The organism is Aerococcus sp. UMB7834, assembly GCF_030215145.1.
In the GTDB taxonomy this organism is placed as follows: Bacteria; Bacillota; Bacilli; order Lactobacillales; family Aerococcaceae; genus Aerococcus.
Genome location: NZ_JASOLI010000007.1, coordinates 1 through 57671, shown reverse-complemented (window position 1 = coordinate 57671; position 57671 = coordinate 1). Strand labels below are relative to the sequence as shown.

Annotated in this window: 56 protein-coding genes, 1 tRNA gene, 3 pseudogenes, 1 riboswitch and 1 other annotated feature (1 of these 62 running past the window's edge); of the genes and pseudogenes, 23 read left to right on the top strand and 37 right to left on the bottom strand. The window is 47.1% G+C overall.

Annotated features, from left to right (window positions below):
• Together QP339_RS06930 and QP339_RS06925 are read left to right on the top strand one after the other, a co-directional pair.
• Window positions 1-14 carry the 3' end of a response regulator transcription factor gene (locus QP339_RS06930; protein WP_284910931.1) on the top strand. The gene continues 694 nt to the left of window position 1, outside the view, so only the last 14 of its 708 coding nucleotides appear in the window; its start codon lies beyond the left edge, outside the window; its stop codon occupies window positions 12-14.
• Window positions 14-1405, top strand: a complete 1392-nt coding sequence (locus QP339_RS06925; protein ID WP_284910930.1) for a sensor histidine kinase — start codon at window positions 14-16, stop codon at window positions 1403-1405. Before QP339_RS06930 ends, QP339_RS06925 begins: the two co-directional genes overlap by 1 nt.
• 335 nt (window positions 1406-1740) lie before the next feature.
• Here QP339_RS06925 and QP339_RS06920 read toward each other — a convergent pair whose 3' ends face one another.
• The gene (locus QP339_RS06920) at window positions 1741-2064 is read right to left on the bottom strand and encodes a hypothetical protein (protein ID WP_284910929.1); all 324 of its coding nucleotides are present in this window, start codon (window positions 2062-2064) and stop codon (window positions 1741-1743) included.
• 24 nt (window positions 2065-2088) lie between these two features.
• Window positions 2089-3633 (bottom strand): glycosyltransferase family protein, encoded by a 1545-nt coding sequence (locus QP339_RS06915; protein ID WP_284910928.1) that lies wholly within the window; start codon window positions 3631-3633, stop codon window positions 2089-2091.
• Window positions 3634-3967: 334 nt separating this feature from the next.
• Between QP339_RS06915 and QP339_RS06910 the strand changes: the two genes are divergently transcribed.
• From QP339_RS06910 to brnQ, 6 genes and pseudogenes are all read left to right on the top strand, one after another.
• Window positions 3968-4672 carry a response regulator transcription factor gene (locus QP339_RS06910; RefSeq protein ID WP_284910927.1) on the top strand — a complete coding sequence of 235 codons (705 nt, stop codon included), beginning with the start codon at window positions 3968-3970 and terminating at the stop codon, window positions 4670-4672.
• Window positions 4665-5567 carry a sensor histidine kinase gene (locus tag QP339_RS06905; RefSeq protein WP_284910926.1) on the top strand — a complete coding sequence of 301 codons (903 nt, stop codon included), beginning with the start codon at window positions 4665-4667 and terminating at the stop codon, window positions 5565-5567. Before QP339_RS06910 ends, QP339_RS06905 begins: the two co-directional genes overlap by 8 nt.
• Before the next feature lie 103 nt (window positions 5568-5670).
• Window positions 5671-6423: pseudogene (locus QP339_RS06900) on the top strand (ABC transporter ATP-binding protein).
• Window positions 6423-8423: an FtsX-like permease family protein gene (locus QP339_RS06895; RefSeq protein WP_284910925.1), complete on the top strand. Its 2001-nt coding sequence runs from the start codon at window positions 6423-6425 to the stop codon at window positions 8421-8423. Before QP339_RS06900 ends, QP339_RS06895 begins: the two are co-directional and overlap by 1 nt.
• Before the next feature lie 227 nt (window positions 8424-8650).
• The gene (locus QP339_RS06890; protein ID WP_284910924.1) at window positions 8651-9145 is read left to right on the top strand and encodes a beta-class carbonic anhydrase; all 495 of its coding nucleotides are present in this window, start codon (window positions 8651-8653) and stop codon (window positions 9143-9145) included.
• Window positions 9146-9277: 132 nt separating this feature from the next.
• Window positions 9278-9502: a binding site (T-box leader), on the top strand.
• A gap of 80 nt (window positions 9503-9582) precedes the next feature.
• Window positions 9583-10935 (top strand): branched-chain amino acid transport system II carrier protein, encoded by a 1353-nt coding sequence (gene brnQ, locus QP339_RS06885; RefSeq protein ID WP_284910923.1) that lies wholly within the window; start codon window positions 9583-9585, stop codon window positions 10933-10935.
• A gap of 129 nt (window positions 10936-11064) precedes the next feature.
• Here brnQ and QP339_RS06880 read toward each other — a convergent pair whose 3' ends face one another.
• From QP339_RS06880 to QP339_RS06845, 8 genes are all read right to left on the bottom strand, one after another.
• Window positions 11065-12423: a lipopolysaccharide biosynthesis protein gene (locus QP339_RS06880; RefSeq protein ID WP_284910922.1), complete on the bottom strand. Its 1359-nt coding sequence runs from the start codon at window positions 12421-12423 to the stop codon at window positions 11065-11067.
• An 18-nt stretch (window positions 12424-12441) separates the two neighbouring features.
• Window positions 12442-14094, bottom strand: coding sequence for an ArnT family glycosyltransferase (locus tag QP339_RS06875; RefSeq protein WP_284910921.1), 1653 nt, complete (start codon window positions 14092-14094; stop codon window positions 12442-12444).
• 39 nt (window positions 14095-14133) lie between these two features.
• Window positions 14134-14206, bottom strand: a tRNA-Arg gene (locus QP339_RS06870).
• A 47-nt stretch (window positions 14207-14253) separates the two neighbouring features.
• Window positions 14254-15009: a glycosyltransferase family 2 protein gene (locus QP339_RS06865; RefSeq protein ID WP_284910920.1), complete on the bottom strand. Its 756-nt coding sequence runs from the start codon at window positions 15007-15009 to the stop codon at window positions 14254-14256.
• Window positions 15010-15019: 10 nt separating this feature from the next.
• A complete protein-coding gene (locus QP339_RS06860; RefSeq protein ID WP_284910919.1) occupies window positions 15020-16033 on the bottom strand; it encodes a hypothetical protein in 1014 nt (337 codons plus the stop codon).
• A gap of 31 nt (window positions 16034-16064) precedes the next feature.
• The gene (locus QP339_RS06855) at window positions 16065-17378 is read right to left on the bottom strand and encodes an O-antigen ligase family protein (protein WP_070619034.1); all 1314 of its coding nucleotides are present in this window, start codon (window positions 17376-17378) and stop codon (window positions 16065-16067) included.
• A complete protein-coding gene (locus QP339_RS06850) occupies window positions 17365-18558 on the bottom strand; it encodes a glycosyltransferase (protein WP_284910918.1) in 1194 nt (397 codons plus the stop codon). The genes QP339_RS06855 and QP339_RS06850 overlap by 14 nt, the downstream gene beginning before the upstream one ends.
• Before the next feature lie 85 nt (window positions 18559-18643).
• Window positions 18644-19810, bottom strand: a complete 1167-nt coding sequence (locus QP339_RS06845; protein ID WP_284910917.1) for a nucleotide sugar dehydrogenase — start codon at window positions 19808-19810, stop codon at window positions 18644-18646.
• A gap of 187 nt (window positions 19811-19997) precedes the next feature.
• On the opposite strand from QP339_RS06845, the gene QP339_RS06840 reads away from it, so the two are divergent.
• On the top strand, window positions 19998-21113 hold the full coding sequence (locus tag QP339_RS06840; protein ID WP_284910916.1) for a glycosyltransferase family 4 protein: 1116 nt from the start codon (window positions 19998-20000) through the stop codon (window positions 21111-21113).
• A gap of 115 nt (window positions 21114-21228) precedes the next feature.
• Here QP339_RS06840 and QP339_RS06835 read toward each other — a convergent pair whose 3' ends face one another.
• From QP339_RS06835 to QP339_RS06810, 6 genes are all read right to left on the bottom strand, one after another.
• Window positions 21229-21591, bottom strand: a complete 363-nt coding sequence (locus tag QP339_RS06835) for a CTAG/PCC1 family protein (protein ID WP_284910915.1) — start codon at window positions 21589-21591, stop codon at window positions 21229-21231.
• 126 nt (window positions 21592-21717) lie between these two features.
• Window positions 21718-22791 (bottom strand): DUF6287 domain-containing protein, encoded by a 1074-nt coding sequence (locus QP339_RS06830; protein WP_284910914.1) that lies wholly within the window; start codon window positions 22789-22791, stop codon window positions 21718-21720.
• Window positions 22792-22838: 47 nt separating this feature from the next.
• On the bottom strand, window positions 22839-23564 hold the full coding sequence (locus QP339_RS06825) for a DUF554 domain-containing protein (protein ID WP_284910913.1): 726 nt from the start codon (window positions 23562-23564) through the stop codon (window positions 22839-22841).
• 412 nt (window positions 23565-23976) lie between these two features.
• A complete protein-coding gene (locus QP339_RS06820; protein ID WP_070619010.1) occupies window positions 23977-24321 on the bottom strand; it encodes a hypothetical protein in 345 nt (114 codons plus the stop codon).
• A 13-nt stretch (window positions 24322-24334) separates the two neighbouring features.
• A complete protein-coding gene (locus tag QP339_RS06815) occupies window positions 24335-24739 on the bottom strand; it encodes a helix-turn-helix domain-containing protein (protein WP_284910912.1) in 405 nt (134 codons plus the stop codon).
• Window positions 24740-24984: 245 nt separating this feature from the next.
• Entirely contained in the window at window positions 24985-25728 is a 744-nt protein-coding gene (locus tag QP339_RS06810) for an SDR family NAD(P)-dependent oxidoreductase (RefSeq protein WP_284910911.1), read from the bottom strand.
• 88 nt (window positions 25729-25816) lie between these two features.
• Between QP339_RS06810 and QP339_RS06805 the strand changes: the two genes are divergently transcribed.
• Entirely contained in the window at window positions 25817-26743 is a 927-nt protein-coding gene (locus QP339_RS06805; RefSeq protein WP_350225030.1) for a LysR family transcriptional regulator, read from the top strand.
• Between the two features lie 67 nt (window positions 26744-26810).
• Here the strand turns inward: QP339_RS06805 and QP339_RS06800 are convergent, their stop codons facing one another.
• From QP339_RS06800 to QP339_RS06775, 7 genes and pseudogenes are all read right to left on the bottom strand, one after another.
• Window positions 26811-27455, bottom strand: a complete 645-nt coding sequence (locus QP339_RS06800; RefSeq protein ID WP_284910910.1) for a hypothetical protein — start codon at window positions 27453-27455, stop codon at window positions 26811-26813.
• A gap of 65 nt (window positions 27456-27520) precedes the next feature.
• The gene (locus QP339_RS06795; RefSeq protein ID WP_284910909.1) at window positions 27521-27685 is read right to left on the bottom strand and encodes a hypothetical protein; all 165 of its coding nucleotides are present in this window, start codon (window positions 27683-27685) and stop codon (window positions 27521-27523) included.
• Between the two features lie 309 nt (window positions 27686-27994).
• The gene (locus QP339_RS06790) at window positions 27995-28348 is read right to left on the bottom strand and encodes a type II toxin-antitoxin system PemK/MazF family toxin (protein WP_284910908.1); all 354 of its coding nucleotides are present in this window, start codon (window positions 28346-28348) and stop codon (window positions 27995-27997) included.
• Window positions 28342-28584 (bottom strand): AbrB/MazE/SpoVT family DNA-binding domain-containing protein, encoded by a 243-nt coding sequence (locus QP339_RS06785; RefSeq protein ID WP_284910907.1) that lies wholly within the window; start codon window positions 28582-28584, stop codon window positions 28342-28344. The genes QP339_RS06790 and QP339_RS06785 overlap by 7 nt, the downstream gene beginning before the upstream one ends.
• A 139-nt stretch (window positions 28585-28723) precedes the next feature.
• The gene (gene abc-f, locus QP339_RS06780) at window positions 28724-30265 is read right to left on the bottom strand and encodes a ribosomal protection-like ABC-F family protein (protein ID WP_284910906.1); all 1542 of its coding nucleotides are present in this window, start codon (window positions 30263-30265) and stop codon (window positions 28724-28726) included.
• 228 nt (window positions 30266-30493) lie between these two features.
• Window positions 30494-30715: pseudogene (locus tag QP339_RS09650) on the bottom strand (type II toxin-antitoxin system RelE/ParE family toxin); the annotation flags it as partial.
• Between the two features lie 98 nt (window positions 30716-30813).
• On the bottom strand, window positions 30814-31119 hold the full coding sequence (locus QP339_RS06775; RefSeq protein WP_284910905.1) for a type II toxin-antitoxin system RelB/DinJ family antitoxin: 306 nt from the start codon (window positions 31117-31119) through the stop codon (window positions 30814-30816).
• 276 nt (window positions 31120-31395) lie between these two features.
• Here QP339_RS06775 and QP339_RS06770 point away from each other — a divergent pair, with 276 nt between their 5' ends.
• Window positions 31396-31662 (top strand): type II toxin-antitoxin system prevent-host-death family antitoxin, encoded by a 267-nt coding sequence (locus QP339_RS06770; protein WP_284910904.1) that lies wholly within the window; start codon window positions 31396-31398, stop codon window positions 31660-31662.
• Window positions 31655-31969, top strand: a complete 315-nt coding sequence (locus tag QP339_RS06765) for a type II toxin-antitoxin system RelE/ParE family toxin (RefSeq protein ID WP_284910903.1) — start codon at window positions 31655-31657, stop codon at window positions 31967-31969. Before QP339_RS06770 ends, QP339_RS06765 begins: the two co-directional genes overlap by 8 nt.
• A gap of 211 nt (window positions 31970-32180) precedes the next feature.
• Here the strand turns inward: QP339_RS06765 and rlmD are convergent, their stop codons facing one another.
• Complete coding sequence (rlmD, locus tag QP339_RS06760; protein ID WP_284910902.1) at window positions 32181-33563, bottom strand: 23S rRNA (uracil(1939)-C(5))-methyltransferase RlmD; 1383 nt, start codon at window positions 33561-33563, stop codon at window positions 32181-32183.
• 181 nt (window positions 33564-33744) lie between these two features.
• On the opposite strand from rlmD, the gene QP339_RS06755 reads away from it, so the two are divergent.
• Entirely contained in the window at window positions 33745-34302 is a 558-nt protein-coding gene (locus QP339_RS06755; protein WP_284910901.1) for a nitroreductase family protein, read from the top strand.
• 637 nt (window positions 34303-34939) lie between these two features.
• Window positions 34940-35680: an alpha/beta fold hydrolase gene (locus QP339_RS06750; protein WP_070618973.1), complete on the top strand. Its 741-nt coding sequence runs from the start codon at window positions 34940-34942 to the stop codon at window positions 35678-35680.
• Window positions 35681-35825: 145 nt separating this feature from the next.
• Here the strand turns inward: QP339_RS06750 and QP339_RS06745 are convergent, their stop codons facing one another.
• Complete coding sequence (locus QP339_RS06745; protein WP_070618967.1) at window positions 35826-36308, bottom strand: S-ribosylhomocysteine lyase; 483 nt, start codon at window positions 36306-36308, stop codon at window positions 35826-35828.
• Between the two features lie 197 nt (window positions 36309-36505).
• Between QP339_RS06745 and QP339_RS06740 the strand changes: the two genes are divergently transcribed.
• The 4 genes from QP339_RS06740 to QP339_RS06725 all read left to right on the top strand — a co-directional run bounded on the left by QP339_RS06740 (window position 36506) and on the right by QP339_RS06725 (window position 39823).
• The gene (locus QP339_RS06740) at window positions 36506-37348 is read left to right on the top strand and encodes an aldo/keto reductase (protein WP_070618965.1); all 843 of its coding nucleotides are present in this window, start codon (window positions 36506-36508) and stop codon (window positions 37346-37348) included.
• A 183-nt stretch (window positions 37349-37531) separates the two neighbouring features.
• Window positions 37532-38461, top strand: a complete 930-nt coding sequence (locus QP339_RS06735; protein ID WP_284910900.1) for an AEC family transporter — start codon at window positions 37532-37534, stop codon at window positions 38459-38461.
• A 24-nt stretch (window positions 38462-38485) separates the two neighbouring features.
• The gene (locus tag QP339_RS06730; protein WP_083290610.1) at window positions 38486-39250 is read left to right on the top strand and encodes a threonine/serine exporter family protein; all 765 of its coding nucleotides are present in this window, start codon (window positions 38486-38488) and stop codon (window positions 39248-39250) included.
• Between the two features lie 12 nt (window positions 39251-39262).
• Window positions 39263-39823: a threonine/serine exporter family protein gene (locus QP339_RS06725; protein ID WP_070618960.1), complete on the top strand. Its 561-nt coding sequence runs from the start codon at window positions 39263-39265 to the stop codon at window positions 39821-39823.
• Window positions 39824-39951: 128 nt separating this feature from the next.
• Here the strand turns inward: QP339_RS06725 and thiT are convergent, their stop codons facing one another.
• The 7 genes from thiT to QP339_RS06690 all read right to left on the bottom strand — a co-directional run bounded on the left by thiT (window position 39952) and on the right by QP339_RS06690 (window position 45116).
• Window positions 39952-40512, bottom strand: coding sequence for an energy-coupled thiamine transporter ThiT (gene thiT / locus QP339_RS06720; RefSeq protein WP_284910899.1), 561 nt, complete (start codon window positions 40510-40512; stop codon window positions 39952-39954).
• A gap of 107 nt (window positions 40513-40619) precedes the next feature.
• Window positions 40620-40716, bottom strand: a riboswitch (TPP riboswitch).
• Between the two features lie 37 nt (window positions 40717-40753).
• On the bottom strand, window positions 40754-41221 hold the full coding sequence (locus tag QP339_RS06715) for a hypothetical protein (protein ID WP_284910898.1): 468 nt from the start codon (window positions 41219-41221) through the stop codon (window positions 40754-40756).
• 95 nt (window positions 41222-41316) lie between these two features.
• The gene (locus QP339_RS06710) at window positions 41317-41634 is read right to left on the bottom strand and encodes a type II toxin-antitoxin system HicB family antitoxin (protein ID WP_284910897.1); all 318 of its coding nucleotides are present in this window, start codon (window positions 41632-41634) and stop codon (window positions 41317-41319) included.
• Between the two features lie 45 nt (window positions 41635-41679).
• Complete coding sequence (locus QP339_RS06705; protein WP_284910896.1) at window positions 41680-41937, bottom strand: type II toxin-antitoxin system RelB/DinJ family antitoxin; 258 nt, start codon at window positions 41935-41937, stop codon at window positions 41680-41682.
• Window positions 41938-42089: 152 nt separating this feature from the next.
• Window positions 42090-42215 (bottom strand): hypothetical protein, encoded by a 126-nt coding sequence (locus tag QP339_RS06700; protein ID WP_284910895.1) that lies wholly within the window; start codon window positions 42213-42215, stop codon window positions 42090-42092.
• A 456-nt stretch (window positions 42216-42671) separates the two neighbouring features.
• On the bottom strand, window positions 42672-43496 hold the full coding sequence (gene purR, locus QP339_RS06695; protein ID WP_070618915.1) for a pur operon repressor: 825 nt from the start codon (window positions 43494-43496) through the stop codon (window positions 42672-42674).
• A gap of 81 nt (window positions 43497-43577) precedes the next feature.
• A complete protein-coding gene (locus QP339_RS06690; RefSeq protein ID WP_284910894.1) occupies window positions 43578-45116 on the bottom strand; it encodes a hypothetical protein in 1539 nt (512 codons plus the stop codon).
• A gap of 196 nt (window positions 45117-45312) precedes the next feature.
• Between QP339_RS06690 and rpiB the strand changes: the two genes are divergently transcribed.
• Window positions 45313-45759 carry a ribose 5-phosphate isomerase B gene (rpiB, locus tag QP339_RS06685; protein WP_070618909.1) on the top strand — a complete coding sequence of 149 codons (447 nt, stop codon included), beginning with the start codon at window positions 45313-45315 and terminating at the stop codon, window positions 45757-45759.
• A 63-nt stretch (window positions 45760-45822) separates the two neighbouring features.
• Here the strand turns inward: rpiB and QP339_RS06680 are convergent, their stop codons facing one another.
• The 3 genes and pseudogenes from QP339_RS06680 to QP339_RS06670 all read right to left on the bottom strand — a co-directional run bounded on the left by QP339_RS06680 (window position 45823) and on the right by QP339_RS06670 (window position 49715).
• Window positions 45823-46647 carry an endonuclease/exonuclease/phosphatase family protein gene (locus tag QP339_RS06680; protein WP_284910893.1) on the bottom strand — a complete coding sequence of 275 codons (825 nt, stop codon included), beginning with the start codon at window positions 46645-46647 and terminating at the stop codon, window positions 45823-45825.
• Window positions 46648-46724: 77 nt separating this feature from the next.
• Window positions 46725-48407 (bottom strand): annotated as a pseudogene (locus QP339_RS06675) (PTS transporter subunit IIBC); the annotation flags it as partial.
• Window positions 48408-48710: 303 nt separating this feature from the next.
• Complete coding sequence (locus QP339_RS06670) at window positions 48711-49715, bottom strand: LacI family DNA-binding transcriptional regulator (RefSeq protein ID WP_284910892.1); 1005 nt, start codon at window positions 49713-49715, stop codon at window positions 48711-48713.
• Between the two features lie 115 nt (window positions 49716-49830).
• On the opposite strand from QP339_RS06670, the gene malQ reads away from it, so the two are divergent.
• The 4 genes from malQ (at window position 49831) to QP339_RS06650 (ending at window position 54941) form a co-directional block, all read left to right on the top strand.
• Window positions 49831-51366, top strand: a complete 1536-nt coding sequence (gene malQ / locus QP339_RS06665) for a 4-alpha-glucanotransferase (protein ID WP_284910891.1) — start codon at window positions 49831-49833, stop codon at window positions 51364-51366.
• Window position 51367: 1 nt separating this feature from the next.
• The gene (locus tag QP339_RS06660) at window positions 51368-53635 is read left to right on the top strand and encodes a glycogen/starch/alpha-glucan phosphorylase (RefSeq protein ID WP_284910890.1); all 2268 of its coding nucleotides are present in this window, start codon (window positions 51368-51370) and stop codon (window positions 53633-53635) included.
• A 441-nt stretch (window positions 53636-54076) separates the two neighbouring features.
• Window positions 54077-54541, top strand: a complete 465-nt coding sequence (locus tag QP339_RS06655) for a LytTR family DNA-binding domain-containing protein (RefSeq protein ID WP_070617180.1) — start codon at window positions 54077-54079, stop codon at window positions 54539-54541.
• A gap of 13 nt (window positions 54542-54554) precedes the next feature.
• A complete protein-coding gene (locus QP339_RS06650; RefSeq protein WP_284910889.1) occupies window positions 54555-54941 on the top strand; it encodes a DUF3021 domain-containing protein in 387 nt (128 codons plus the stop codon).
• A gap of 93 nt (window positions 54942-55034) precedes the next feature.
• On the opposite strand, the gene nadE is transcribed toward QP339_RS06650, so the two are convergent.
• Entirely contained in the window at window positions 55035-55862 is an 828-nt protein-coding gene (gene nadE / locus QP339_RS06645) for an NAD(+) synthase (protein WP_284910888.1), read from the bottom strand.
• Window positions 55862-57340 carry a nicotinate phosphoribosyltransferase gene (locus QP339_RS06640; RefSeq protein WP_141744571.1) on the bottom strand — a complete coding sequence of 493 codons (1479 nt, stop codon included), beginning with the start codon at window positions 57338-57340 and terminating at the stop codon, window positions 55862-55864. Before QP339_RS06640 ends, nadE begins: the two co-directional genes overlap by 1 nt.
• Window positions 57341-57671: the final 331 nt, after the last annotated feature.

Genomic DNA, 57671 nt, shown 5'->3' with positions numbered 1-57671 from the left:
AAGGACAGTCCTAATGGAAGCATGGCACAAGGCTCTCAGCCGCTACATCCGCATTGTACTTACTAGCGCAGCTATACTCCTCATCGTTAACCTCCTCGCCTTCGCCTTCCTGGCCAGCCCCTACCAAAAAGACGGCTCACCCTGGCAGGTGGCTGACCAGGTCGCCCAAGAAATCAAGGCAGACCAAGGCCGCTACCAAATCAGTCCCAACGGTGCCCGGCGGCTCAAGGAAGAAGGGGCCTGGGCCTTCTTCTTGGCCAAGGATTCCCCTAAGATTCTCTGGCAGTCAGAAAATACCCCCATCAACCTGGGCCAGCAAGTCACGACCGCTGATATTGCCTCCTTCAACAGCGGTTACCTGGCTGACTATCCCACCTTTACCGGGACGTCTGACCAGGGCCTCCTAGTCGTCGCCTACCCCAAGCAGAGCTACTGGAAGCTCCAGCACCCCAGCTGGCCCTATCAGTTTATTGCCCAAGCCCCTAAATTTATCTTCCTGGTCCTGGCTATCGACTTCGCCCTCCTGCTGGCCATCTATTTCTTCACTAACCGTCGCCTACTGCGTGCACTTGGCCCCCTAGCTGAAGCCATCCAAGCCCTGCCTAATAAGCAAAGGTTGGACCTCAAACTAGCTGGCCCCTTCGCTCCAATCGCCCAAAAAATTAACCAAGCCTCCAGCCTCCTCCAGTCCCAGCGAGCTGAACTTAAGAAGAAGGACCAAGCTCGGAGCCAGTGGATCTCAAGCATCTCCCACGATATCCGCACCCCCTTGAGCATGGTCATGGGCTATGCCGACCAAGTCTTAAACAGCCCACACTTAGGGCCTAGCGACCAAAAGAAGATCAAAGCCATCTTCATCCAGGGACAAAAAATCAAAGACCTAGTGGAAGACCTCAACCTCTCCTCACGCCTGGACTACCAGATGCAGCCCCTCAAGCTAGAAGAAGTCAACTTACTTGCCCTCTGCCGGCAAGTCGTCGCCGACTTCCTCAATAGCTTAGACGAAGACCGCTACACCATCGACTTCTCCTACCAAGGCTCAGGAAAGCCCAGCCTGCTTGTAGCCGACAAGAACCTCATCCAGAGGGCTTTAACCAACCTCATCAGCAACGCCATCCGCCACAATCCTCAGGGCTGCCGGATTCAAGTTGCCTTCCAAGACCTTAACGATGAGATAACTATTAGCGTCTCCGACAACGGCCAAGGCCTGTCTCCAGCAGAAATTCAAAGCCTCCAAGATGATCTCACTCAGGCAAACAAGGACCAAGAAGCCTTCCAGGGCCAGCACGGACTCGGCCTGCGCATCGTCCGCCAGATCATGGACAACCACCATGGCGATTTCCAAGTCCAAGCCCTCTCCCCCCAAGGCTTCCAAGCCCGTATCAGCTTCTCCCGAAGCCAGTAGAAAAGATATAAATGTTCTCATTTTGAGGTCGATAGCTAGATAATTAAAGTACCAGTTTTTTAAGCTAGCAGTGAGCAGTAGTGGAGCTTTGAATTCGATCGTTAGCCATGAATAAGCAAGCGATGTGAATTACGTCTAGTAGGCGCCAGCCGTACTGGACGTTTGAAGCTCGCTAGGCGAGAGACCTTGGCTCGAGCCGGTGCCATGGCTCTTTAACGATCGAATTCAAAAGCGAAACGAATGCTCAGTCTCTCCTTGCGCTATGTTATATTGAAAAAGCCTTTCGACTAGCCAGGTAAGTGCTAATCGAAAGGCTTTTTAATTTTAAATAAGGTCTAAAACAATCCATGATAGCGCTGGTTAGTCCAGATAATCCGCCCCAGGCCCAGGACAAAGCCCAGGCCAAAGACCAACCAGGACCATAAGGATTGGGTCAGGAGAAGGCCCAGGCCGGTTAAGGCGACCGCAAGTCCGATGAGCCCTAGTCCCTGGCCCATCCCCCGGGCAAAGTTTGTCCGATCTTTGCCGGTCAGGCGGCCCAGCTGGTAGCCATTGAGCAAATCCAAGCGCTCCTTATCGGCGATTTGCTTGGCCTGCCAGCAGATCACGAGACCACAGACGACCATAAGTAAGGCCATGAAAATCGCAATTCCTGCCATCCGTCCGCTCCTTTCTTTGATTAGTTAGTGCAATCGGTAGAGTTCAAAGTGGCGGTTCCGCCCCAGCCAGATATTCTCACTGAAACCGAACTTGTCATAGAGAGCCTTAAGAACTTCGGGATGTTGGTTAAGGACATCGCGGTGGATCAATAACGTTACTTCATCCTCAACCGGGCCACGAGCCATCTGCTGGATCTTCTCCCTATAATCCCCCTGGCGCGCCTCGATCGGATAGATGGCTGGGAATTGGATAAGCTCCTCCGTATGCCAAACAATGCGTTGGGGTTCACTGGCCTGAGGAATAACAATGACTGGTGACTGATTATTCGCTTTCACGATGTGCATAAAGTCAACAGATTCGGGATATAAATAATCCACTTCATATTCCCGGTGTCCCATATAGGTCAAGCCCCCTAAGAAGCAGACAAGCAAGGCCAGCTTGGCCCAATCAAAATCTGGGATCGGCGCCAAAACTTGCTGGTAGAGAAGGCCTGCACAGGCAATGATTAGGGGATAAAAGGCGAAGATATAGCGGGCTGAAGGATAAGGGGAAACCAAGGCAATTAAGGCCACCCCTAAGACGGTAGGCAGAGCGAGCAGAAGAAAGCTGTCCAAGGCTTTTCGCTGCCAGCATAAGACAAGGAAAGCCAGGATAGCGAAAGCTAAGAGAGCTTTGCCGTAACCGGCTAAGAGCTGGTCCATGATTAAGTCATAGAAGGCCCTCAACTGATCGACTTGTTGGGTTCCAAACAAATTGCCCACCACTTCATTCCCCCGACCGCTATTGAGGAGGTGATCGATAGTACTTGGGAAGATGGCGATGCAAGCCAGCACGCTCAGGGCTTGTCCTAGGGCAAATCGACTCGCCGCCTTGACTTCTTTTTGTAAGCAGAGGAGAACAAAGAGGACTGCAGTCAGGATTCCCGCAAAGATATAGTAATAATACTGGGTCAGGCCTCCGAAGAGGGTGGTCGCCATGGCCGCGAGCAGGAACTTCCGACTAGGTGTTTTCAGATACTTGTAAGCGACATAGGCGAAGACAACTTGGATCAGAGCCAGCAAGAGATACATGCGGATATAGACAAAGGAGCTCAACCCACCCAGACTCAGCCCGTAGAAAGTCGCAAAGGCTAGGGCCAGCCAGCGATTCGCCAAGAGCTCGCGCAAAAAGAAATAGAGCACGAGCAAAATTAAGGCATAGACGACCAAGTTGAGTCCCAAACCGAGCCACTTAGAGAAGCTTCCTGGGAAGAAAGAAGACACCGTATGGAGGACCATATAATAAAAAGGCGGGTGGACATCCTGGGTCTGCTTATAATAAACCGACCCGTAGCTAAAGCGATCCTCTTTCGAAGTGGTGAGATAGTCCGCATAATAATCTGGGCTCAGCCACTGGTTATAATCATCCGGAAAGGGCTTATAGTAGGAATTGGCCAAGCCATAGGAATAATATTCATCCACATGGTAGCCTAATTTGTCTTGCCCTGTCCGAAAGGCCACCAGTAAGCAGATAGCCAGGGCTAGAATCCCGATTAGCTTAAAGGCTAGCGAATTTTTTGAATCGGTCACTTTACACGCTCCCATCATTTATTTTTTACTTAGCTATTATAACAAATTTTCTATGTCCCTAATCAAATTGTGTCGGTGAGCATTCATTACCTTTTAAATTTGATCGTAAAGAGCCAGAATCTATCGTCTAGCAAGCTTCAAGTTAAAGTGTGACAAAGGTCATTAAGCAATGATAAGATAAGGATAAATTATTCCCAGCTGATTGAAAGAGCCAAACTGACTTTTTAGCTCATCAAATAAGCTAAGCTCATTCCTGCTATAGATGACTAGTTCTGTTAGTGAATGAGAAAATTTTGTTTCAAAATACTCTAATCCCACGTAAAGGAGACTTCCTATGCGTATCTTAATTATTGAAGATGATCATTTGATTGCTCAACTGCTTGAAGACCACTTGCGCAAGTGGCAATATGATGTGACCTGTGTTCAAGATTTCACCCGCATCCTTGAGCATGTTGACACCTTCGATCCCCATCTTATCCTCCTCGATGTGAATCTCCCCATCTATAATGGCTATTATTGGTGCCAGGAAATCCGTCGCCAATCTCAACTTCCCATTATTTTTATCTCATCACGTACTGAAGCCATGGACATGGTCATGGCCATGCAGATGGGCGGTGATGACTTCATCAGCAAACCGCTTGAACTCTCTGTCCTCGTTGCTAAGATCCAGGCTCTCTTACGTCGAAGCTATGATTTCTCAGTACCTGCTAATGAATTGACCTATCATGACGTGAAACTCCACTTGGATACAAGCCAGCTGACTTACGGAAATCAAGACATTGATCTCACCAAGACGGAACTTCTTATCCTACAAACCCTATTCAAAGCGCAAGGTGCCCTAGTCAGTCGCGAAGCCCTAATGGATGCCTGCTGGCTAGACGAAGCTTATATCGATGATAATACCCTGGCGGTCAACATTTCCAGACTCCGGAAGAAATTAGCTCGCATTAATCTCCGCGAATTCATCCTCACTAAGAAAGGTTTAGGTTATGCGCTTTTCTTAGATAGTGAAGAAGAGGGAGGGGCAATCAATGAATAGCTTCTTTAAATCTATCCGCCTCGAGCTGTTTTGGGTCATCAGCTCACTTTTAATCTTAATGCTCATCTTCTTCCTCGCCGACATCAATCCTGCGGTCTCCAGGCTCGCCCTCTCCTGGCTAGTCTTCTTGTCTGGACTCTATTTCATCCTAACTTTCCTGTCTTTTAGGAGAAAACAAAAGATAGAAGATGAGCTAATCTCGACCAAAGAAGAACTTTACCAGCTCAAGTCAGATACCATCGCCAGACAAAAGGATATCGATGACTATTTCATCCACTGGGTCCACCAAGTGAAGACGCCTTTGTCCGCTCTCCAACTTATGACGGATAGTTCGGCCCCCATCAGTAAGGCCGATCTCAAAGAGCAAAGTTTAGCGATTGAAGGCTATACCCAGGCTGCGCTGGCTTATCTCAAACTTAGCCATCCTGATACCGACCTCGTCATTGCACCAGTCAAATTGGACGATATCATAAAGCCTCTGCTCAAACGCTATCGCTGGTCCTTTATTCATAACCACACCCAGCTTAACTACCAAGCGATTGATGACCAGCTTATCACGGATGCCAACTGGACCCAAGTCATGATAGACCAACTTTTAAATAATGCCCTTAAATATGCTAAAGGCCAAAGCATCACTATCTCCTACAAGGCAACAGATAAAAGTCTGACGATTGCTGATACTGGTATTGGCATCCATGAGAGTGATATTGCCAAGATCTTTGATAAGGGCTACTCTGGTTTTAATGGGCGGCTTAACCAGCAATCCAGTGGTCTTGGCCTCTACTTAGTTGGTAAGATCAGTCGACGGCTTAATCAACCGATCACTGTCAAATCTGATCCTGGCTCAGGTAGTCAATTCACGATTCATTTCCCTTCCCATCTTACAAAACTGTAAGTTTAGCGGGCTCCTTTGTAAGTTTAGATAAAGGCTGGCCCGCTTTTTGTGCGCTAAAATAAAATTAATCCAAAGCTTATAAAACAGGAAAGGACTTGATAATATGTTACTTAATGTTCAACATATTCAAAAAACTTATGGCAAGGGGCCAAACCAGGTCATTGCCCTTAAAGATGTTAACTTCACGGTAGAAGCGGGCGAGTTCATTGCCATTATGGGTGAATCAGGTTCAGGTAAGTCAACGCTCCTCAATATCATTGCAACCCTCGATCAACCTAGTGCTGGCCAAGTCAGCTTAAATGGGAAAAAGTTAGCGGATATTTCTAGCCAAGACACTGCTAAGTTCCGTCGCGAACAATTGGGCTTCGTCTTCCAAGACTTCAACGTCTTAAATACCTTTAACAACCAAGACAACATTCTTCTTCCCCTAGTCCTTTCAGGTTGTAAGGTCGATGACATGAAGTGAAAACTCGAAAACGTAGCCAGGCTTCTGGGCATTGACTCCTTACTTAAACACTTTCCTTACGAGATCTCTGGGGGCCAGCGCCAACGTGTTGCGATTGCTCGTGCCATCATCACCGATCCAGACCTTGTTCTCGCTGATGAACCAACAGGCGCCCTCGACTCTAAAACAGCGGACCAAATGATGCGCCTCTTCCAAAGCATTAACCAGGAAGGCAATACCATCTTGATGGTTACCCACTCTATTCGGGCAGCTTCAGCCGCTAAGCGCGTTCTTTTTATTCGGGATGGGATTGTCTTTCATGAGATATATCGCGGGCAAGCAAGCTCTCTTGAATTTCAAGAACAGATAGCTAATAGCCTAGCTCTCTTAAATCGGAAGGAGCAATACTAATGAACCAACGTCTATCCTGGCGGTTGGCCTTCCGAAACCTCAAGGCTTATCACCGCTTAAACCTTCCTTATATTTTTTCTGTTTCTCTAATGTTCGCCCTTGAATATGTTGTGCTTTCGCTCATCTCTAATGATTATGTCCGTGAACGACACGCTATCCTACCTACTATCATGGGAAATGGTGCCATTATTGGGGGCTTTTTCACAATTCTCTTTGTCATCTATGCCGATAACTTCTACCAAAAGCAGCGTAAACAAGAGCTCGGTATCTACAATATCCTTGGCCTTGAAAAGAAGCATATTCGGCGTATTATCGTTAATGAACAAATGATCAAATTTCTTATCATTACGGCTTTGTCTCTCCTAGCAGGCCAACTCTTGGGCGCTCTAATCTTCCTTGCCCTCAACAAAATTATGGGCCAAGTCGGTGTCCCCCTTATGGCTTATTCTTTTTCTGCTATAAGTGCAGCCATCATCGTGGGGATCCATCTCGCCATTCAAGTCTTCCTTTACCTTAAGCTCCGCTTCCAACTCTGGCGCTATAATCCTATCCACTGGCTCCACCAAGAAAAGGCAGGCGAGCGTGAACCCCGAGGAAACCTTCTTTTTGGCCTGGTTGGATTGGCTATGGTGATAGCAGGTTATCTCACAGCCAACCAAAATGTCCAAGTCATCAATGCCATCCCCCTTCTCTTCGCTGCCGTTATCCTTGTTATTATAGGTACCTATCTCATCTTCAGAGCCTTGATCATCCGCCTTCTTCTCGCTCTTAAACGCAGGCCCAACTATTACTACCAACCCACCCATTTCTTAACTTTATCTGGTATGCTCTACCGAATGCGAGCCAACGCCATCAGCCTAGCTAGCATTGCTATCCTAAGTACTGGCGTCATCCTAGTTCTTGGTTTAACGACTAGCCTCTTTGCTAGCATGCTTAGCCAGCCCAAACAAATCATAGAGACAGACTACCGCATCTCGACCCAAAGCCCTGACCTCAATAGCGATCAAGATGCGGTCGAACTTCTAAACCAAGGCCTTCAGTTAGCGGACCAAGAGCTCGAATTGACAGAGCACTTCTATCACCAGTCCTTCTCTAGCTTTGCCAGCCTAGAGGACCAGCGCTTAAGTCCAATTGAACCGAACACTCTACCTCAGAATGGACAAGTGGGTGTCTATCTCTTGGTGGAGCCCCTCTCAGACTATCGTAGACGTACAGGAGAAAGGGTTGAACTTAAAGCTGACGAAATTCTCCTCTCTGCCAATCGACCTAATATTCAAATTAAAGATAAAGTGGTTTTAAATACAAAGTCCTATGACATCCAGGGGCCAGTTAAGCATACCCTTGGCTATAATATTGGAGTGGAAGCTATTTCCATTGTTGTCCCTGACTCTGAAAGCTTCGAATCTGTCCGCCAGGCTTTTCCAACGGTCAACGATCCACAAACCAAACAAGTCTACCCAGCCCCTATTCGTTACGCTGTTTACTTCAACGGAGAAGATGATGGAGAAGCTTTGACGAAGCAGGCTGAAGACTTTGCAAACTTAGGGCTCGAATTTGAATCCCGGCAAGAAATTCAAGATAGTCTTTTTGAAATTAACGGCGGCCTCCTCTTCTTAGGGATCGTAACAAGCCTTATCCTCATCCTAGGAACCGGACTCATGCTCTACTACAAGCAAATTTCTGAAGGACTAGACGATCGTAAGAATTTCCAAATTATGAAGCGTGTTGGCCTAGAAGACCAGCTTATCAAGCGTACCATTCGCTCCCAAATCCTCTGGGTCTTCATTCTGCCCCTTGCTGTAGCCATCCTCCACACCCTAGCTGCCTCCAAACTTGTCTTCAATAATCTCTTGAGAATGATTCAAACTGTTCATACAGTGACTATTGTCTTGAGCGTAGTCGGTGTCATTGTGGGCTTCTCTATCTGCTACTTAATCTATTATTGGTTTACATCCCGCATCTACTACCAACTCATCAATGAAAGAGACAAAGCGCTCTAGTAAAATAGCGCCAGACGCTTCCTCATGTCTGGCGCTATTTTACTTGAATGTTGCTAAGGCTAATCCTATTAAGATCTCTCTCAGAGCATTACAAACTTTACTTCGTCAATTCCTTCCCCCTTCCCCTCCCATCGTGATGCCAGCACCAGTGACTGATCAGCGACAAGCCCCCTAAAAAGTGATAAGATAATTCCAACTTAAATGACACAGCGATCAGGAGGAAAACCATGTCTTACTTTGAAAAATTCTTAAAAACCAACCAAGCCTATGCTGACCTACATGAAGATACGCACCTGCCCCTCCCTCCCAAAACCCGGGTGGCCATTGTGACCTGCATGGATTCTCGTCTCCACGTGGCCCAGGCTCTAGGACTCGCTCTAGGTGACGCCCATATCTTGCGGAATGCCGGTGGGCGGGTCACTGATGACACGATCCGGTCCCTGGTTATCTCCCAGCAACAACTCGGCACACGAGAGATCATTGTCATCCACCATACAGATTGCGGGGCCCAAACCTTCACCAATGAAGGCTTTGCTGAGCAACTGGAGCGAGACCTCGGCGTCGACGTCAAGGGCCAGGACTTCCTCCCCTTCAGCGATGTGGAAGACAGCGTCCGCGAAGACATCGCTCGGCTCAAAGCCTCGCCCCTGATCCCCGATGATATCATCATTTCCGGGGCCGTTTACGATGTCGATACTGGTCGGATGCAGCAAGTAGATTAGTTTTTCATTAGATTCCTTCATCATTTTTAGCTTGTATAGCCCTTAAAATAAAAAAATATTAAGAAATTTAAGAAAAACATTTGACAATTATGAGAATCCGTCTTACAATGGGTTTAACTTTTGAAGACCAGAAAAAACATAGAAAAACGAGTAGACTTATGAAAGTTTATAGAGAGTAAGCGTTAGGTGGAAGCTTATAATGGCCGTAAGTTCGAAAATCATTTTCTTGATTGCAAGGCTGAAGCGAAGTAAGTCTTGCCGCAGTGGTGTGCGTTATCCTCCCCCGGCATTGTTGGATGCTTGAGCGCTTATTTCGATAAGAATAAAGGTGGTACCGCGGACTATTTCGCCCTTTGTCTATAGGACAAGGGGCGTTTTTTTATGGTTTTCAAAGTCAGAAATGTTGCTGGTTAGTTTTGGAAAATTAAGGAGGAATTATGATGAACAAGTTATCACGAAGTCAGTTTCTACAAACTTCTATCATGCTGTTTGGTTTATTTTTTGGGGCTGGGAACTTAATTTTCCCACCATTGCTTGGTAATCAAGCGGGGAGCCAAACGTGGTTGGCCCTGGTTAGTTTTGCGGTGACAGCTGTCATCTTTCCCGTCTTAGGAACTATTGTCGTTGGTAAGTCAGAGGGCCTCTCCCAGCTCGCTAACCGCGTCGGGCCTAAGTTTTCCATCATCTTTACCACAGCTATTTATTTATCCATCGGGCCTGGTTTAGGAATCCCTCGGGCAGGATCCGTTCCTTTCGAGATGGCAGTCGCCCCCTATATCCCCGAAGCCATGAGCCTAGGCCTAGCACGTCTGCTCTATACCTTGGTCTTCTTCGCCTTGGCACTCTGGCTCTGTCTCAAACCCAACCAATTGGTCAAACGCGTGGGTAAATATCTCACCCCTATGCTGCTTCTGATGATTGCCCTCATGTTTGTCCGGGTCATGTTCATGCCCAAAGGCGTCGCTGAACCGGTCGATGCCTATGCCGCAAGTCCTGTTGTCCAAGGTTTCCTCGAAGGCTACAATACTATGGACGCTGTCGCCGCCTTAAACTTCGGCTTCGTCATCTCCATGGCCATCCGCCGCTTTGGGATTCAGGACAAGAAGGAAGTGGCCAAGTATACCATGAAGTCCGGCCTCCTCGCTGGCCTGGTCCTCTTCCTAGTCTACGCCATGCTAGCCGCCATCGGTATGGTCTCCTCGCAAAAACTGGCTGGCGCAGACAATGGAGCCTTCATCCTGACCCAAGCTGTCCAAGCTTCCTTGGGTAACTTCGGCCTGGTCTTCCTGGCCGGCATCTTCACCCTGGCCTGCCTGACAACCTGCGTGGGACTTATCACTTCCGGTGCTGAATACTTCAAGCAATTATTCAAGGATAAGCTCTCCTACCGGGCTTGGGTCTTCATCTGGGCTGGCTTCTCCTTCCTGGTTGCCAATTTCGGCTTAAATAACTTACTGGCCTTCTCTGTTCCTGTCCTAACAGTTATCTACCCCGTAGCCCTAGTTCTTATCCTCATGGGCATCAGCCAGGACTATGTTTTCAACTTTGGCTCCCTCTCCTATCTAGTGGCTGCCACGGTCTCTGTGGCTCTACCCTTGGTCGACATGCTGCAGACTACTTTCAACGTCAGCCTGCCTGTCCTCAGTTCCCTAGTGGATTACTTGCCCCTATCCAGTCAAGGCCTAGGCTGGTTAGTCCCTACCCTCGTCGCCCTTCTCATCAGCCTGGCCTGTGAAAAAGTTCTACTCCCCCACTATGCCAGCAGCCCCGCTAACGAATGGACCCGCTAATTCAGCTTAGCCCCTCCCCTGAAAGTCCCAGGGGAGTTTTTTGTGCACAAAAAAGGCAGGGGGGACTATTGACTGGTCACCCCTGCCTTTACAAGATCATTAGGGATACTCACTGACGGCATAGCTAAGCTAGTCAGTTAGCAGCTGCTTGGCTTCAAGCAGCCAATCGCGGTAGAAGAAGAGCACAGCAGCCAAGTAGAGAAGGTAAACAAGGGCACCTCCGATAAAGGGCATAAAGTTAGCTACTGCATAAAAACAGAGGGCATGGCTAAGCAAGAGGAAGACCTCCCGCCAATGGTTCCTAAGATAAGTAAAACGGATTTGGCTAGTATAGAAGAACCAGCAGATATAGCAGAGGGTCGTCGCCATGGCAACCGTTAAGATATCATGCCAGACAAAGGATAGGCCCGCCACAAAGATAAAGGATAAAGCCGCATAGAGGGCGCTATCGCGGAAGTACTGACGTTCCGGGACTGTTGCCTTATAAATATTAGCCACCAAGATCCGCGACAACATAATATAAGGAATCGCAATAAAGGTGACCGATAAGAGCGTTGTGGCCGGTTCATACTTGGGCAGGAAGGTCAAGATAATCCATTTAAAGATAAAGAAGGCAAAACCACTCAAGATCCCCAAGAAGATACAGGCTCTTTTGATCACATTCAAGAGCATCTGGTCCTTACGCTTGGCAATGACATTGTAGAAGACCATGCCCACCGCGTTAACGATCAAGAGGATGACATTGAGGACGGAATTCTGGAAAGAATACTGGGCGAATTCCTCAATTGCATACCACCATTTAGTCACCCAACTGCCAATCAACCCCACGAAGGTCAGCGACATGTTGGCAAAAAGGATAAAGAAGCCCACCCGGAAGAGGCCCAAGTGTTTCTTCCAAGAGAAGATAAAGTTTGGACCCTGGTTCTTGATGAAGCGGTATTCATAGAAGACCGTCAAGAAGAGATAGGATAAGATATTGAGGACAATATAAAGATAGTAATTGTCACTTCGCATGAGGAAGATAGCGGCCAGCAAGGTCAGGATATAGAAGATGCTCTTGGAAATATTAGCCCGGGAGAAGGTCGCAAACTGTCCCGTTGCCTGGAGGAAATTCTGATGGTACATATTAATCGTATCGAAGAGAGTAACGGTTGAGAAGAGGGCTAAGATAGGATTCTTAACGGCTAGAGAATAGGTCAGCATCAAAGCAAACACACAGAGCTGGTAGACCACAATGAAATTATGCTCAGAGCGAATTTCTAGGGGATCCAAGTCCTCAATTCGCCTGCCCCCATATTTAATATAGATCCCATCATTATAACCAAAGTTAAACAAGTAAGTTATTGAAGTATACATGATATATTCGCGGTAATTGCCATAGTCAGCAACGGTCAGAATAGCTGGGAGGAGGAAGTTGATGATGAAACTTGTTCCAAAACCAATGATATTAGACAGGGCCACGTTAAAGATGTTCTTCAATAATTTCATTTCTGACTCCTTTCATACTCAAGGTCTGGCTGGTAATTTTTTATAGAGGTGAAACTCCCCAACCTGGTCGATTTCCTCATAATTCTTCTGGATCCAAGCCAGAAAGTCTGTTTCCACTTGAGACCGATCCAGGGGAGAACGCGCCTTGATCTTGTCTTCGATAACCAGCATCTGGGGCGGTTGACGGGTCAAATCCGAGCGGAATTCCTTGGCCACTGCTTCGGCCTGGTCTAAATCGACCGCCGGCAGGTTGAAATAGCGGCTAGGGGCCTGGCGGTCAGCTAAGAGATAGAAGGCCCCACCAATCCGGTGGCTATAGAGCGTCTCCCCCGGCTGGCTCTCAGCGACAATCAGCTGGCTGGCTGCTTCGTATTTGTTCTTAGTGGAACTCCGTTTTAGGGCCCAGACATAGCGCTCATCTGTCCCAAGAGCCCATTGCCAGTCGCCAGGTCCTTTGAGCTGGCCATTGAATCCAGGGCCCAGCTGGTCGACTTTGGCGACTAGGGTGGGATGGTCCTCCGCTAGGCTCACACTGTAGACCCGGTTGTAGAAGATATCAGCCGGATACTTAAAGAGATAGGCTACAAGAACGATTAGGACCAAGTTGACTAGCGCCTGTCCCCGCTTAAGATCAAAGAGGCGGAGCGCCTGGATAATTAATAGACTGAAGAAGGGCACGAGAACCATAAAGTAGTGGGGATAGAAACGCCCCGACAAGAGCGTCGAATAGAAGGTCGCTCCAAAGGCTAGAAGGTAACCCCCTAGACGCCAGTAGGTCTGACCCCTGCCCCGGTCCTTGACCAAGCAGGCCAAAAGTCCCAAGCCCTCCAGTCCTAGGAGATGGTAGAAAGCTAGCTTCTCTTCCAACTTCATAAGGATTTCTTCCGTCGTGAGTTTACTATCGTTCAGATACTGGAGGTTGAAAAGAATCGAAAAATTAACCATCTCAGCAAAAGCCCCTTGGTAGAGCAAATATAAAGAAACCGGCAGGATAAAAGTCAGTATCCCTAGACTGGTCCAAGCCACCGCACGCTTCATCTCCGCATAATTCTTATGAATCAATAAATGAACAAAGATCAATGCAATCAAGGGCAGCCAACTGATGATCATATTGGCCCTTAAATTAAAGACAAAGGCCCCGGACAAGCCGACCAAGAAGTAAGACCAAGCCGGTAAGGAGTTGGCTTCAAAATAACGCAAGTAAGCAAGCAGCGTCAGCATAATCCCAGCTAGAGCATAAAGTTCCGTCAAATTACCCGACTCAATCAGCGGATCCAAAACGAGTAAGCTCACAGCGACTGCTAGGAGCGACCGTGGCCGGTCTAAGACCTGGCGGCCCATGTGATAGGTCAGTCCCGTGAAGGCAAGGAGGGACAGGAGTTCGACCCAATAAATCCCACCAAAGCGGTTAACATGGGGCATCAGCCAGCCTAGGGCATTGGCTAAGATAATACTGATTCCCTTATGATCGGTAAAATCCAAGTAAGGGACGCCCCCTCTGGCCATCTCCCGCCCCATATAAATAAACATGGAACTATCATGGCCAGGAATGGCCTCGGCCCAAGGGCTTGACGTAAGTGACAGAGAGAAAATAAAAGTTAGGGTGAAGACCAGGCAAGCACTTAAAGCGGCAAATGCCCAGTCCCAATCGTTTCTTTGACTACTTTCCATCCAACTTTCCTCTTTTCATAGATTTTAGGCATAAAAAAACGACCCCGAGAAGAATCGAACTTCCGACACATCGTTTAGGAAACGAATGCTCTATCCGCTGAGCTACGGGGCCATACAAGAATTTTAACATACTTGTTAAGCTTCTTGTAACTTTATTTGTTAAATTCGACGCTTAATCGCATTTAAGGCATAAGAAATAAAAACATAGGAAGCCTTCCAGAGGGGGAGTCCTTCCAATACCCGGTAAGTATGCCAAGTCCGCTTGAGGGCTCCCAAGCGGTTACTGGATATGGAACCAGGCACTTGCCGGTAGTGGTTGAGGACTTCATCTAAGAGGTAGGCCTGGCAGCCCCGCTCGCGCATCAACATCAACCAAGTTGCCGTATCCTGTCCCTTGCGCACCAAGGGCATGCGGAAGTCACCGACTAAGTGACGGTCAATCATCACCGTGGAACAAGCAATGGCCGTGTTCTTCAATAGCCCGTCATAGTCCAAGTGCTGGGGCAAATCTGCCCTATCTTTAAGGACCTGCCCCTCTTCATCCACTTGGGCAAAATTCGTATAAGTAAAGCCATAAGCCTCCGCTTTCATAAAAGCTAACTGCTTGGCTAATTTATCGCTGGTCCAATAGTCATCGCTATCTACGAAGGCGATATAGCGTCCTTGAGCAACTTCTAAGCCGCGGTTGCGGGCGACAGCCGCCCCGCTGTTTGTATCTAATTTCAAATACTTAATGCGCGCATCCTCCGCCTGATAGGCCTTGATGATCTGTGCGCTCTGGTCAGGACTGCAATCATCCACCAAGAGCATCTCCCAGTTCTTATAGTCCTGGGCCTGGACGCTCTCAATGGTATGCGCCAAATACTTCTCTGCCTGGTAAACTGGTGTAATAATCGAAACCAAGTCGTCTTGCATGATTTCCTCCTTAAGCTTGGGTCAAGTGGACAATCTTAATCGGCACATGGTAAAGCTTAGCTAAGCGGTATTGGGCCTGGTACCATTGCTTATGGCTCTGGCCCGCTGCTAGGAGGATCACAATCTCATCCGCCTGGCCGCTAAAGCCCTCCAAAGTCTGCTTGCTAGCTACCGGAAGGGGCAAGCCTTCTTGTTCAGCTAAAAGCAGGCGTTCCTTGCCGTAGGGTTGACTGATAAAGTGCTGAACGCCTTCATCCAATGACTCAGCCAATAAGTGTTCATCCTCAAAGCTCCATACATATTCAAAAGCATAGCGGATCTTGCCATTGAAGAGTCGCCAAACAAAGAGGAGAAAGGCTGTAATAAGGAGAGCCACAATATACGCCGCTAGTCCTAAGAGCCAGACAGGGAGAGAGTTGCTCCCCACAATACTTGCAATGGTATTAGGGCTTGCCACCATTTCATACTGGGACAGGTCCAAGCGTTCACCAATTTCAGGCCGCCCCAACATAATCAGGTTAAGGTCCCGGGTAAAGGGCAAGGGCTCTTGGAGAATATCATAGTAGGCTTGGGCGATCTTCTTATTCTCTTCAGGGGTCTTCCCTAAGAGAACGCGAAGAGTGATTACCCCGCTGGAGGTGTCACGAACCGCTGCTAGGCCTCCGCGGAAGTCGCCATTCTTGTATAAGCCTAAGTTTTGTTCGGCTTCTAAGCTATCCGCAAATTCCACCCCACTCTTCTCCTCGGCTTCCTTGACCATATCAGGACGGGCCAAGTATTCATCAATGAGGAAAGAGTTGCTGAAGACATTCCCATCTTCAACCAAGGCGCTGAACTGAAACTCCGCAGGTTCTTGGCCATAGACCGTCTTGAGGCGTTCCTTCGAGGCTTCTAGCGTCGCCTCATTCACCTGAACAGTCTGGTCTGCAGAAGACGTCAGTGCTTCATCTGGATGGTCGGTCAGCACCATGCGCAAGCCGAAGAGTAAGGCCGTCAGAACAGCTGCTCCTACTACAATTTTCAATAGATTTTCCTTACAAAAACGCCACAATTCACTAATGATTGTTGCTAAGCTCATAAATCCTACCTCGTTCTTTCTCTGTAATTGTTAGGGACTTCTCGGCTAAGGCTAGGTAGCTAATCAGTAAGCCAAAGAATACCCAGTGCCACTCAATATACATGTTATTAGCGCTCGTCACACTCGCTGGAATAAATATGATAAGGAAAGCGATGACTTGGTTGCTGACTTGCCGCCACTTGGGATCCTGAACCAAGCGGATCCGGTTGAGCTGGTAGATCATTAAGGCATAGGCCACAACATAGGCGATAAAGACTAAAAGCCCATAGCCCACCATAATTTCCAACCACCAATTGTGCATATTGACAATGCCCTTGGTAGGAAGTAAAGGGAAGTCAGCCATCCAGCTTTCAATATTTCCGGCACCTACGCCTAGGCCCAGGGTCGTTCCCAGGAAGACTAAGCCATTCCGCCAGAGGTTGACCCGGCCAGTATCGCCTGAGATATAACCTTCCCTGCCTGTATAAATCAAGGCATTCAAGGCTTCTCGGATAGGAGGAAAACCCAAGTAAAGGGCAAGCCCCCCGCCGATAGCCAGCAATAAGCCGATCACATAATAACGCCGCTTCAAATCCCACTTGAACTGCAGGATAAAGAGCACAACAAAATAAAGTAAGGAGCACAACAAACTCATCCGCGAGCCAGATCTGAAGATGAGGTATTCAGCCAAGACCATAGCGCCTAGATAGACGAATTTTTGCCAGCTGACACGCGATAAGACCATCAGAATCGCACTGACCGCTAGATAGGCCAAGAGCATGGTGGCATAGTCATTCTGGTTCTCAAAATGTGTAATCGGTAACCGAGTCAGGGGTTGACTAGCGAAGGTCCCATACTTATCCAGCTTGGCCATATCGGCAAAGAAATAAATATTCGTGATAATTTCAAAATAGCCCCAAACCAAGAGAGCGGACATCATCCACCAGGCCGTCTGAACTAATCGCTTCCACTGGCGGAGGCTATCGGTCCATAAATACAGGGCGACCACACTGGAAATGCCAATCGTTAAAAGGAAGATAGCCTGTGCCCAGGGGCCAAGCGCCCGAGCCCAAAGCACAGAAATCAGGGCCCAGAGCCACCAGAAGACATAGGCCCCAATCATGAAGAGCCCATAACCTGGCCGCTTAAGCTGCAGACTCGGTCCCTTCAGCAAGCAACGATAAGCGATTAGCGGGACAACTCCCAGCGCTAAGACCCGGTAGAGCGTCATCTGGGCAAAAGGCGTTGGAATAGCCAGTAATTCTGTCCCTAAGAAGACACTTGCAAGTAAGATGAGACTATAGATGGCCACTGGACTGCCCCCCTTCAAAGTTAAAGTGCTGACGCTCAGCCTCTAAAAATTCAACAAAGAGCTGGGCAGAAGCTTCATTACTGAAGGCCTTGGCTTGTATAGCTTGTTCACGCTGGCTCAAGTCTGGTCGGTCTTTGGCAGCCAAGCGGCAAAGCGCGTGGAGCCATTCTGCTGGCCCAGCTTCAAGGGACAAGGCCTCGACTAAACCCAAGTCCAAGTCTACCTCATCCGTCACCCGATTAGACATCACGACAGGGATACCCAAGGCTTGGGCTTCAACGACCACTGTCGGTAAGCCTTCAGAATAGGAAGGCAAGACCACCGCATCTAAGAGCGGATAAAAGGCGGATATCGGGTTGATTCGACCAGTGAAATCCACAACATCCTCTAAAGCTTGAGCACGAACGGCCGCCTTGAGCTCTTGGTCACGCTCACCAGCACCAATAATTAAGAGCTTGGCGTCTAGTCCCTGGTCCTTAATGGCCTGGGCAATAGCAAGGCTTTGTTCATGGTTCTTAACCGCTGTTAAGCGGCCAATATGTCCAATCAAGAGGGTGTCCTCACCATAAGCATAGGCTCTCCTTAATTGCTTCTTCTGGTCTTCAATCCAAGCATTGGGGCGCAGATAGAGGTCTGTATGAATACTATTAGGAATGATCATCATCTCACCGAGATCAATAGCAGACCCAAAGATCGCCCAGATCGCCCGCTTACCACAACCGAGCGGATAAGCCGATAAATAACGATTCAATCGTTGTGAAAGCAGGACTTGGGCGCGGTTCATCAGACTTGCTCCCTGGTTATCATTTGAATTATGGGCATGAATATAGAAAGGTGCCTGGCTCTGACGCCGGCAGAGATAGTAATAAGGAAGGGCCCGGTAACCATTGATATGGCAATAGAAAGCATCATAGTCGTTATGGTCGAGGGCTTGGTTTAAGCTCTCTTCAAAAGCTTTGAAGCCTTCTTTCTTCGGATTTCTGAGCGGATAAAGCTTGCCTCCCGTGGCCTCAATAGCTTCACGGAAGTCAGCTGGACACTCGTCATAGGTCGTCACATCAAAGGCAATCCCATAGTGGGGCATTTCCTCAGCCTTATTCTTTATAAATGATGAAATGCCACCACCATAACCACTCATCAAGTGGAGAACGCGACGGACTTTGCCTGGATCTTTTGGCATGCCAAATTTCCTCATTTCTCTTCTAAGCACACAAAGACTTCCAGCCAAGCAAAGAGCGCTTGACTTGGAAGTAGTGTAGACTTTTTTAATTTTCGTTATAGATATCGCGGGTATAGACCTTGTCTGTCACATCTTCTAAGTCTTTAGCGCGACGGTTGGAGATGATCAGGTCGCATTGGTCTTTGAAGGCTTGAAGGTCATTTTCTAAGCGGTAACCTTGGAAGTCCTCACCCTCAAGACTCGGTTCGTAGACAATCACTTCGACCCCTTCCCCGCGTAATTTTTTCATGACATCTTGGATGGCTGATTGGCGGAAATTGTCAGAGTCTTGCTTCATGGTTAAGCGGTAAACCCCAACTGTTTCCGGCTTGCGCCGTAGGACAGAATCCGCAATAAATTGCTTGCGGGTGTCATTGGCATCAACAATTGCCCGGATAATATTGTTGGGAATATCTTCGAAGTTGGCCAACATCTGCTTGGTATCCTTAGGCAGGCAATAACCCCCATAGCCAAAGGAAGGGTTGTTGTAGTGGAGGCCAATCCGTGGGTCTAAGCCAATCCCCTCAATAATGGACTTGGAATCCAAGCCTCGCACTTCCGCATAGGTATCCAATTCATTAAAGAAGGAAACGCGGAGGGCCAGGTAAGTATTAGCAAAGAGTTTGACCGCTTCAGCCTCGGTTGGCGCCATGAAGCGGACAGAGATATCTTCCTTTTCTGCCCCTTCAATTAAGAGCTCAGCAAAGAGGTGACCTGCTTGACCGTCATCTCCGACAATAATCCGGGAAGGGTAGAGGTTATCATACAAGGCCTTGCCTTCACGCAAGAATTCAGGCGAGAAGATAATCCGGTCGCAATTCTTTTCTTCGCGGATGTACTCTGTGTAACCAACCGGTATCGTTGACTTAATGACAATTGGGCAGTCAGTATCATGGGCTAAGATATCGTCGAGAACGGCTTCAACAGCTGAGGTATCGAAGGAATTGGTCACTTCATCATAATTGGTTGGTGCTGCGATAATGATGAGGTCTGGCTCTGCATAGGCCAGGTCCGAATCGGTAGTTGCTGTCAGATCCAGGTCCTTATTAGCCATATAGTCTTCCATTTCAGGATCCTTAATATGCGGCTTGCCCGAATTGATAATATTGACCACATTTTCATTGATATCCAGTGCTGTCACTTGGTGGTTTTGCGCAAGCAAGATGGCATTCGCTAAGCCCACATAGCCAACACCGACAACTGTAATTTTCATATGATTCGCTCTCCTCTTCCAGTTCGTTTTCTTCATATAGGGCTAATTATAGCATAATGCCCTAGTAATTAAGCCCCCTCCCCTAGAAAAAAAGCAATTTTATAAGTTTTTTTATCTTCTGTTAGGCTTTTGTTCTTTTTGCTATAATAATAGGGAATTGCTTATTTTAACAGAAAGGACGACGCTTGTGCACATCCTCCATATTAATTCTTATTATTCCACCACCCCTCTCTACCAGAACCTCTACGACCGGCAAGTTGCCGCGGGAATGGCCCTCGACGTCTATGTCCCCATTGCCAAGGAATTCCCCAAGGACCGCCTGGCCGCTAAGGGGGACTACTGCCAGATTGTGGAAGCCTTCCACCAAGCAGACCGCTATGTCTTCCATCTCAAACATTACAAGATCTGGCAGGACCTCAAAAAGCGCTATGCCTTCGACCAAATCGACCTGGTCCATGCCCACTCCCTCTTCTCCAATGGCTGGTTGGCCCACAAAGTCTATCTGACCCATAAAATTCCCTATGTCGTGGCGGTCCGCAGTGCCGATATCCGGACCTTCTTCCAGAAAATGCCCTGGCTCCGCCGGCTCGGCCTAAAGATTCTTGCTGACGCTGAGCAAGTGGTCTTTATCTCTGAGAACTCCAGGCGGGAAGTCTTCGCCAAGTATATTCCAGACTCTATGCGAGCGGACCTGGAAGCCAAGACCCAAGTCATCGCCAATGGCATCGACGACTACTGGCACACCAACCGCTATGACGCTAAGCAAGCTGAACTCCACCAGCCCCTACGCTTTGTCTGTACGGCCAAACTCTTAAAAGAAAAACAGATCCCCAAGCTCATCAGCCTGGTGGACTACTATAACCAACATGCCCAAGCAGCTGAACTCCACCTCATCGGCCCTGCCTGGGATGAAAGCATCCTGGCCCAAGTCAAAGACCAGCCCCTGGTGACCTACTACGGCCCCAAAGACCACGATGGCATGCGGGACCTCTACCAGCAGATGGATATCTTCGCTCTGGTCTCTTCAAGAGAAACTTTCGGCCTGGTCTATGTGGAAGCTATGAGCCAGGGCCTCCCCGTCATTTATACCCAGGGCGAAGGCTTCGACAGCTACTATCCCAATTACGAAGTCGGCGCCAGCCTGGACCCTGACCGGCCAGATAACTTTGTCCACCATGTCCAAGCCATTCTCGCGGACTATCCAGGCTTCTGCCAACGCGCCCTGGCCCACTCCCAGGACTTCTCCTGGGACAAGATCAGTGGGCGTTACGACAAGCTCTATCAGGGCATCTTGAAGGCTTAAGCGGATTTTCTTGCTAGCAGCTTGAATTACTCATCAGAATAGAAAAAAGGAAATCATTGCGTGCCAAGAACAGCTAATGATTTCCTTTTTTGTTTGATTAGACTTAATTGATTGACTAGGCCGCTTCTTCATAACCCAATTCTTCTAAAGTTCGGGTAATCAGGTCGACCATCTCGAACAAGCTATCCACTGTCGATTGAACCAGCATAGCTGTTCTCGCCTGGTAAGTGACCTTATTGCCCTCTACTCTGACATTCTGCAAGTTTTTGTGTTTGGGCAGATGGAGGAGCAACTCCTGCCGGTCAGGTGCCTGGCCATCCTTGGTCAAGTGAAAAATAATATCATACTGCTGGCCAAGGTGCATCATATCCACTAGAAGCGTGTAGCCGTTGACCTTGCCGTGGATCAAACCCGTGTCCTTCTCCACCGTATAGTGGTCAGCCTTGGCAATCCGTTTCAAAACTTTTCCTAAGCGCATAGAAAACCATCCTTTCAGGGCACAATCAATAAACAGTGGCAGCAACGATGATCTCAAAAACTGCGTCCGAACTTTCCAGTTCTATTTTACCAAGAAAAGTTAGATAAATCTAAATAATGCACTTAATTAATTTATTTTATAAAAGAAGGCATTTGGGTCCCTAAAGTCTAGGCTCTGGCCCGCCCACAAGCGGTCCTGGCTCATATCGGAACCGTCATAAGCATCGGGCATCTTGGACTGACCGTTAGGGGTTTGGCCGGCGGGGATGACGATAATAAGGAAACCGCCGCCTTGAGCAACGCTCTTAGGTCCTATTGATAGACTCACGGTCCCATCAGAGTTGGCATGACTATTATTAATTGTTAAATCACCATAAGCAATGTCTTCCGGAGTAAATTCGTAAATCGTGCCATTCCCATCCTGCCAGGTGCCAGCCAGGCTGGAATAATCTCCTTCCAGGATGGCGGATAGGTCAAAGCTGGTCGGCTGAGGAGTTTCTTCCTCTGCCTGGTCCACATAAATTTGGTCAATCCGCTGCCAGTCCAATTGGTCATAATCGATAGGCGTCCGGCCGGCGGTAAAATCATCCAGAGTGCTGATGTTGCCCACTGAATAGCTTCCCTCTTCGACCACTTCTTCCGTCTGGGTCTCAGGATTGATACGGAGAATTCGAGCTTCGCCCTCCCCAGCTGTAGAGTAGTGGTAGGAATCCAGAACCGTGCCGTCTTGGAAGATATCGCTAGCTTGGCGCAGACCACCGGCACTGGCTGCATAATTTCTCGCCAGGAGTGTCGGTTCTTGGCCACCCTTTAAGTAGTAGAGATCGCTATAGTGGAGCTTGCCATCGTAGTCCGTAGCCGTCAGCAACTCATCCACCCCGTTGCCATCGATATCATAGAAGACAAAGTAATCGGGACGGTTCTCTTCAGCCTGGGCCAGTTCCTCGAGGGTAGGACCATAAACGGCCATGTTGTCGACTTCTGGCTTAACCGGCTCTTCTTTTGTCTTAGAGCTCGTCTTTTGACCAGTAGACCCCTTGGAAGCTTTCTGGCTGCTTGATCCTGATTGACTCGAAGAAACTTTCTCCGAAGCCGGCTCTGAGGAAGTTTGGTCATTATTCGACTGGTTTGTGTTATTTTGGCAGGCTGCAAGGACTAGGCCCGTCGAGAGGACCAGTGCCCATTGGTTGAATTTTTTCATGAGTAGACTCCTTTTCTTTTGCACTAGTAATATTGCCAGCTTAGCGATTAGAATGAGACCGGCAGGAAGGCAGCCAGAACCGCCAAGAAGACGGCGGGCAGCATGTTAGCGACATTCAATTTTTTGTCCCAGAGCAGGTTAATCCCAATACAGAAGATGAGGATGGACCCCACTAAGGAGAGATAATCCAGGGCCAGGTCAGTCATAATGGGGGCCAGTAAGCGGGCCATCAGGGTCACCCCACCCTCCAGGACAAAGACCGGAATGACAGAGAAGATGGCTCCCTTGCCCATGGCTGAAGTTAGGACTGTAATGATAATAGCATCCAAGACCGACTTCACAGCCAGCATGGTATAGTCGCCCAACAAGCCGTCCTGGATCGCCCCAACAATGGCCATGGCCCCAATAGAGACCGTCAGCGACGCCGTGATAAAAGCTTCCACAAAGAGGGGGTCTCTCCCATTCCCCGACTTCTGGTGAAGGAATTGGCCGAGCTTCTCAAAGCCGCGGTCAATCCCAATTAGCTCTCCGATCAGGCTACCCAGGGCCAGGCAGAGGACGACCAGCATGGACCGGCCGCTGACGATATTATCCCCTTGAAGGGTCAACATCCCATCCATAGCCCCGGCAATGGCGATAAAGATCACGCTCACCCCACAAGCCTTCTGGAGGGCCTCCTGCTGCTTAGCCTTAAACAAATTTCCCACCAAGCTGCCCACCAGGCCCCCCAGTAGAATTCCGACACAATTAATTAAAGTCCCAAGCCCAACCATTTCATTTCCCCATTTCTTTCATTCGTTTTCAATAGCTATTATTTTAGCATATTTTAATGAAATACTCATTTTAATCTGAGGACTTGGCCTTCACCCGCATCGCAAAGCTCGCTAAGCAAGTTGATAAATGAAGTATAGCATTAAAAGGCTTCCATTAGACGAATCTTACCTGAATCGTCGATTTAAGCTCCTGACCCGTAAATTTTACTGTTATTTACAGTAGTCCATGGGCAAGCAATTGCTCTCAGTTCGATCACTCTTACCAAATAGTCAAGAAAACGAAAAAGCGCCTGGGATAAAATCCCAGGCGCTCTAGAAAATCTGCATAAGCAAAATCAACAACAGAATATGAAAGGGAACTTCCAGATTAAGGAGAAGTTCCCCTTATAAGGTCGAGAAATTTCCAAAGTCTTTAGCTCAAAGCAAGATAGTGAATAACCACAAAAATTAGTGGAAACATACCTATCAATAAAATCAGGAGTGACAATTTAGCTTTTTTCTTATAGCCTTTATAAGCCTCCTGCTCCTTATGATTAAAGGGCCGACGGGTGTGTTTCCGACGAACGACTAAGTAAACAGGCAAAGCCCCTGCCCCATTACCATTAGGCAGGCTCATAAAAGCCCATAAACGCGGGCGAGGCATCCCTCTAGCTTCCGCATCCATAGCAATCATCTGATATAAATTGTAGCTTAGAAAGACGCTTCCCATAATGGCAACAGCCCCAGCTATAGCCATTATAACCGGATAAGTAGTCATTGCTATCCCTCCTCTAAAAGCGACTAATAATTTCAAAATAAACTATCCCAACCAAGGCCAATGTAATGGTGAAAATTGATGAAAGGACAAACTGCAAAGCTAGCCAAGGACTGATGAATAAAATCAACACAATCAACAAGACACCAAAGACAATCGTTCGAATTAAGTTCCGGTTACTCTTCACAATATCGGTACTCTCATCTAAATGCCCCATATAATCTTCACTCCCCTTCAGTAAAACATCTAAACTCACTTGGTAAAGGTCACTCAATCGAATGATGTTAATCACATCAGGATAAGTTTTATCATTTTCCCAATTTGAAACTGATTGTCTTGAGACGCCAATCGCTTCTGCAACTCCCTCTTGGGTCATGCCCGACTGCAAGCGAGCCTCCCTAAGCAGTTCTCCTATAGTCATTTTTACCTCCCTTCTTCACTTCCAACTTTAAATAATAACAGCTAAAAATACCATCCAAGCTCTTTGACATCAAGCAGTTTCCTTGTCAAAAAGCTTTGACAAGCTCCTTTTTCCTTATGAAACTCCCATTAAAACACATCGACTTCCAGTTAGCCTCCTATCATAAGTCCATTATAGCAACTAGCCTAAGATTACAAAATAGAAAAAGCCCCATCTCTGGAGCTTGTCTTTGGTCGGAAAAAGATCTAGAAAATCCCCTTAAAGGATGTATAGCCGTCTTCAACCATTACATTCGTGCCATTGATGGCGCTAGCTTCTGGCAGGGTCAGGAGGTAGATGGCATTGGCCACTTCCTCAGGCTCGATGACCCGTTCTTTCATATGGAGGCTGTCGCCAAAGTCCTTCAGGTCCCCACGCATCATGGAGGTATTGACCCAACCCGGTGAGACCATTAAGACACGAACACCATGGGGGCCGAGTTCCCGTGCAATCGCCTGAGTGGCCATCTTCACCCCACCCTTACTAGCGTGGTAACCAATGTTTTCCCCGTTGGCTAAGAAGGAACAGATGGAACCAACGTTGATAATGCAACCTTGACCAGCTTCCTTCATCTTTTGGCCCGCTGCCTGGCAGAAGTTAATGGTCCCCATCAAATTAATATCAATAATTTGCTTGATAGCTGACAAGTCATAGTCTAAGAAGTCGCCACGTTCGCCCGTAATCCCAGCCACATTAACAAGGATATCCAATTGTCCAAAGGCTTCCAGGGCTGTAGCCACCGCTTCTTGACACTGGGCAGGGTCAGACACGTCGCAGGCTACATGACGGATGGCTTCCGAGTGCCCCAAGGCTTCTAAAGCTTCTTCGACTTGCTCTTCTTTGTCCACACTGGCTAGGACCAGGCGGTAACCTTCTTGGCTCATCTTCTTGGCTGTTGCCAAACCAATACCGCTAGTTCCTCCGGTGATTAGTGCTACTTTTTCTGACAAAATCATCACTCCTTTAGATTACTTATCTTTAGTATAAGTGATATAATAGATCATAAATACTATGAATAAATAATCACTTAATAAGCTTATCTTATCAGGAGGCGATCTTATTTTCCCCCACAAGCTCCTTTACTTCCTCGAAGTGGCTAAATACGAAAACATGACCCAGGCAGCCAAGGCCCTTAAAGTCAGCCAACCCGCCGTCAGCCAAGCCATCAGTGACCTAGAAGACCAGCTCCAGGTCCCACTCTTCTACCGCCAAGGCCGGCGCATCTTCCTGACTGACCAAGGCAAGACCTATCAAAACTATTGCCAAAGCGCTCATAAACAGCTCCAAATTGGCCAAGACCTGGTCCGAAACCAACGATCGCTTGAAAAAGGCCAGCTCTCCCTCGCCATCACCATGCCCCACGTCTTTCCTGACTTAATCCAGCGATTCCTAGAAAAATACCCCGGTCTTAGCCTCAACCAATATGACCTCAGCCATGAAGAAGCGATCAAACAAATCCAAAATTACCAACTCGATCTGGCGGTCACATCAAGCCAGATGCAAGCACCCGGCCTTCAAAAGCAAGTGCTAGTCGATGATAAACTTTACCTAGCCCTCTCCCTTGACCATCCGCTCTTAAAGCAAGACCATATCTTACTAGAAAATCTCGAGTCCTTAGATTTCATTGGACTCCATAAGCACTATGCTTTCAGACAAGAAAGTGATCAGTTCCTCGCTGAACTCGGCCTCCGCATCACACACAAAATCAATGTGGATGATGCAGGCTCCATCTTGCGCCTCACCCAGACAGGACGCTATGCCTCATTAATCACCAGCATTTCCTTGCCCAATGCTCCAGATAATCTGGCCTATCTCCCCATCATGCCCCAGAAGACCTTCCGCCAAGTCAGCCTCATCTATCGGTCAGATCCCTATCCCAATCCCGTTCTTCAAGCTTTTCTAGACTTTATTCGTCAGTTAGCATTGAAAGAAAGCAGGACTAGCTTCCGGCCAATTGAGCACTGATCACTCAGCAAAAAGGCTTTGACAGCAACTTTTATTGTCCTGTCAAAGCCTTTTTACCTATTTCGTTTTAAAACTTAGTTCGCAACCTAACGAAGATGAGTAAGCAAAGCAAATAATAAAGCCCTGCAACAGTGATAGGGAAATCTTCTTGCACATAATAAAAGAGAAGAGCCGCAATCATCCCATTAGCAACAATGGAAGGGAACATACTCTTAGCATTGACAAGACCCACAGCAATATCCTTAGCCCCATCTCTTCTGATCCCCTTCTGATAGGAGGGAACCGAGCGATGATTGACAAGTAAGATCAAATTCTCTGTCTCCAGAACCAGGAACAAGTGCCCCAGAATTTGTCCCATAGCTAGCGTACTTTCTGGCTCAAAAGAAAAAATCTTTAATACATTAACCAACAAAAAGACTAATGCTAAGACGCCCGCTTCAAAGAGTAGGGTGAATGAATTCTTTGCCAGGGCATAGGCTAAGACTTCTTGCCACCCTTCTAGCCTCAAGAATTCCTCATGAAAGAGCGCATCCGTCGTGATGTAGCGAAAGACATTCGAAGCCAGCAGGGCACAGGCCAATTGGCTAAGGCCGAGTGGCAAGCGCATGAAGGCAAAGGTCAGTAAAAGAACTAAGCCGAGCAGGAAGGCATAACTATCGATACTCCCATCTTGAACAAAGAATTTCTGTACCGTTAATTTAAAAGAAGTCACAGCGCGTCTCCCCTCAATGACAAGCTTCCACATTGAATTTATTCTCCACCGGATTCTTTAATTTCCTAGCGTTGGGCCTTGAAGTAAGCATCGGCCTCGTCTCGAATCATCGCTACCGTTTCTTGCCCATGGAATTGGTCGAGCGCCCAGGCAAAGTAAATAGCCAAGTTATCTGAATCGAGGTCCTGAACTTCTTCTAGCAAGGCCGAGCGCTGGTCCTTATCCGCCATTTACATGGCTGCCTCAAACAAGTCCGGCGCCCGACTGGCGTCATCCTCATCATCAAAAACCAGCAAGCCCTCATTATGCAAGGCAATGGCATGGTCCATGACCTCATCAATACTATCGAAGTCTCCGCCGTGCTGGTCGAGGAATTTCTAGATATTTCTAAAAACACCTTCCGTTCCTAAAGACATGTCTTCACCTTCTCTACTTTGATTAAATTTTTTAATGAGTTAATAGCTTAGCATATAAGCAAATAGGCTAGACCGTAGACGTTGGATTTGGGAGTTACAAATCTCAGCCTTCTTCTTAATCGCCTATTGATAATCATCCACCAGATCGAATAACAATTTATAGCGGTGAATCAGGCGTTTAAATTCATTCGGCTTAGCTCGTTCAATGAAATTTTCTCGGCTGACTTGCCGATGATAAAGATCAAGAGCCGTTGTTTGATCCAAAAGCACTTTCCCCTTTATCTGATCAGTCTCTTGAAGCTCATAATAGGCTGGATAATTTCTTTTAGTTGTTGAGATTGGTGCAAGGATCGCTATCCGACTCGTTTGGAAGATGAGATCGTGACTTAATACAATGGCTGGACGACTATTTCTCTGTTCGTGCCCAATACTTGAGTTAAAATTAACATAAAAAATATCCCCCTGCCGCATCACCATTCGATCTCTTCTCCCACTGCTGGTCCCCAATCCATTTCTTCCTCATAAGTGAAAGAGGTCTTATAATCAGCAAATAATTCCTGAATCGTCTCTGCTTCCTGAGGCTTAATCACTAATGCTTGATCTTTGATTTCGAGTGAGAGCACTTGGTTATCCTTTAAATCGAGTTGTTTAACTAGGGTCGACGGAATTCTGATTGCCTTTGAATTCCCCCATTGAGCAATTTTACTTTGCATACTACCCCCTCCTCAAGCTCATTTTATCAAATGACTATACAAATGTATATACATTGCCCCTGTGAACGCTTTTTAGGATGATTCTCTCATTGAACATCTCCTAAAAACCACGCTCTCAATTCAGTTAATAAAAGCTGCCTTAACCCTTATGATGGTCTTCTTTTAATATCCTAATCTTATTCTGGAGATGTTTGATCTCTTCTAGGTCTACATTTGGATCAGCAATCATCTGATTGAGGCGAAAAGTTAGTCGGCTAATTTCTTTTTCCACTTTATCTGGGTTATTTTCCTGGTAGGCAGGACTCAACAACTTTTTATTTTTGATGAGGTATTGCTTGTTCACGCTATGGTTGACAAATTCCTGGTCATGGGAAACCAGTAGAATAGCAGCAGGATGGTTTCTGATAAAGTCTTCAACCTTTTCCAGGGTAGCAATATCTAAATAATTGGTCGGCTCATCGAGCAATAAAAGGTGGTAATCGCCTAGTAATAATTTAGCGAATGCCAAACGGACACGCTCACCTCCTGATAGCCACTTGACCTGATTGAACAATTTGTTTTTGTCGAAACCCAAAGAAGCTAAGATCAGACGAATCAAATCCTCTGCTTGTAAGCTTCCTTGACTGGCATTTTCGAAAATGCTCTTATCTAGCTGGAGTTGATCAAAATTTTGTGTAAAGTAACCGATCTTTAAATTTTCCATATAATAACCTGGCAGTTGCTGGTGATATAGCTGGCGCATGAAACTAGTTTTTCCTGCTTGATTGTGTCCCTGAATAGCTAGCTTATCCCCTGCCTGTATTTTAAATTCTGGAAATGCAAATAATAAACGTTCGCCAACATGGACTTGACCCGCTTCTAGGTGGAGCAACGTTCTGCCTGACTTCACTGCCAAATTTCCAATCGCTTTAAAGCTATAGCGCCGTTCTTTCTCTGGCTCTTTGACAGGTTCAAGCTGGTCAATCCTTCTTTGTAGCGCCTTAGCTGATTTGGCCATGGCTTTTTCCTGTCCATCATATTTTCCTGCATAGCCGCTGACTTTATAGTCTGACCGAGACATATTCTTTTTCTTCTTTTTAAAATTTTGCGCCCGCAGATTTCTGTGCTGGACCTCTTTTTCTAATTGCTGAACCTTTTTCTGGTAATTTTTATAAGCAATTTCCTGTCCTTGAATGGCCTTATCTTTGGCTGCCTGATAGTCGTCATAATTCCCCACATATTTAGTTAATTGGCCTTGGTCGAATTCCCAAATCTGATCTACGACTTGGTTTAATACTTGACGGTCATGAGAAACCAGCAAGAGAGTTCCTGGATAATTATTCAATTTTTGAATGAGCCAATCAATGTTTTCACTATCTAAATTGGCTGTCGGTTCATCCAGAATGAGGAGGTCTGCTCCTTTACTGAAGATCTCTTCTAGCATACGTTTAGCCTGCTCACCACCAGACTCCTCCGTTGTTTGCTTTAATTGAGGGAGGTAGGCATAGCTCGGCCGGACTCGTATTTGGCCTTGGTAGTCTTGGTCTAATCCAACTAGCATCCTCAATAAGGTTGATTTACCTGCCCCATTCTTTCCAATGAGACCGACCTTGTCTCCTTGATTAATGATTTGCTGATCAATTTGAAATAATTGGTGGTCTGCAATCTTTTTCGTAACATGTAATAATTTTATTTCTTCCATATTTAGCTCTCCTATAAGTTCAGTGCTAGCATCAGCGATATATCTGAGCTAAAAACGGATACACAAAAAGACATGGTTCATTTAACCAAGTGTCTGAGTGCATACTAGTCCCTTGATAACTAGGAAATTTTTTGCTCAGATACTTAGATTAAAATTACCATGTCTTTTTTACCTCGGATTTCTTAAGTTAATTTTATTATAGCAAATTGTTTCACCCTGGTATAGACCTTAATCATTCTCGCCTAAAGCATTTTCGATATTTCTTCTGCCATATAAAATACGCGAAATCAAAACTTTATGATTTTCTTCCTCCACAAAATAAAAAATAATAAAATGATCGCAAGGCATGACATGCAAGCCCCTACTTTTCCATGGTTCGAAATCTATGATAGGATACCGCATTGGAAATTGATCAAGACGCTTTATCGCTTTTTCGATTCTATTAACTTGCCTCTTTGCATTTTCTAACGATAAAAGATTAAAGGCAAGCTAAGCGTAAATTCCTCGCAAATCTTCCTCTGCTTCGTGAGAAATAGAAACTAGATAGTTCATTGATCAAATTCCTTACGGAGAGAAGCAAAGACCTCTTCTACCGGTCTGACATCACCCTCTATGATTGACTGATAGCCCTTTTCTAGCTCTTTATGTAATTCATCTTTGGACAATGCATTACTATCAAGTGCTTCTCTATAAGGAAGCTTAACATCAAAAGGTAAGCCTTGTTGCAATACGACTTGCTTATAAAACATCGTGATAGCACTTGATGGGGGTAGGCCCAGTGAATTTAAGATATGCTCTGCCTGCTCTTTTAATTCTGGGTCCATACGAACATACAAATTTGCTGTCTTTGCCATAAAATCGCTCCTCTCTTCAAAAATTATTTTATAACAATGTATTGGCATATGTAAGTTACTTTCTGCTTAATCATTTAGAACAAACAAGTGTAGCAGTGTTGGAATCGAAGTCTTCCAAATGAAAAAAGCCCCATTACTGGGGCTTCTCTCTTCAAATAATACGATAAAGTATAGCTGATCCACTATTGCCGCATTATTGTAGTAAAAGAGTTTCTATAGTTTTCATTGCTGATCTAAAGAAATAATAGTATTATATCTTTAGAAAGGATGATCAAAATGCCAAAAATTCAATCGAGCACTGATTTAAGAAATAACTATAATGCTATTTCTAATTTTTGTAATGAAAGCAATTCTCCGGTTTTTATCACTAAAAATGGTCGTGGCGATTTAGCTGTGATGAGTATTCAAGCTTACGAACAGCTCGTTGGCAAGCATGAACTTTATGCCTTATTAAAGGCCAGTGAGCAAGATGTTGCCGCAGGACGAACGAAGCCACTCAAAGAGGTCATGAATGATTTAAGAAAAGAGTTAGACCATGACTGATTATTGGATTGAAGTCACTGTTTCGGCCCAGGCTGACCTCAAAGAAATCGTTCGCTATATTCAAATTGACTTAACTTCTCCTCACACAGCTAATAAATTTCTTAACGGCATTGAAGAAGCTATGGAACAATTAACTTTTATGCCTGAAAAATTTCAACTCGTCAGAGACGATTACCTAGCTAGCAAGGGCTATCGTTACACAGGCTACAAAAACTATCGCATCTTCTACATCATTGATGACAGTCAACATACCGTATTTATTCATCGCATTCTACACGCATCAAGACAATGGGAATATTTAATTTAAAGATAATAATAGGCTCCCCTAAAGTAATGAAATCTACTTTAGGGGAGCCTATTATCTTCTCAGCACTTAAAACCTCTATAAAGCCTATCTGCTTTTCTTTTCAATCAATACTACGCACTCACCGGTTCGCTGTTACCGCATCACTTCGTCGCTTTGCTTCTTGTTCTCCAACAGCCATCGCATAAATCATTCGTAATTGATGGCCCTAGTATTAATCCCACTTCGTCATCAACACAACCGATTCCACATGTGTCGTCTGCGGGAAGAGGTCGACCGGCTGGACGGATTGGATCTGGTAGCCAGCTGCTGTGTACTTGGCCAAGTCTCGGGCTAGGCTAGCGGGATTGCAGGAGACGTAGACAATCCGGTCTGCATCGAGTTCAAGGGAGGCTTCAATAAAGGCCTCGCTCAGACCCTTGCGTGGGGGGTCAACGACCAGGACATCGCAAGGAATCCCTGCCTTGACCCAGGCTGGCATGACCTCACCGGCATCCCCGGCTTGGAAGCTGGTATTATTGAGGCCATTGGCGGCTGCGTTTTCCCGGGCCATATCGATCGCATCTTCGACAATTTCGACCCCATAGACATGCTTGGCTGCTTGGGCCAGGCAGAGGGAGATAGACCCAATCCCACAGTAGGCATCCATGACCTGCTCATTACCCTGGAGATTGGCAGCTTCGAGGGCAGCTTGGTAGAGTTTCTCAGCCTGGCTGGTGTTGACTTGGAAGAAGCTCTGGCTGGAAATCGCAAAGTCCAGGCCCAAGATCTGATCGTGGTAGCGGTCATCACCGTAGAGGACCCGAGTCTCCTTGCCCATGATGACATTGGTCCGCTCTTCATTGATATTGATGACCAGACTGACCAGGCCTGGGACTTCCCGGCGGATAGCTTGGACAATCTCTACTTCATGGGGGAGGGACTTACCGTTAAGAACGAGGATGACCATGATTTCGCCCGTATGCTCACCCTGGCGGACCCCCAGGAAGCGGAGGAGGCCGCGGTGGGCTTTTTCGTCATAGGCGGTGATTTGGTAGCGATTGAGGATCTGGATAACGGTCTGCAGGGTCTCGTCGATGTTCTTGAGCTGGATCTGATAGTCCTTAATGGGCACAATATCATGGGACCGGCGCTTGTAGAAGCCGGTATAGAGCTGGCCCGGCTCTCCTGCGACCGGCACTTGGGCTTTGTTGCGGTAGGCCCAGGGCTCTTCCATGCCGATGGTTTCCTTAACTTCTAGGCCTTGGTCGAGGCCAAATTTATGGAGGGAGTTAATGACCTGCTGGCGCTTGAAAGCCAGCTGGGCAGGATAGGCCAGGTGTTGGAGGGGCATAGTCCCCGTCCGCAAGCCGTCCTTGTCGCGCAAGGGAACCCGGTCGGGTGAAGTCTGGTAGCGGTCTTTAACAATCGCGAAGGCGAACTTCTTGAGAACCTTGACGATCCGAGCCGAGCACTTTTCACCAGGCAGGGCATCATGGACGAAGATGGGATAGCCATCTACCTTGGCCACTCCTAGGCCTTCATAGGTCAAGTCTTCAATGCTTAAATCATAAGTGGCATTCTTTTTGACAGGTGCTTGTCGCTTTACTTTTGCCATAATCGATTCCTTTCTTCCTATTTATTGGAATAATCTTTCCCATCATAGCATAATATCGCCGAGAACTCACAAGCTTGGTCGTCTTTTTTCAAAAAATATGAAGTCCTTAATTTTGCTTCTTGGAAAATCCCTTGCTACAATAAAGGTAAATCATAACACAACACAGAAAGGATGTTTTAAGATGACTTACCAAGATTTACTTCACAAACGCCGGTCCCACCGCCAACTCAGTGCGGATGTTGATGTGACCAATGACGACATCAGCCAAGCCCTGAAGACGGCCCTCGATGAAGCGCCCATGGCTTTTGGCGAACAGACCCCACGTGTAGCGGTTCTTCTCGATGGCGAGAGCCAATCCTACTGGCAAGCTGTCGCTGCTCTGAACCCAGACTATGCTGATCGCTACGAAAAATTACAGCAGGCTAAGGGCACCGTCCTCTTCTTCGAAGACCGCAACCATGTCTACAGCCTGACCGATAAGTATGCCATTGATGAGTCCCTCGCTGACCGCTATTCCGGTGAAAACCATGGCATTACTGCTGTTCTGAGCTGGCTTGCCCTGACTGACCTCGGTTTAGACGCTAGCCTCCACCACCCACGCCAACAAGACACCAGCAAGTGGGCCATCCCAGACCACTGGACCTTCAAGGGTGCCCTCGCTTTCGGCAAAGGCCAAGACAGCGTCTCCGAAGACAAAGAAAGCCTCTACGACAAGAAAGGCTTCTCCGTTTATCAATAAGATGAGCTCACTGGTAAAATCAAGATAGATTGTATTATCTTCTAGTATCCAATATTTATATACAGTATTATTATCGAGTAAAAAGTCCTGTACTCTTAATATTTATGACTAGTAATAAAAAATCGTGCTGATTATTTTTTGAGCAGGAGTGAAGCGTTGAAGTTGGGCCTTAGCCATGAAAAGCAAGCGAAGCGAATTACGGAACGTAGGCGTCAGCCGTACGGACCGTTTGAGTCTCGCTAGGTGAGAGACCTTGGCTCCAACCGGTGCTGCTTTAGCCGTTGGAGTGTTAGCGACTTACGGATAAAGTACAAGACGGCGAAAGACGTTCTTGTACTTCTAAATTCAAGGCCCAACTTCAAAAGCGGAACGGATGCTCATCGCTCATTCATACAATCTATTAAAGAATTCAATAAAAAAAGTGCCGGCAAATGCGGCACTTTTTCCATCTCTTCTCGTTTTATAAGAAGGAGAGGTATGAAGAATATGGTTAGTTCTACTAACCTTTTGGGTATGGCTATAGTATAAAACTTAAATGTTAATTTTCTGTGACTTTTCGTCATTTTTTCTACTTTTTATAAAATTCTCCTTACTTCCATCATGGCAATGAGCTTATCTATAGAAAGGAGCGATAAGAATGAAGATCAGCATCCGACGCCGGCTCTTGGGCCAGGTGCCTCTCCTCGAACTCGTCCAAGAAGACCGCAAGAATGACCGCCTGCCCCTCGTGGTCTACTACCACGGCTGGCAGTCGCGCAAGGAACTCAACCTAACAGCCGGCCGGCGCCTGGCCAAGGCGGGTTACCGGGCCCTCCTACCCGACGCTGACAACCACGGCGAGCGCTACCGCAAGTATTCCAAGATCCCCTCCATGACCTTCTGGCAGAGCATCCAGGCCAATCTCTTCGAATTTGGTTTTATTGTCGACCACTTCCAGCAGTTAGGGCTGGCTGATGACCGGATTGCGGTAGCCGGTGTGTCCATGGGCGGGATCACGACCTGCGCCCTCCTTTGCCAGCACCCCGAGATCCAGGCAGCGGCCTGCTTAATGGGCAGCCCCATGCCGGTCCACTATGCCCAAAGAATTGCCCGCCATGCCCGTGCAGCTGGTCGCTATTTCCCCAAAGACGCCCAGACCCTACTCGGCTGGCTCGAAGATTATGACCTGTATAGGCAAGCCGACCAGTTGGGTGACCGGCCTCTCTTCATCTGGCACGGTCGCCAAGACGACCGGATCCCCTTCCAGGAAGCGGCAACTTTTGTCCAAGCCAATCCCCACTTAAAGATTGACTTCCAAGCCGAAGACGAAGGCCACCTAGTCCGCGTTGAAACCATCAAAAGTATGGTCGACTTCTTTACCGACCACTTCCCCATTTAAACATTCAAAGAAAAAATAAAAGTCTGAAAGCTCTCAAACATAAGCTTTCAGACTTTTTAAATGATAAGAAGAAGCAGCAGCTTCGGACCTACTTCCTGTTTTTATGATTTAGCTCTTTGACCATAAAATTCAAAGTATCGATCTCTTATTCTGCGACTTCCACCACTTGGCGCTCGAAAGGATCCTTAGAGAAACCTTGGTCGAGGATATGCTTGGCCCACTCTTGAGCCCCAAACAAGGAGTGGTCCTTGTAGTTGCCGCAGCCCTTGCGTTCGACCCCTTGGACATCATCCCAGCTAGAGTCTACGATATCTCTGAGGACCTTGGTGAAGGCAATTGCTATCTCTTCAGGGGTCTTTTCTCCCCAAACGAGTAGGTAGAAGCCTGTCCGACAGCCCATGGGCGAGAGGTCGATCACCCCGTCCACATAGTCGCGGACAAGACCAGCTGACATGTGTTCAATGGTATGTAAGGCTGCTGTAGGAACAGCTTCTTGGTTGGGTTGGGTCAGGCGGATATCAAATTTCGTGATGACATCCCCCTTGGCACCTTCTTCCCGCCCAGCTAGACGGACATAAGGGGCCTTGACTGCATCGTGGTCGAGCTCAAAACTTTCAACTTTTGCCATTTTATTTCCTCCTTTGAAATAATGATCGTCACTAATCATTATCCCATATTTAGAAAGCAGACTCAATATTTAGCGCTTAGGCAAAAGATAGCAGCAGTGATCACTTGGTCTCCTTAACAACCGAAGGGCTTTCACTACCTTTCAGCCCATCTTCTTGGTATGATAGGCTTATACTGATAGCAGAGGAGTGACCCTAAATGGAAACTTATCAATTAGTAAATGGCCGCACAATTCCTAAAATCGGTTTTGGTACCTGGCAACTGGAAGACGGTGAGCCCGTGATCCAAGCGGTTAAGAATGCTTTGAACGCTGGCTACCGCCATATTGATACTGCCCAGACTTATGGCAATGAAGCCGGTGTGGGCCAGGCCATCCAAGCCAGTGATGTGCCGCGTGACGAGATTTTTTTGACTACTAAGATCTGGAATGATAAGGGCACTTATGAGGATACCCTAGCTTCTTTCGAAGAATCCCTCAATAAGTTACAAACCAACTATGTGGACCTCTTACTGATCCACTGGCCTAACCCCAAACCCTTCCGCCAAGAGCCAGGCTTTGAGACTCGTAACCGGGAAGTTTGGCGGGCCTTGGAAGACCTCTACAAAGAAGGTAAGGCCAAGTCCATTGGTGTCTCTAACTTCCTAGAGAAACATCTCGAGCCCTTATTCCAAACGGCTGAAATCAAGCCCATGGTCAACCAAATTAAATTGGCCCCTGGACTGAGCCAGGACGAGCTTGTGACCTACTGCCGGAATCATGATATCCTCCTAGAAGCCTATAGTCCCCTGGGCAGCGGTCAAATCTTTGACAACCAAGAGCTCCAAGCCATCGCCGACAAACATGAGCGTTCGGTCGCCCAAATTGCCTTGGCCTGGTCTTTGGCCCATGATTTCCTGCCCCTTCCTCGGTCTAAGACCCCTAAGCATATCCTCTCCAACTATGAGGTCTTCGATATCCACTTGAGCCCAGAGGAAGTCCGCCAGATTGACCAGATCCAGGACTTGACCGAAGCTCCCGATCCAGATACCAAGGACTTCTAGAAGTCCCATCGAAAAAGATTTTAATCATAAGCAGCGCATCCCCTGCCAAGTCGCTTGTCGGATGCGCTGTGTTCTTGTCCTCTAGGCTCATCAAAGCAGGCGGGAAAGAGGCTTTAGCCCACATGATGCCTCCTATTATTTCATGCTATAATGGGAGCAAGTATAAATTATGGAGGGATTTTATTGTCAGCTGTTATACCCATGCTTATCCTACTGGCTACCCTGTTTCTGGGCTATTGGGGCCAGAAGCAGCAACTCTTTACCGAATCGGCCCAGTATGATTTTTCAACCATGATTACCTATGTCTCCTCACCTGCCCTCATCCTCTCCACCATCAATAGTGCCGGGGAATTAGGGACGAAGAGTGAAGCCCTGACCTTCTTGGCCATTGCCTTTATTATTTATCTTTTCTATATGGCCTTCTCTTTTATTGTGCCTAAATTTATCACTGTGGCCAAGGAATCAGAAGGTACCCTACAGTTCTTAATGACCTTCCAGAACAACGGCTTCATGGGGCTGCCGGTTATCCAAGCCCTCTACGGTGCTGGGGCCATGTTCTATGCCTCGCTCGTGAATGTTCCCTCCAATATCCTGGTTTATTCCTTCGGGGTCTGGGCTATGAGCCGCTACAGTCAGAAGGGAAAGGGCCAGTTGAGCTTGCGTAAGATCCTTCTTTCGCCCGGCTTTGCAGCTTCCTTGATCGCCCTCGCCTTCTTTATCCTTGATTGGAAGATTCCCGAAGCAGCTGAATCCTTTCTCAGCCTCGTGGGGAATATGACCACGCCCTTGGCTATGATCGTGATTGGTATGTCCATGACCGAGATCAAATTCAGAGATTGCTTCAACGATTGGCGGATCTACTTGCTCATGCTGATTAAGATGGTCCTCTTGCCCATTATCATTTATTATCTATTCGGGACCTTCCTCAGCCATCCCATTATCATTAGTGTCCTGGTGGTCACGGCCGCTATGCCTGGTCCCTCCTCAGCAACGGCTTATGCCACAATCTTTGACGGGGACGTTGCCTTGGCCACCCGCTATGTCTTTGTTTCCACGCTTTTTTCTGTGTTGATTATTCCACTGATTATTTCCCTACTTAACTTAGCTGGATAAGCCAGCCATTAAAGGAGGAATTATATGTCAATGACTGAAGAAGAAAAGAACCACCTCTTGCTGTCAACTTGCCTCTTGGCGGGACGCATTATGATGGAGTCAGGCTCCGAATCTTACCGAGTGGAAGACACCATGCAGCGGATCGCCCAGAACACCCACCGCTTCGATACCGAAGCCTATGTCACCAATACTGCTATCTTCATGAGCCTCAACCAGCGGTCAAAGACCCAAATGACCCAGGTGCGCAAACTGTCTACTAATTTAGCCAAAATTGATGAAACCAACGAGCTCTCCCGGGCCTATGAAGCTGGGAAGTTAGACCTAGCCGGACTCAAAAGCGAACTCCAGCGGGTCGACAAGGAACCCAAGAACTTCAGCTTTCCCATCCAAGTTATCGCTGCTGGCTTTGCCAGTGCGGCCTTCATGTTGCTCTTGGACAACAACAACTATCGGGATATCTTGCTTGCCTTCCTTATAGCAACTATCGGCTTCTCCGTCTCCGAATTATGCAAGGAGAAGTTCGAGGTGATCTTCCTCAGTGATTTCTTTGCTTCAACTGTTATCGGTGTTCTCGCCCTCTCCTTCAATCGCTTAGGCTGGGTCAGCCACCTGGACTCCATGATCACGGGCTGCATCATGCCCCTCCTCCCCGGTCTAGCCATCACGGGAGCCCTCCGTGACCTCTTTGCCCGGCAATTAGTCTCGGGCATGGTGGAGGCTGTGAATGCCATTCTGATTGCCATTGTCCTCGGTATCGGTATTGCCCTTACCCTGCAGTGGTTGGGCTAGGAAGGAGGAAGTATGTTGCTTAGTATTCTTGAACAAGCTTGCCTAAGTTTCTTCGGGACCGTGGCCTTCTCAACCATCCTAAACGTCCCCAAGCGCGCCTTGATTTATTGTGGTTTGACAGGTACCAGCGGTTGGATGACCTATAAATTCTTCATGTACCTCTTCAATGAAATAATTGTGGCTAACTTCATGGCTGCCATTGTGATTGGGATCCTCTACATGCAGCTCTCCCGCCGCCTGAGAATCCCGGTCATTATCTTAAACACCCCAGCTATCCTGCCCCTAGTACCAGGGAATGCGGCCTATCTCTTCGTCCGCTATGCCGTTGAGGGCGACTACGTGGCTAGCGTCCAACACCTCATGACTGTCTTTAAGGTTTCGGGCGCCATTGTCTTTGGCTTCATGTTTATCAGTCTAGCCGAGCAACAGATCCGCCGCCAACGCCAAGAACGTGCCCGCCGTCAACTCAAGAAAAAAGCCGCTAAGGCCGCCCACCACGAACAAAACAAGAAACGCCTACCTCTTCCCAAGACACCCAAATTCAAAATCAAGAATAGGACTTCCAAAGAATAAAAAATACGCTCGCCTCGGCCAAATTAAGCCGAAACGAGCGTATTTTTTGACGGTTAAGGCTCTAGAGAGGGAGAGCTTTAACCCGCTTCCCAGTTGAGGGCTAAGGGAAACGAGGAAACCGTCCATGCTTATTCCTTAACCCGTAACAAGTGGGGCGCTGCCCGGCAGATCAGGGCAACAATAAGCCCATCAACAATGAATGTTGCCAATGCGCTCGAGCCATTAACCAGGAAGGAATACCAATAAATATTCATCCCATCTGGCGCATAGCTTGACCAATACACCACCCCTGCAATGAAGTGGATGAAGTACTTAACAAAGACTGCTAGAGCAACACTCCAAGCGATGGTCCCATAAAGGCTCTCCTTTTGGGCAAGCTTCTGTTGGATAGTTTGGGCGCCGAAGCCAGCCAAGCCTGTCACCGCAAAGGCAAAAACATATTCCACAAAGACTTGGAGGAAGGAAAGCACCACAATATCTCCTGAAACGAGCTTGAGAATCCCCCAGAGGAAACCCGCTAGAATTCCTAGCTTAGGTCCCCTACGGAAGGCAAAAATCATAATGGGAATCATCCCGAGCTCAATCTCAAAGATATTCCCGACATCTAAAGGGATCAAGGCAAAAACAAAAGCCAAGACAGCCATCAAAGCAGCCTCGATCATCCCTAATAATTGCTGGCGTTGTGCCATTTCACATTTTCCTTTCTTTACTAAGAAAGAAACAAAACCCGTTTGCATCACACAAACGGGCTTAAAACTTGTATTCGGTAAGATAAACAGCTGGCAAGCTAAAAAGCTGCCTTGCTTATACACTTCCTTACGCTAGTCTTAACTAGATCAAGTTTTAAGGGTCTACTGACGTATCTCAACCTTTTGGTTCCCCTAGTGTTCTATGCGTTTATCTTAACTGTTTTTTATCAAAAATGCAAGTCTAGTACTCCATTACGGTTACATCACTGACTTCAAGCTCCAAATCATTCAAAGTGTAAGATGGCTTGGTTGCCATGCCTTCCATAGGGACTTCATCGACAATCATAATGGCAATATCATTCGCCCAGTTGCCTAAAAAATCGCTGTCAATCTCCCATTCAATCGGCGCAAAGTTCACATTGAAGTCAGAAACTTTAAGTTGCAATTTGGCCTTCAGTTCGGTAATGGTCTTACCTGTCATATTGACCAAGGCAAAAGCCGTTTGAGCGGTCTTAGTCCGCCGATTAGGATAAGCTTCCAGGGCAAAAATATTCAAAGAACCTTCTTCAAAATAAGCTTCATACTGGTCAACAAAATTTTGCAGGGTCGTCATCACTTCATTCACATCATTCTTAGCGAACGGTACATCTAACTCTTGGAGCTGGGTATTTTGCGCATGGGTCAAAGCTGCACGTACTTTTCCGGCCATAATATCATCCTTCACTTACTTATTTTAATCTTATTGTATCAAAAGTTCAGCTGCTTTAAAATAAAAGCTCTTCGCTTCTGGTCAGAAAAGCTGATTTAATTGCTAGTGTAATCATCGAGATCGACCAAGACCATGGAGACAAAGGATTGGTCGCGCTCAAAGCTAAAATCTTCATCCTCAGGAAGGTAGTCGTCTAAGGACAAGGAAGTTATCGGACTTGGCTCAGGCAAAGCTTGCCCACGCTCTAAAGCATCTGCTAAATGGATCCCCAGACAAGCACTGGCCATATAAAGCGCGTCGACTATATTCTTCCCCTGAGTGATAGCCCTGGAGATATCGGGAAATACTATCAAAAAAGGAATATTGCTTTCATCTGGGCTGAAGTAAAATAAGGCTGGGTAGGCGGCTAACATATCGAGTCCTTTCTAGATAAGAATGTCCGGTTGAGTTGGCTAACTTTAATCATCTTTATTCATGGCATTCCACATATCCTCTACACTATCATAAACTTCAACTTCACCACGCTTGACTTCTGCTAGGGCCTCTTGAAGACTAGTTCTCTTAAGAGCGAAAGGAATGCCCTGACAGGCATTTACTTTTTTAAGATACATCTTGATAGCCGTGGTCATGTCGAGCCCTAAGTCATCTAATATCTCTTGGGCGTTATTCTTTAAATTCTCATCAATTTCGATTGATAGAGTCACCTTTTTCGACATATTCACTAACTCCTTTGCTTCTGTTGCAATATTTATAGCAAGATCAATACATTTGTAATAGCATCGCATAGTAAACATTCCATGTCATCATCGACTTAGGCCAGAAGAAGCAATTGGGAATAGTTCCTAAAGAAAATTTAAATAATATGCACTTAGCTCTTATGAGTGTTGGTACTTATTAAGGGATTATTTTTAGTATTTTCAATTTCTTTTGCTTCTTCAGCTATCACTTCATCTTCGTCAATAGCAAAAGCCTTCAAAAAATCTTCTTTTGTCATATTTTTACCATCTAAGCGAAGATAGGGCTCTGTCTCTAGGCTCAAATAAACACCTCATCTTTGAATTGATTTGATATCTTTTTAATTTTTAGTCCTTCCTGCGCTAATCAGCTATAGAATCTTTCAGCAACTGTTTTATATTAATGCCTCGAACTTCAAAATCATCAAAGAAACTGTTGGTAAAAAATTCTTCTGGATTAATAATTTCAATCTCGCGTGTGCGGGAAGAAGTAGACCTGTCCGGTGACATTTAAGGCCTTGCCGGGACCACCCCCGCATATGCGGGAAGAAGAAAAGAAAGCGATCAAACCAGACTCCTTATTTGATCCCTGGACCATTTTTATGCACTTTGAAAAAGTCTATCCTACAACCTACTATAAGCCATCCTAATCGACTTATCTAGAGAAAAGCATTCAAAAATAAAACTCCTCAGTGCTATGACTCAGGAGTTTCTATTTATTCATGGTCATCAAAGATGCTCCCTGGAAGGACTTCTACCAACTGGGTGTTATCCTGTGATTTCACCACTTGCATCAGGGACTGGTAGTCGAATGGCACTTTACGGTCAGGGTTATGAACCTCAGCTAGGACACAGATGCCAACACAGCTTGCATTGAATTCTTTGGTCATGCTTAACATTCCGGTGATCGTACCGCCACCATTCAAGAAGTCATCAATAATTAAGACTTTCTCGCCTTCTCCCAAGCTGTTCTTGGTGAGTTCCATTTTTTCAACCCGGCTCTGGCCTTGGCTGGCATAGTTGATCGAAACCGTTGCTCCCTCTGTCACTTTAGAATCCCGGCGTACCATGACGAAGGGGATATTTAAGTACATGGAGACAGCCTGGGCGAGCGGAACGCCCTTGGTAGCGATGGTCATAATAGCTGTCGCACCAGCTTCCCGATAGCGACTAGCAATGATTTGCCCGATCAGTCGTAAGTGGTCGGGATCTCCCAGAATATCAGTCAGATAGAAATAACCTCCCGGCAGGATGCGATCATTATCCGTCAGCTCCTGGCAGAGGGCTTGGACTCTCTCCAGGGCCTGGTCTGGGGCAATGCTCGGACGAAAAATGACCCCCCCGCTAGCACCAGCAATCGTTTCAATGCTGCCGATATTAGAATTTGGAAATTCCTTCTTTAAGATGGAGATATCCTCAGATATGGATGAACGCGCCGATTGAAAACGTTCAACAAAATATGACAGAGAGACTAGGGTGTGGGGATGGGCAAGTAAGTAATGGGTCATTGCAATTAAGCGGTGGCTTCGATTAAGTTTCATATCAACCCTCCTTTCCGGTCAACTTATGATCGTCGTTTGGACTTCTTATTTTACCATAAACACGACAGACTTCGTTAAGATTTAAGAAAATAATTTTTCTCGGGTTTTAGCCCAGAGAGCTTCCAGCGCTTGAAAAAGATGGCCTAAACTAGCGGCTAATAGCGGCACGAGCAGAATCACATAGGGATAAACATACTGGCTCTTGCCCTCCCAGAAGGTATGGAAAATAATCCCGCCCATAAAGAATATAATGAGCACTGTCATTTGGGGATACTTGCGCACGAGGAAGAGCACAAAGACTAAACTGCCCCCGTAAATCAAGAAAATCAGCCCCTTCATATAGTGGAAGGAGGCAAAATATAGTTTCCCAAAGCGGTAGAGGGACAGCATGGGCTTTTTAGCTGTCGTCAGTTGGTCTTCTTTAAATTGAGGGCCCGACCAAATACCTTGGAAAGTCGGTTCCGCCCAAATACTAGCCCATTTATGGACAAAGAAGGTCTTGGCGTATTTAGGGCGCTCCTTGAAGTAGTCAACATTCGCCTGGACTCTCTGCCGACCAATCTCTTTGGTCTTCTCTTGGTCGAAACCCGTCCGCTGGAAAGGCTTGAGGGCCTTCTCATCATACCAACCAGGGGCCTTTGACGTATTCAAGGGGTCCGTCCCCATGGCCAGCCACAGCTCAGTAGGACTTCCCGGCCCCAAGTCGAAGCCATGAACCTGGCGATAGTAGGTCGGGACGGCTTCTTGGCCGACAGGAATACTTAGGGCTAAGACCCCAACCGCTAAGAGATAGCGCCAATTCCTCTGCCTGAAGAAAAGCACGATCTGGCCCAGAATTAAGGCAATCACCCAAATTAAATAATTCAAGCGGAGCATTAGGGATAGAGCTGTGAAGACAAAGGTCAAGATCAAATAGAGCAGGTGTTTCTTCTCCCCGTATTGGATAAGGGCCCAATAACCTGCTAATAAGCAGAAAAGACCAGGGATTTCTCCATAGGCAAAGCGGATAAAGAAGAATTGCGGGATAAATAGAAAGGACAAGACCAGGCTCATCAAGACCATCCCTTTTTTTTCCTTAAAATAATGATCACTGATCCGACAGATACAGTAATTAATCCCTAAAACCTGGAATAAATTGGCAACGAAGAGGAAGATCACCTGGTCTGAGAAAGCCCCGAGAATTCGCTCATAGAGGGCCAAGCCCATTTGATAGGGATAGTTATACATATAAGCACCAAGCATGGTGAAGGCATAGTTCTGATCAGCCATCATCTTACTTACGTCATGAACTGCCCGAGCATCTGCCCGCAAATGAAGTGCTCCGTTCAAGATCAAATAGAAGCCTAGAATGAGATACAGCACAGCTAGAAACTCAAAGACCTGTTCTGCCCGCAGGCGCTCTCTCAATAAGTATACAATTAAGAGGATCACTAAGACCAAGCCAACATAGGGCCAAAAAAGCGGACTCGGCGGATAGAAACGGACGACTTCACGGCCGTACTCCTCCACCTGGGCACTGAACTGGCTATTCAAAAATAATATGCCCAGCAAAAAAATGCCGGCAATCAGCTGGACACCCGAAATCGATAATTGATAGATAAATTGACTCAATTTTTTCACAAAAGCAGCACCTCTAGTTCCATTTTCGCTAAGAAGCATAGACCTATTATAGCTAGTTTTCAAGCTGGCGGTGTCTTTTTTTCCTTAAAAAATTTTAAAATTGGAAATTCTCCTGCTTGCTTGCAAAAAACTTGCATCTTCAGGCAAAGTGCGTTATAAAAGAAGCAGATTATATCAGTAAAGGAGCTTTCCAAAAATGAAAATTGCAATTGGCGCTGACCATGGTGGCGTTGACCTCAAGGCTTTAATTACCGACCACTTAGAAGAACGCGGCATCGAGGTAGTCAATTACGGAACAGACAGCAGTGAGTCCGTCGACTATCCTGATTTTGCCCATGCGGTGACCCACGCTGTCCAAGAAGAACGTGTAGACTACGGCATCCTCATCTGCGGGACTGGCATCGGCATGTCCATCACAGCCAACAAAGAAAAAGGCATCCGCGCTGCCCTCTGCGGTGACGTCTTCTCTGCCCAAGCAACTAAGGCCCACAACAATGCTAACGTGCTCTGCCTAGGTGCTCGAGTGCTAGGCCCTGGCCTCGCCCTCATGATCGTTGACGCTTGGTTAGATGCGGATTACGAAGGCGGCCGCCACCAAAAACGTCTCGACAAAATTGCAGCCATCGAAAACGCTCAAGACTAAGCAAAATAAGTTTTCAAAATAAATACCCACTGGTCAAAATCGATCAGTGGGTATTTTTAATATTTATTGCAGATTAATCACAGCACTAATCCCATAATGGTCAGAAACAATCGGCCCCCTAACCCCGTCAAATTGGCTCTGATAACGAGCGACTTCAAAATCATCCGTCATCAAAATCAGGTCAATACGCTGGGATTGGTCGGTATCGGACCAACCTGCAATCCCTGGGCCCATGCTATAGTCGCCCTCGCAAACAGCTGCTAGATGGTAAGCATCCCCAAGCCCAGCAGCCTGGGTCAGGCTATAGGATTCGCCTTCAATATGGCTCGGTGCATTGAAATCCCCCATCAATAAGCTGGGACTTTGGAAATTCTCAAAAGCCTTCCGAATACGGTCCCATTCATATTGGAACCCTTCTTCAACCTGGTCCGACCACCAAGATAAGTGGAGGGAGGCCACTTGCAGATCAATGTCAGGGAAATCAGCCAAGATCATCGCCCGCGTCCGATAGTCTTCAGGCTCATCCTCAGCTGATAGGAGGCAGCGTTGGGGGCTAAAAGGCCGCTTAGACAAGAGAGCTACCCCCTCTTCGTATCGATCAAAGCCAATGTGGTTAAAGGCCCAGGCCCAAAAATACGTCAAGCCCTGGTCTTCTAAGCCCTTCACCAGGACATAGGCAAAATTATCCTCACGAATGGGGCACTGGTCTTGGCAGGGGAAGAAGGTATCCCCCACTTGATCAAGCAAGGGGCTTTCTCGCAATTGGTTGACTTCCTGTAAGGCAATGAAATCATAGTCTTCTTGAACAATATGGTCAATAATCTGTTTGATTTTCACTTCTTGTTGGTCTTCAATCCAGGAGTGGCAGTTCAGGCTGAGTAATTTCAATATGATTTCCTCCTAACAAGAGCAGAAGGACTGGCAGAGCCAATCCTTAAGCTTTTTTATTCTTTTTCAATGGCATCAAGGTGAACATGACGATCTAAGGCGTCTTGAACATCATTCTTAAGGTTGTCGGCTTTAGGGCCGTAGACGGCTTGGACCCCTTGTTCCTTGATAATGAGGCCCATCGCCCCAGCGTCTTTCCACTGTTTCTCCGTCCCCACTAAGTCCGTATCCTTCACCGATACTCTCAGCCGGGTCATGCAGGCATCAACGTTATCGATATTATCTGATCCCCCTAAGAGACGGATGACTTGGTCAATTTGAGCATCGCCCGACCCCTTAGGATCCGCACTAGCTTCTTCCCCACTGCTAGTCTCTTCTGGGTTGGCATTCTCGTAGTTCCCCATCCGACCTGGCGTAGCATAGCCGAAGCGTTTGATCATGAAGCTTGCAATGAAATAGGTCAATACCGCAAAGACCAGGCAGCAAATAATGAAATTAACCAGGTCCCCTAGTAGGCCGGCATTGATGATCAACGGTGTCCGAGTCAACAATTCAATAACGCCGAAAGAATGGACGCGCAAGTTAATGATATCTGCCATGGCAAAGGCTACACCTTGGATGAGGGCATAGACAATGTAGAGCGGCATCGCAGCAAACATAAACATGTATTCCAAGGGTTCGGTGACCCCGGTCAGGAAGACCGCAATAGCAGCCGAGAGGAACATGGACTTGTACTTGTCGCGTTTATCCTTATCCACATTGCGGTACATAGCCAAGGTTAAACCCATCAAAATCCCCATAGAACCAATCATTTGTCCAACCTTGAAACGAGCCGGCACGAAGCTTTCGAGCAAATAATGAATTTGGCTGGTATCCCCGGCCCGGCGTAAGTTCATCAGGTCAGAAGCCCAGGCCAACCAGAGAGGGTCTTGGCCGAGAACTTGCTGACCAGCTTGAGCGCCAGTTAAGATCTCATAAGTCCCGCCCAATTGAGTATAGTTAATGGGAATCGTCAACATGTGGTGGAGACCAAATGGTAAGAGCAAACGTTCCAAAGTCCCGAAGAGGAAGGGAGCCAGCACTGGCGCCGTATCTTGAGAATTGGCAATCCATTGACCGAATGAATTGATCCCCGTTTGAATCACCGGCCAAATAAAGGCAAGAATGATCGACACAATAGCTGACCAAAGAATCACTACAAAGGGAACGAAACGCTTGCCGTTAAAGAAAGACAAGGCATCAGGCAGCTTGCGATAATTGTAGTACTTGTTATAAGCATTAGCACCAAGGAAACCCGCAATAATCCCCACAAAAACGCCCAAGTTAAGGGCAGGCGCGCCGAGCACATTAACAAAATAACCATTCACCGGAATCTCTTGACCAAACAAGGTATGGGTCACAGCTTGGCCACTAGGGTCCAGCAACATATCCATTGTCACCCCAAAGATAGACCCTGTAATCCGGTTAATCAGGATAAAAGCTGTGACAGCCGCAAAAGCTCCCCCTGCCCTTTCCTTGGCCCAAGAACCACCGATTGCCACAGCAAATAAGAGGTGGAGGTTGGAAATAATCGCCCAACCGATATTCTCAATCACTCCACTCGTCGTAATTAACCAGGCCCAGTCAGGATTAATCAATGGCAAGGCCTTCCCTATACTAATCATTAAACCAGCTGCAGGCATAACGGCAATAACAACCATCAAGGCTTTACCAAATTGTTGCCAAAAATCAAAAGAGAAAATTCTCTTGATACTGTTCATCATCATCCAACTCCTTATTTTAAAATTTTGGCTAAGTTAACGAAATCGTTTTCATTGTTCGAGCAAAGTATAACACTCCCCCATTTTTTTGTAAAGGTATATTTTAAAACGATTACATAATCAAGGGTGTGAGAGCGCGCGGTTAGAAGTGGACCTCTGGAGCAAAGCGACAAAGAAGACTGAAAGTCTTCGTCGGCACTTTGTGAAGAGGAGCCACTTCTGCGCGACCGAACCCGACTACACCAGGGTGTGAGGGATGGCGGTCAGCTTTCGTTCATTGGAAGCAGTTTTACCCTAAGCTGCCTACTCATTAGAGATAAAATCACTCGTCACACATTGGTAGATATAGCGTTGGGAGTGAGCATCTTCTGCTTGAGCGAGGACTTCTAGAAGTACCTGCATGGCTTGATAGCCCAAGTCTTGGCTGTGGAGATCAAAGTAGGGATAGCCCTCGATTTGGCCCAAGTCCGGATCACTGTAGGCTTTAAAAGTTACCATCCAAGATGGATCAAGTCCTGATTGCCGCATAGCTTGATAGGCACCTTCTGCCAATAGTTGGTCAGCAAAAACAAAGGCATCAAAGTCTTTTTTAAGGAGTTCTCGACGCGCTAGCTCATAACCGGGGGACTGGAGGAAGGGCAAATCATTATAAATCACCTCTTCTGCTAGGTCCAACCCTGCCTCTTCCATGGCCCGGCTGAAGCCAGCCAAACGTTCCTTAACGAACTGCTGCTTAGGATCGCCGCCAATAAAGGCAAGTTTCTTCGCCCCTCGCTCAATTAAGTGGTGGGTGGCCTGGTAGGCAATGGCCGGGTTATCATTGTCGACCCGGTTTACATCGATTCCGGGCAGGTTACCGATCACGACCAAGGGACAGTCCTGGCTAAGAGCGAATTGCAAGAGAGGATCTTCACGGCTAGCATAGAGGAAGATGAGTCCTTCCACTTGCTTACCGAGGATCATATTCTGGAGATGATCCAAGCGCGCCTGGTCACCCTCCCCTGTCGATAAGAGGAGAGCATACTGGGCCTGGCTTGCTGCTTCATTAATCCCTCTGACTACTGTTGGGAAGAAGGGATTACGATAGAAGGCATCACTAGCCGCCGGGAGGACAATCCCTACCGTCCGCGATTTGCGGCTAGCTAAGCGTCGGGCATTGTAGTTGGGATAGTAGTGGAGGTCAGCCATCACCTGGCGAACTTTCTCCTTGGTAGCTTGGCTAATAGATGGGTTATCAGCAATCACCCGGGAGACCGTCGAAGGAGCAACCCCTGAGGCCTCGGCGACATCTTTAATGGTTACAGTCATATTCGACACCCTTTCTTTTTATTTAAGAAAACGTTTGCGCTTATGGTCTAAGTTTACTATAATAAGTTTGTAAACGCCATCATATTATCAAAATTTTAGATTGGGAGGCTTCTTTATGGAAAGAACAAGCGGGGTTTTACTACATATTACATCCTTAGCCAGCCCCTATGGCATCGGCAGTTTCGGCCGGGCTGCCTATGAATTTGTCGATTTTCTAAGTGCGTGCAAGCAATCTTACTGGCAGATCTTACCTCTGACCACAACGAGTTACGGGGACTCCCCCTACCAATCCTTTTCGGCCTTTGCCGGCAACACCCATCTGATCGACTTCGACCGTTTAGTTGAAGCAGGCTACCTAAAAGCTTCCGATCTCGAAGATCTATCATTTGCTGAGAATCCGGAAGTCGTGGACTATGGGCGCATCTTCAAGGTCCGCCGTCCTCTCCTGGAAAAAGCCGTCGCCAGCTTCCAAAAAGCTAAGAAAGACAAGAGCAGAGACTTCAAAGACTTTGTCCAAGCTAACCAGGATTGGCTGGAAGCTTTCTGCCAGTACATGACCGTCAAAGATTCCTTCGACTTAAAGGCTTGGTACGATTGGCCAGAAGCCTACCGGACCTACCAAGTTGACCAAGTCAAGGCCCTCTGCCGGGACCATGCCGACCGCTACAACTACCACCTGATTACCCAATACTTCTTCTTCAAACAATGGGAAGCTCTCAAGGCCTACGCCAATCAAAAGCATATCCAAATCATTGGCGACATGCCGATCTATGTGGCCCGTGACAGTGTTGAAATGTGGACCCAGCCGGCTATGTTCAAAACAGATGCCAATAAAGATCCCTTGACCGTTGCGGGAACGCCACCCGATAATTTCTCAGATACCGGACAGTACTGGGGGAACCCGATTTATGACTGGGACTATATGGCTGACCAGGGCTATCAATGGTGGATCCAGCGCATGGCCAAGAGCTTTGAAATGTACGATATTGTTCGCATCGACCACTTCCGCGGCTTTGAGTCCTTCTGGGAAGTGCCTTATGGTTCTGAAACCGCCGCTTCAGGTCATTGGACCAAGGGACCGGGCCTAAAGCTCTTCAAAGCCTTAAAGGACGCCCTTGGCGACCTAGCAATTATTGCTGAAGACTTAGGTTTTATGACCGATGAAGTCATTGAAATGCGGGAAGCGACTGGCTATCCCGGAATGAAAATTTTACAATTTGCTTTTAACGGAAAAACAGACAGCTTAGACTTGCCACACCACTATTATGCCAATACAATAGCTTATGTAGGGACCCACGATAATGAGACCGCACGCGGTTGGTACGAAGAAAGCGCTAACCAAGCCCAACGCGATCAAGTGGACGCTTACTTAAATCGAAGAAAAGGCGAAGCAGCTTCCCATGCCCTCAACCGGGGAATCGCTGCTTCAAGCAGTCAAATCGCCATCTACACCATGCAGGATTTATTAAATCTGGGCAACCGCGCTCGGATGAATACGCCCTCCACCATCGGTTGCAATTGGCAATGGCGCATGGCAGAAGATGCCCTAACAGCTGACGTTTATGAACAATTGACAGACTTAACGGAAACCTACTTCCGTGCAAATCCTAAATTTAAGTTAGGCACAAGTATTACAAACAAAGGAGACTAACATGCACGCATTAGAACAACACGCTAAGGAGCTCTTCAAGAAGGAACTCGCCAATCTCTCTGACGCAGAAACTTATAAGGTCCTACTTGACTATGTTCAAGAACAAATGGTTAATTCCCCTGTTAATCAAGGGAAGAAAAAGCTCTACTATATCTCAGCTGAATTCCTAGTTGGGAAACTTCTGACCACCAACCTCATCAACCTTGGCCTCTATGATGAAGTCAGCCAAGTCCTCGAGGCCAATGGCAAGTCACTCCATGACGTAGAAAAAGCGGAAACTGAACCCTCTCTTGGGAATGGAGGCCTAGGCCGTCTAGCTGCCTGCTTCCTCGATTCCATTGCCTCTTTAGGGATTAATGGCGACGGGATTGGCTTAAACTATCACTTCGGCCTCTTCCGCCAAGTCTTCCGCGACAACCAACAGGCTTCTGTGCCAGATGAATGGCTCAACCATCCGAATTGGTTAGTAAAGACGGAGACCTCTTACGAGATTCCTTTCCGCCACTTCAACTTCAAATCCAGCCTCTACGAGATCGAAATCCCAGGCTTTGAGCAAGAAGCCCATAACCGCCTCCGCCTCTTCGACTTGGAATCCGTAACTTCCGATATTATTGAAGCGGACAGCATTAACTTTGACAAGATGAATATCCCACAAAACCTGACCCTCTTCCTCTATCCGGATGATTCAGACTATGTGGGCAACCTCTTGCGGATCTACCAACAATACTTCATGGTATCCAATGCAGCCCAATTGATTATTGAAGAAGCCAAGGCCAAGGGCAGCGACCTCCACGACCTCTATGACTATGCGGTCGTTCAAATCAATGACACCCACCCAGCTTTCATTATTCCGGAATTTGTCCGCCTCTTAACCAACTACCATGGTTTTGAATTCAAGGAAGCCCTAGCTGTCATTGAAAAGACAGTTGCCTTCACCAACCACACCATCCTCGCCGAAGCCCTCGAGAAGTGGCCCATGGCTTATATTGACGAAGTGGTACCTGAAATCGCCAAGATTATTCGCCAATTGGATGAAGAAATTAGATCGCGCTATCCTGACCAAGAAGCGGTTCAAATCATCGACCAGGAGGACCGTGCTCATATGGCTCATATCGCTATCCACTTCTCCTTCTCAACTAACGGCGTAGCCAAGCTCCATACTGAGATCCTGAAGAATTCTGAGCTCAAGCCTTTCTATAAGCTTTATCCAGACAAATTTAATAACAAGACGAATGGTATTTCCTTCCGCCGTTGGATCATGGCAGCCAATCCCGAGCTCACCCAGTTACTGGATGAAAAGATTGGCCAAGATTGGCATAAGGATGCTGACTTGACAGCTTTTGAAAAAGAAATTGACCAGGCAGATAGCTTGGAACGCCTCCAAGAGATCAAGCACCACAATAAACTGCAACTCCAAGAATACCTGGCTGACCAACAAGGCGTCCAATTACACGATAATGCCATTATCGATGTCCAAATCAAGCGACTCCATGAATACAAACGCCAGCAAATGCTTGCCCTCTACATCATCCACAAATACTTGGATATCAAGGCAGGCAATGTCCCTAGCACACCGATTACCATCCTCTTCGGTGGCAAGGCAGCCCCAGCCTATACCATTGCCCAGGACATTATCCATCTGATCCTCTGCTTATCTGAATTAATCGCTAAGGATCCTGATGTGAGCCCTCACCTCCAAGTTATCATGGTTGAAAACTACAATGTGACCAGTGCCGAGAAGCTCATCACAGCAGCAGATATTTCAGAACAAATTTCCTTGGCCTCCAAAGAAGCCAGCGGGACTGGTAATATGAAATTCATGCTCAATGGTGCCCTCACCATCTGTACCCTAGACGGGGCCAATGTTGAGATCGCCGAACGTGTGGGTGAAGACAATATCTACGTCTTCGGTCAAGACAGTGAAACCATTGTCAAGCTGTATGAAACCGGCGACTACCACCGTCACTTAGCTGACTACTACCACCGTGAACGCATCAAACCTTTAGTTGACTTCATTGTAAGCGACGAACTCCTAGCGCTCGGCCAGCACGACCGCCTCTACCGTCTCCATGAAGACATCAAGTACAAGGACTGGTTCATGGCCCTCATCGACCTCGAAGAATTCATCGACGTCAAAGAAAAAGTCTACGCCGACTACGAAGACCAAGAAAGTTGGACCAAAAAAGCTCTCACCAACATCGCCCAAGCCGGCTTCTTCTCATCCGACCGCACCATCCAAGACTATAACGAAGACATCTGGAAAATCTAAAAAGGGTGTGAGGGCTGGCGCTTAGCTTTCGTTCACTGGAGCAAGTCACCAGAACAGTCTGAAAGACTGTGGCGGGGACTTGTGAAGTGACACGAAAGCTGCCAGACCGAACCCAACTAGAGTGTGAGGGCTGGCGCTTAGCTTTCGTTCACTGGAGCAAGTCACCAGAACAGTCTGAAAGACTGTGGCGGGGACTTGTGAAGTGACACGAAAGCTGCCAGACCGAACCCAACTAGAGTGTGAGGGCTGGCGCTTAGCTTTCGTTCACTGGAGCAAGTCAACAAAAGAAAGCTTACAAACAAATCCCCCAGACCTTACCGGCTGGGGGATTTTATCAGGCTTTTTTTACCACTCAAGGCCTAAAAACAACCGCTCGGCTAAAACGGGACGACTTTTTGCCAGTTCTGCCTTATACTAAGGTCAGAAAGGAGGAGAGCTTCTATGACAATAGAAAAACTAGTCATCCAGCGTATCCTTGACCAAGACGAAGACAAGCACCAAGTGATCCTGCGTGCCTCTGACAGTCAGTGGCTAGACCGAACTTCTGACCTGCTCTACCAGCTAGAAGGAAAGCACCAGCCTGACCGCTTGACGATCAAGACCCAGGACACTTACCAGGTATTAGCTATCCGTGACATCCTCTATGCAGAAATCAACCAAGGCGAACTAAGCATCTGGACCAAGGCTAAGACCTATCCTTGCCGGCTCAGCCTAAAGAAGCTAGAAAGTCTCTTACCAAAGAACGACTACTTACGAGCAAGCCGCTATAGCCTCGTCCGCCTAGATGCTATCCAGAGCCTAGAACTCGCTTTTTCCGGAAATATGTATGCTCAACTTAGTAACCACAAGAAAATTCTAATCAGTCGTCGTTTTCTCCATCAGTTCAAAGAAAGACTTGGCCTATGAAAGGAGTCCCACCATGAAAGAATTTATTCAACGAAGCCTCCAAGGAATCTTTATCAGTATAGTTATCTTTGCTGTCATGGGCGCCATCTATACTTCCTCCCCTGTTTATCTTAAAATGTTAATCAGCTGGAGCCTAGTCGGTTGCGTCTGCGGAGGAGGATCCCTCCTCTACCAAACAGATAGGCTCAGCCCCCTCTTAGCCGGCTTCTTCCACCTGGCTTTAAGCCTACTAACCTTCCTCGGCCTAGCCGCATGGAATCACTGGTTCCCTCTGACTTGGGACATTATTCTCTCGGCTAGCCTACAATTTAGCTTGATTTTTGTCCTGATTGCCCTGGGCTACTACTTCTACTATAGCAAACAAATTAAACGAATTAATCAGAAAATTAACAAAACGTAAGATAGCTCTCGAAAGACAAAAACCCCTGCTAGGCTTAAGCATCGCCTGGCAGGGGTTCTTCTATCGATAAATTGATTTCTAATGTGCAAGTCTTTAACGCCACCACTGGTCATAGACATTGACCGGCAGCTCTCGCTTGTGCTGGCTAGATTGATAAAGTTGTTCAATGCGTTCAGCATCGGCTTCAGCAAGGTCCTTACCTTCTAGGTAGTCATCAATGGCCTGGTAGGAGACACCGAGGGCTTCTTCATCGGCTTGGCCCGGTTTATCGTCTTCTAAGTCAGCGGTTGGCACTTTTTCATAGAGGCGAGGCTCTGCCCCGAGCGCTTGGAGCAAGGCTGCCCCCTGGCGTTTGTTGAGCCGCCAGATAGGCATGATATCCGCTGCCCCATCACCGAACTTGGTATAAAAGCCCGTAACGGCTTCAGCCGCATGGTCAGAGCCTGCCACAATCCCCTTATCGGCTCCAGCAATGGCGAATTGGCTAATCATCCGCTGACGAGCCTTGATGTTCCCCTTATTGAAGTCCGTGATTTCAAGACCTGCTGCTTCTAAGGCAGCCACTTGGGCATCCACAGCTGGCTTGATATTGACGGTCAATACCTGGTCAGCCTGGATAAAATCCAAAGCTTTCTGGGCATCATCCTCGTCCAACTGTTGGCCGTAAGGAAGGCGGACAGCAATGAAACGAAGGTCTTGCCGGCCCGTCTCTTCGCGCAATTCTTCCATGGCTAACTGGCAGAGCCGGCCCACTAAGGTCGAGTCTTGGCCCCCACTAATCCCTAGAACTAGGGTCTTGAAAAAAGGATGCTTCTTAAAATAGGCCTTAATAAAGTCAATCGATTGGCGGATCTCTGCATCTACATCAATACTTGCTTTCACACAGAGTTGGTCAATAATATGCGCTTGTAAAGGACGCATTATTCTCCTCCTTTATCTGCTGCCACATTTGCTTTAATCTTTTCCTTAATCTGCTTAATGCTGTTCATCTTCAAATCATAGAGCTCCTGCGAAAGGTCGACTGGGTACTGTTCTGGATTTAAAATCCGCTTATACTCATCCCACAGCGAATCAAGGCGTCCTTTAGTATAGTCTTTAATCTCGTCTAATTCTGGTTGGTCATAGACCAATTCCCCCTTATCAAAAATCGTCTGCAAGAGCGGACGCGCCGTATAGTCAACAACGGTCTTATTGATATAAGGATAGGTAGGATGGAACATAAAGAGCTCATCCAATTGGTCGGGGCGCTCGTGTTTAAGCGCGACATAGTCCCCTTCAGACTTACCATCTGAGTTACGTGTAATGCGCCAAACCTGCTTGTCACCTGGAGTAGTGGTCTTTTCAGGGGAACTTGAAATCTTCATAGTAGGGACCAAATTACCATTTTCATCTTCCATGGAGCAGAGTTTGTAAACTGCCCCGAGAGCAGCTTGGTCAAAGGAAGTAATTAACTTCGTTCCGACACCCCAAGAATCAATCTTCGCCCCCTGCATCTTCAAGTTAAGGATGGTCTTTTCATCTAAGTCATTGGAGGCCACGATGATGGCCTCTTCATAACCTGCTGCATCGAGCATGGTCCGGACACGTTTGGATTGATAGGTCAAGTCTCCACTATCCAAGCGAACCCCAATAAAGTTAATCTGATCGCCCATTTCATCGGCCACACGAATCGCCGCTGGGACGCCAGAATTCATCACATCATAGGTATCCACTAAGAATACGCAGTCCTTGTGGGATTGGGCATAAGCCTTGAAGGCCTCATAATCGCTCTGGAAGGATTGGACCATAGCATGGGCATGGGTCCCCGATACAGGAACGCCTAAGGTCTTGCCTGCCCGAACGTTAGAAGTCGAATCAAAGCCGCCAATATAAGCAGCCCGTGCTCCCCAAACTGAAGCATCCATCTCTTGAGCCCTGCGTGCACCGAACTCTGCCAAGCCATCGTCACCACAAACCGTACGGATGCGGGCAGCCTTGGTTGCAATTAAGGTTTGGAAGTTCACAATATTTAAGAGCGCAGTTTCTACTAATTGGCAATCCACCAAGCGCCCCTCAATCTGAATCAGCGGTTCATTGGCGAAGCAGAGTTCCCCTTCCACCATGGACCGGACTGTCGCTTGAAAGCGGTAGTCCTTTAAGTAATCTAAGAAGGCATCAGGGTAGTTTACTGTCTCCCTTAAATAAGCGATATCTGAATCAGTAAAGCGTAAATTCTTAATATAATCGATCACCCGTTCCAGACCTGCGAAGATCGCATAGCCATTATTGAAGGGATTCTTACGAAAATAAATTTCAAAAACCCCAAACTGTTCAGCCTTGCCACTTTCCCAGTAGGTCTTCATCATATTGATCTCATAGAGGTCAGTATGTAGGGTTAAACTGTCATCTGGATAATTCATAAAGGCACCTCTGTTTGTCATTTTTCTATCATTATAACACTTCACCCTAACTTTGTCGCAAAAAAGCCAATCCCAAGCTATCTAGCCGGCTTATAAAAATCAAAAAAATAGAAAAAGAAAGAGCCGGGGATACAAGTCCAGGCTCTTTCTTGTAAAGCTATAGGCAAAAAGCTTTATTTCATCAATGTTTTTTGAGGTCTTACTCCAAGTAGAGAAAGTTAAGCGCTCTTGCTCTCACCCTGTAGTCGGGTTCGCAAGAGCAGACTTGAAGTGATTTCAGCGCATCGAAACGTCTGACTAGCGTCAGTCTTATTCGATGCGCCTCCAATCA

Bases quoted from the DNA above. Each gene is read 5' to 3' on its own strand.
- QP339_RS06925 (WP_284910930.1), top strand. From the start codon at position 14: ATGGAAGCATGGCACAAGGCTCTCAGCCGCTACATCCGCATTGTACTT.
- QP339_RS06920 (WP_284910929.1), bottom strand. From the start codon at position 2,064: ATGGCAGGAATTGCGATTTTCATGGCCTTACTTATGGTCGTCTGTGGT.
- QP339_RS06910 (WP_284910927.1), top strand. From the start codon at position 3,968: ATGCGTATCTTAATTATTGAAGATGATCATTTGATTGCTCAACTGCTT.
- QP339_RS06905 (WP_284910926.1), top strand. From the start codon at position 4,665: ATGAATAGCTTCTTTAAATCTATCCGCCTCGAGCTGTTTTGGGTCATC.
- QP339_RS06895 (WP_284910925.1), top strand. From the start codon at position 6,423: ATGAACCAACGTCTATCCTGGCGGTTGGCCTTCCGAAACCTCAAGGCT.
- QP339_RS06890 (WP_284910924.1), top strand. From the start codon at position 8,651: ATGTCTTACTTTGAAAAATTCTTAAAAACCAACCAAGCCTATGCTGAC.
- brnQ (WP_284910923.1), top strand. From the start codon at position 9,583: ATGATGAACAAGTTATCACGAAGTCAGTTTCTACAAACTTCTATCATG.
- QP339_RS06880 (WP_284910922.1), bottom strand. From the start codon at position 12,423: ATGAAATTATTGAAGAACATCTTTAACGTGGCCCTGTCTAATATCATT.
- QP339_RS06875 (WP_284910921.1), bottom strand. From the start codon at position 14,094: ATGGAAAGTAGTCAAAGAAACGATTGGGACTGGGCATTTGCCGCTTTA.
- QP339_RS06865 (WP_284910920.1), bottom strand. From the start codon at position 15,009: ATGCAAGACGACTTGGTTTCGATTATTACACCAGTTTACCAGGCAGAG.
- QP339_RS06850 (WP_284910918.1), bottom strand. From the start codon at position 18,558: ATGCCAAAAGATCCAGGCAAAGTCCGTCGCGTTCTCCACTTGATGAGT.
- QP339_RS06845 (WP_284910917.1), bottom strand. From the start codon at position 19,810: ATGAAAATTACAGTTGTCGGTGTTGGCTATGTGGGCTTAGCGAATGCC.
- QP339_RS06835 (WP_284910915.1), bottom strand. From the start codon at position 21,591: ATGCGCTTAGGAAAAGTTTTGAAACGGATTGCCAAGGCTGACCACTAT.
- QP339_RS06830 (WP_284910914.1), bottom strand. From the start codon at position 22,791: ATGAAAAAATTCAACCAATGGGCACTGGTCCTCTCGACGGGCCTAGTC.
- QP339_RS06825 (WP_284910913.1), bottom strand. From the start codon at position 23,564: ATGGTTGGGCTTGGGACTTTAATTAATTGTGTCGGAATTCTACTGGGG.
- QP339_RS06820 (WP_070619010.1), bottom strand. From the start codon at position 24,321: ATGACTACTTATCCGGTTATAATGGCTATAGCTGGGGCTGTTGCCATT.
- QP339_RS06815 (WP_284910912.1), bottom strand. From the start codon at position 24,739: ATGACTATAGGAGAACTGCTTAGGGAGGCTCGCTTGCAGTCGGGCATG.
- QP339_RS06795 (WP_284910909.1), bottom strand. From the start codon at position 27,685: ATGGCGGATAAGGACCAGCGCTCGGCCTTGCTAGAAGAAGTTCAGGAC.
- QP339_RS06790 (WP_284910908.1), bottom strand. From the start codon at position 28,348: ATGGTGATGCGGCAGGGGGATATTTTTTATGTTAATTTTAACTCAAGT.
- QP339_RS06785 (WP_284910907.1), bottom strand. From the start codon at position 28,584: ATGCAAAGTAAAATTGCTCAATGGGGGAATTCAAAGGCAATCAGAATT.
- abc-f (WP_284910906.1), bottom strand. From the start codon at position 30,265: ATGGAAGAAATAAAATTATTACATGTTACGAAAAAGATTGCAGACCAC.
- QP339_RS06775 (WP_284910905.1), bottom strand. From the start codon at position 31,119: ATGGCAAAGACAGCAAATTTGTATGTTCGTATGGACCCAGAATTAAAA.
- QP339_RS06770 (WP_284910904.1), top strand. From the start codon at position 31,396: ATGCCAAAAATTCAATCGAGCACTGATTTAAGAAATAACTATAATGCT.
- QP339_RS06765 (WP_284910903.1), top strand. From the start codon at position 31,655: ATGACTGATTATTGGATTGAAGTCACTGTTTCGGCCCAGGCTGACCTC.
- rlmD (WP_284910902.1), bottom strand. From the start codon at position 33,563: ATGGCAAAAGTAAAGCGACAAGCACCTGTCAAAAAGAATGCCACTTAT.
- QP339_RS06755 (WP_284910901.1), top strand. From the start codon at position 33,745: ATGACTTACCAAGATTTACTTCACAAACGCCGGTCCCACCGCCAACTC.
- QP339_RS06750 (WP_070618973.1), top strand. From the start codon at position 34,940: ATGAAGATCAGCATCCGACGCCGGCTCTTGGGCCAGGTGCCTCTCCTC.
- QP339_RS06745 (WP_070618967.1), bottom strand. From the start codon at position 36,308: ATGGCAAAAGTTGAAAGTTTTGAGCTCGACCACGATGCAGTCAAGGCC.
- QP339_RS06740 (WP_070618965.1), top strand. From the start codon at position 36,506: ATGGAAACTTATCAATTAGTAAATGGCCGCACAATTCCTAAAATCGGT.
- QP339_RS06730 (WP_083290610.1), top strand. From the start codon at position 38,486: ATGTCAATGACTGAAGAAGAAAAGAACCACCTCTTGCTGTCAACTTGC.
- QP339_RS06725 (WP_070618960.1), top strand. From the start codon at position 39,263: ATGTTGCTTAGTATTCTTGAACAAGCTTGCCTAAGTTTCTTCGGGACC.
- thiT (WP_284910899.1), bottom strand. From the start codon at position 40,512: ATGGCACAACGCCAGCAATTATTAGGGATGATCGAGGCTGCTTTGATG.
- QP339_RS06715 (WP_284910898.1), bottom strand. From the start codon at position 41,221: ATGGCCGGAAAAGTACGTGCAGCTTTGACCCATGCGCAAAATACCCAG.
- QP339_RS06710 (WP_284910897.1), bottom strand. From the start codon at position 41,634: ATGTTAGCCGCCTACCCAGCCTTATTTTACTTCAGCCCAGATGAAAGC.
- QP339_RS06705 (WP_284910896.1), bottom strand. From the start codon at position 41,937: ATGTCGAAAAAGGTGACTCTATCAATCGAAATTGATGAGAATTTAAAG.
- QP339_RS06700 (WP_284910895.1), bottom strand. From the start codon at position 42,215: ATGACAAAAGAAGATTTTTTGAAGGCTTTTGCTATTGACGAAGATGAA.
- purR (WP_070618915.1), bottom strand. From the start codon at position 43,496: ATGAAACTTAATCGAAGCCACCGCTTAATTGCAATGACCCATTACTTA.
- rpiB (WP_070618909.1), top strand. From the start codon at position 45,313: ATGAAAATTGCAATTGGCGCTGACCATGGTGGCGTTGACCTCAAGGCT.
- QP339_RS06670 (WP_284910892.1), bottom strand. From the start codon at position 49,715: ATGACTGTAACCATTAAAGATGTCGCCGAGGCCTCAGGGGTTGCTCCT.
- malQ (WP_284910891.1), top strand. From the start codon at position 49,831: ATGGAAAGAACAAGCGGGGTTTTACTACATATTACATCCTTAGCCAGC.
- QP339_RS06660 (WP_284910890.1), top strand. From the start codon at position 51,368: ATGCACGCATTAGAACAACACGCTAAGGAGCTCTTCAAGAAGGAACTC.
- QP339_RS06655 (WP_070617180.1), top strand. From the start codon at position 54,077: ATGACAATAGAAAAACTAGTCATCCAGCGTATCCTTGACCAAGACGAA.
- QP339_RS06650 (WP_284910889.1), top strand. From the start codon at position 54,555: ATGAAAGAATTTATTCAACGAAGCCTCCAAGGAATCTTTATCAGTATA.
- nadE (WP_284910888.1), bottom strand. From the start codon at position 55,862: ATGCGTCCTTTACAAGCGCATATTATTGACCAACTCTGTGTGAAAGCA.
- QP339_RS06640 (WP_141744571.1), bottom strand. From the start codon at position 57,340: ATGAATTATCCAGATGACAGTTTAACCCTACATACTGACCTCTATGAG.